The organism is Planotetraspora mira (assembly GCF_016863275.1).
GTDB lineage: Bacteria > Actinomycetota > Actinomycetes > Streptosporangiales > Streptosporangiaceae > Planotetraspora > Planotetraspora mira.
On record NZ_BOOO01000039.1, the window covers coordinates 1 to 56724 of the forward strand.

Here is a 56724-nt window from a genome sequence, read left to right on the forward strand (position 1 = left end):
TTTCCAAATCCCAGCAACATCAATGTTGCACAGAATCGCCATATCCGCAGGTAGACTCAATGAAAGTGTTGCAACAGCGCTCGCGGTTAACGCAATGACGACAACCCGATCATTGCAATGTAATGAAACTGAACGCTATGGTGAAAGCCGTCGGGAACATCGGGCAACGCCCACGGAGCACCCCACCGGGGCACGAAGGAGCTCACCATGCCGGGAGGCAGACTCACCCAGCAGGAACGCCAGCAGATCGCACTGGGACTGGCCGACAGCCTTCCCTACGCCGAGATCGCCCGACGCCTCGACCGCCCCACCTCCACCGTCACGCGTGAAGTGATGCGCAACGGCGGCCCCACCGCCTACCGCGCCGACCTGGCCCACCGCGCCACCGAACGCCGCACCCACCGGCGCAGGCAGACCACACCTCCGGGACCACAAGCACTCCCGCAACCCCACGGACACGACGCCCAGGCCGTCCGCGACTACCAGGAAACCCTCACCACCGTCTTCATGACCTCCGGCCTGCCCAAAATGATGGCCCGGGTGCTCGGCTGCCTCTACACCACCGACACCGGCAGCCTCACCGCCTCAGAACTCGCCCAGCGCCTCCACGTCAGCCCCGCCTCCATCTCCAAAGCGATCACCTTCCTCGAAGGCCTGGACCTCGTCCGCCGCGAACCCGACGAACGCCGCCGCGAGCGCTACGTCGTCGACGACGACCTCTGGTATCAATCGATGATCCGCAGCGCCCGATCCAACGACCAGGTCGTCGAGGCCGCCCGCCAAGGCGTCACCATCCTCGGCCCCGGCACCCCCGCCGCCACCCGCCTGGAAAACGTCGCCCGGTTCCTCGACTTCGTCAGCGAAAGCATCATCCGCGCCGCCGAACAAGGCCGCGAGGTCCTCTTCACCAGAACCGAACCCACCTCGAACGGCACCACCGAACCGAGTCCAGATCACGGACGGGCAGCCGTCCCGACGGCGGCCGAGGACCCGATCAGCTGAGTGGCGGCCCGACGTCCCTCACGGGCCATTAGGAGAACTTGCCATGTCGCTGCTTGGCGCATGCCGTACGAGACCTCGATATTGAGCGGGTGTGGCGTGGCGTCGGCCTGGTGACCTGCCTGGTGGCCGCGTTTCTCGCAGGTTGCGGGATCGGCGGCGGCCCCCTGGTCATCGGCGTGCGCCAAGGACAGCCAGGGCTGGTCACCCGCCTCCCCGACGGCAGGTACGCTGGCTTCGACATCGCCGTCGCGACGTACGTCGCCCGCGAACTCGGCTACCGGGACGACCAGATCACCTACACGTACGACCCCACCCAGGCGGACATCGTCATCGGCCCGGACGGCCCCGGCCCCGTGGCGGGCCCCTATCTCGTGACGAGCACCGACATCCTCGTCCGTGCCGGCGACCTGTCGATCAACGGTGTCCGCGACCTCAGCCGCAAGCGCGTATGCGCCACCAAGGCCTCGGCGAAGCCGCTCGTGGCCCGTTTCGGCACGAAGTGGCGGGACGTCTTCCTCGCGCAGGCCAACGTCCCCGCCGCCTGCGCGCCTCTGCTCGCCGACGGCAGGACCGACGCCATCGTTGCCGACGCCCCCGTCCTCGCCGGTCTGGAGGCGCAGTACCCGAGTCGCTTCCGGTTCAGCGGAAGGCCGCTGACTCCCCAGACGTACGGCATCGCCACCGGGTCCGTCGCCCTCAGCGACCAGGTCGACGACGCCTTGCGGCACATGTTCGACGACGGCACCTGGAAACAGGCGGTCATCGACTATCTCGGCGTTCTGGCCACTCGATACACCACTCCCCCTGCCCTTGAATCTCCCTCCGCTCCCGAAAAGGGATAACCGGCCTCACGTGGAGCCGGTTTCCGGCAGGATGCGGTCATGCCCCCCGAGCCCCAGGCGCCCTATGCTCCCTGGCCGTCACCGATCTCCACGTCCGACGTCGCCCGCTCCGGCCTGGGTCTCGGTTTCCCCACGGTCCTGGGCGAGGAGGTCTGGTGGGAGGAGAACAGGCCCGCTGAGGGCGGCAGGCGCACGGTCGTGCACCGAGCCGCCGACGGAACACGCCGCGAGTTGCTCGCGGCGCCGTGGGACGCGCGCACCCGCGTCCACGAGTACGGCGGGCGGTCATACGCCGTCGTGCCGGGTCGCGGCATCGTCTTCACCCATCACGCGGACCAGCGGCTCTACCTCGCGGAGGAGGGCGCGGAGCCCCGGCCGTTGACCCCGGAACCCGATCTGCCCACCGGTCTGCGCTACGCCGACCTGCTGGTCCGCGACTTCCCCCACGGGACCGAGGTGTGGTGCGTTCAGGAGCGTCATCATCCGGACGCCAAGGTCAGCCGCTCGATCGTCTCCATCGCGCTGCCACCGGCCGCGCAGCCGGGCGCGGAGCCGGACGGGCGGCTCGCGGAGGTCGTCGAGCGGGCGAGCGGCAGTGACTTCTACGCCTCCCCCACGATCTCCCCCGACGGGGAGCACGTCGCCTACATCTGCTGGAACCACCCGCGCATGCCGTGGGCCGGCACGGAACTGCGCATCACCAGCGTCGCCGACGGCAGGTCGTGGACCATCAAGGGCGGCGTCACCGAGTCGGTCCTGGCGCCGCGGTGGCGGGACGACCGCCACCTCTACCTCGTCTCCGACTGGTCCGGCTGGTGGAACCTCTACGAGATCGGCATCTTCGGCACCTCGCCGCTGGCCCTGTTCCCCGCCGAGGAGGAGTTCGCCGGGCCGTTGTGGCAACTCGGCGGCCTGCCGTACCTCGTGCTGGACGACGGGCGGCTCGCTGTCGTGCACGGGCGGGGTGACCTCCGCCTGGGCATCCTCGACCCCGACACCGGTGTCCTCACCGACGTCGACGTGCCGTACCAGGGGTGGATGCCCGCGTTCAGTGCCGACGGCACGATTCTCGCGGGCATCGCGTACGGCCCGGACACCCCCCGCTCGGTCGTCCGCGTCGACATGGTGACCGGCAGGGTCGAGGGGCTGCGCCGCGACATCCCCGAACTGCCCGACGTCGCCTTCCTGCCCAGCCCGCAGGCCATCGAGATCGAGGGCGGCCTCGGTCGTCGCGTCCACGCCTACCTCTATCCGCCTGCCAACCCGGACCACACCGCCGAGGGGCCCTCGCCGTACGTCGTCTTCGTGCACGGCGGGCCGACCGCGCACGCGACCACCGCGCTGAGCCTGGACAAGGCGTTCTTCACCAGCCGCGGCATCGGCGTGCTCGACGTCAACTACGGCGGCTCCACCGGGTACGGCAGGGCCTACCGCGAGCGCCTGCGCGGCCAGTGGGGCATCGCCGACGTCGAGGACACCGTCGCGGCGGCCAAGTGGCTCGCGGCGGAGGGGCTGGCCGATCCCACGCGGATCGCCATCCGCGGAGAGAGCGCCGGAGGCTGGACGGTCATGGCGGCCTGCTGCGCCTCCGGGGTCTTCGCGGGAGGGGTATCCGTCGCGGGCGTCAGCGCCCTCGGCCCGTTCGTGGCCGCGACGCACGACTTCGAGTCCCGTTACGTGGAGTGGCTGGTCGGCCCGGAGTCCCTGTACGGCTCCCGCGAGCCGTTGTCCCGCGCCGACGAGGTCACCTGCCCGATGCTTCTCATGCAGGGGCTCGCCGACCCGGTCGTGCCGTCGTCCCAGTCGGAGGCGTTCGCCGATCGGCTGACGGCCCGCGACATCCCCTGCACCTATCTCACCTTCGAAGGCGAGGCCCACGGGTTCCGCCGGCTGGAGACCAGGACCGCCGCCCTGGCCGCCGAACTGTCGTTCTACCTGCAGATCTTCCAGAAGAGCGGCTGACACCCGGCCGAGCGGCGGGCCCCGGCCGGACATTCACGGTTCGGCACGTCAGGGGTTCGGCAGGTCGAGAGTTCACAATGTCAGGGGTCCGGCAGGTCGGGGGTCCAGAGCCTCAGGGATTCTCAGAGCTTCGGGGAGCTTCAGCGGGCGAACTCGGTCGCACGGGACTCGCGGACCACGGTGATCCGGATCTGACCGGGGTACGTCAGCTCCTCCTCGACCTGCTTGGCCACGTCCCTGGCGATGACCTGGGCCTGGATGTCGTCCACGGAGTCGGGGCGGACCATCACCCGGATCTCCCGCCCGGCCTGCATGGCGAACACCTTGTCCACACCCTCGTAGGACTGGGCGATCTCCTCCAGTCGCTCCAGCCGCTTCACATACGCCTCCAGCGACTCCCGCCGGGCGCCGGGACGGCTCCCGCTGATCGCGTCGGCGGCCTGGGTGAGGACCGCCTCGACCGTGCGGACCTCCACCTCGTTGTGATGCGCCTCGATCGCGTGGACGACGTCCTCGTGCTCGCCGTACCGTCGGGCGATCTCAGCGCCGATCAGCGCGTGGCTGCCCTCGACCTCGTGGGTGAGCGCCTTGCCGATGTCGTGGAGCAGCGCGCCCCGCTTCACCAGTTCGCGGTCGAGCCCCAGCTCGGATGCCATGATCCCGGCGAGGTGCGCCGACTCGATCAGATGCTTCAGCACGTTCTGCCCGTAGGAGGTGCGGTAACGGAGCTGGCCGAGCAGGGTGATCAACTCCGGGTGCATCTCGGTGATGCCGAGCTCGACCAGGGCGTCCTCGCCGGCCCGGACGCACAGCTCCCGGACCTCCTCGCGGCTGCGCTCGTAAGCCTCCTCGATCCGCTGCGGGTGGATGCGGCCGTCGAGGACGAGCCGCTCCAGCGTCAGCCGGGCGGTCTCCCGCCGCACCGGGTCGAAGCAGGACAGGAGCACGGCCTCGGGGGTGTCGTCGATGATGAGGTTGACGCCCGTCGTGGACTCGAAGGCCCGGATGTTGCGGCCTTCCCGCCCGATGATGCGGCCCTTCATCTCGTCACCCGGCAGGTGGAGCACGCTGACCACCGACTCGGCGGTCTGCTCCGTGGCGACCCGCTGGACCGCCAGGGTCACGATCTTGCAGGCGCGCTTCTCGCCCTCCTTGCGGGCCTCGCCCTCGATCTCCCTGATGATGAGCGCGGCCTCGCGCTTGGCCTGGTTCTCGATCTCCTTGACCAGCTCTGACTTGGCCTGCTCCGCGGTGAGCCCGGCGACGCGCTCCAGGATCTGACGGCGCTTGTCCGCGACCCGGTCGAGCTCCTCGCGACGGTCGGCCAGCTCGGTCTCCGTCTCGGCCAGCTTGCGCGCCCGGTCGGCCTGGCGTCGGGCCTCCTCGTCGAGTCGCTGCTCGCGCTCGCCGAGCCGGTTCTCGCGGCGTTCGAGGTCGGAACGGAGCTCCTTCAGCTCGTCCTTGCGGAGGCGGGTCTCCTCCTCGACCTCCTTGCGGGTCAGCAAAGCGCCCTCGGCCAGGGACTCCGATCGCTTGAGGCTCTCCCCCGCGTCCTTCTCGGCCTTCGCGCGGATCTCCTCCGCCTCCTGCCGCGCCCGCTCCAGCTCCTCGTTCACCTCGGCCCTGGCCTCGGCGATCTGCTCGGGAGAGGGGCCTGACAGCTTGACAGAGGCGGCCGTCCGCCGGATGACGACGAGGAGCGCGGCTATCGCCACCAGAGCCAGCAGGACCACCGCAACCGCCAGAACGATCACGATCGTGTTCATGCTCGCTCACCCCTCTCGCCTCACGACTTCCCGGCAAGCGAGGGGTCACACGCGCAGCACAGCACCACCCGGTGGCGTCACCAGGACAAATATCGTCACGATATCCGGGCGGCCGGCAGGCTACCCGATATGACCCGAAGGCCCGTCTAACTCTCTTGTCCGTCGTTCACCGTTATGGCAATCCGCGCTGTGCGGAGTAACTCCTCACTGCGGTCGAGATTAAGCGTCAGAGAGGTAACGAGCAAGCAAAGACGGTCTGTCAAGTCACTTTGGTCCGGCGTTCTTGGTCAACCGAATTCCTCGGGAAGGTCGTCCGTCTCCATGCCTTCCGCCTCCAAAGCCTCCCGGACCACGCGAAACGCCAGGCCCGGGGAGTAGCCCTTGCGGGCGAGCATCCCGGCCAGCCTGCGAGTGCGGGTTTTCGGATCCGCTCCGCGCGTGGCCGCCAGCTTGCGTGCCACCAGCGCGCGAGCCGTCTCGAGCTCCTGCTCCGGATCGAGTCGATCGACCGCCTCCTTGACGGTCTCCTCCTCCACGCCCCGGTGGCGCAGCTCCTGGGCGAGCGCCCGGCGGGCCAGCCCTCGCCCGATGTGCCGGGAGCTGACCCACGCCGCGGCGAACGCCTCATCGTCGATGAGCCCCACCTCGGAGAACCGCTCGAGCACGGCCTGTGCCGCCGCTTCGGGCACCTCGCGCTTGCGCAGCGCCTCGGCCAGCTGAGCCCTCGTCTTGGGCGCCATGGTCAGCAGGCGCAGGCAGATCGCCCTGGCCACCGCTTCGGGGTCGGCATCGGGCCCCTGGCTCGCCGGAGAGCCCTCCTGCGGGCCGTCGGGCGACCATCCCCGCCCCCGCCCGCCCTGCCTCCTGTCACGGCGCTCACGGCGAGAACCGCCGCCACGCCGTCCCGAGCCGCGCGCGAATCCGCCGCCACCGGTCCCGAAGACGCCGTCGTCATCGTCGCCGGCGTGGCCGGCACCACCGCCGGCGCGATCGGGCCGGGCGGTCTCACCTTGCCGGATCCGCTCGCGCAGACCGTCGAGTGTCGCAGCGGGCTCACGCGGGCGGTCTTCGCCGGAGGAGCCGTCAGAGCCGTCCCACGGACCGGAGTTCCAGTCCCCCGGCCTGATCTCGTCGGCCGGACCGGGGGTGTCGTCACGCTTCATGGCGAAGCTCAGACATCACCAGGCTTGGGCGCGGCGGACTTGGCGCCCCGGCCGGCCGGCGGCGCGGCGGCGGCGGCGGGGGCCGCGGCGGCCACGGGCTCGCCGGGCGTGTCCAGGCGCGGCCCGATCCCGAGCTTCTCCTTGATCTTCTTCTCGATCTCGTTGGCGATGTCGGGGTTGTTCTTCAGGAAGTTACGGGCGTTCTCCTTGCCCTGCCCGAGCTGGTCGCCCTCGTAGGTGTACCAGGCGCCCGCCTTGCGCACGAACCCGTGCTCGACCCCCATGTCGATGAGGCCGCCCTCGCGCGAGATGCCGAAGCCGTACAGGATGTCGAAGTCGGCCTGGCGGAAGGGCGGGGCCATCTTGTTCTTGACGACCTTGACCCGGGTCCGGTTGCCGACGGGCTCGGTGCCGTCCTTGAGCGTCTCGATCCGCCGCACGTCCAGCCGGACCGAGGCGTAGAACTTCAGCGCCTTGCCACCCGTGGTGGTCTCGGGCGACCCGAACATGACGCCGATCTTCTCGCGCAGCTGGTTGATGAAGATGGCGGTCGTCCGGGTCTGGTTGAGGGCGCCCGCGATCTTCCGGAGGGCCTGCGACATCAGGCGGGCCTGAAGGCCGACGTGGCTGTCGCCCATCTCGCCCTCGATCTCGGCCTTGGGCACCAGCGCCGCCACCGAGTCGATCACGATGATGTCGACCGCGCCCGACCGGATCAGCATGTCGGCGATCTCGAGCGCCTGCTCACCGGTGTCGGGCTGCGAGACGAGCAGCGCGTCGACGTCGACGCCGAGCTTCTTGGCGTACTCCGGGTCGAGGGCGTGCTCCGCGTCGATGAACGCGGCGATGCCGCCGCCCTTCTGGGCGTTCGCCACGGCGTGCAGCGAGACCGTGGTCTTACCGCTGCTCTCCGGGCCGTACACCTCCACGATGCGGCCGCGGGGGTAGCCGCCGATGCCGAGGGCGACGTCGAGGGCGATCGCCCCGGTCGGGATCACCTCGACTGGGGCGCGCGCGTCGTCGCCGAGGCGCATGACGGAGCCCTTGCCGAACTGCCGCTCGATTTGCGCGAGGGCGGTCTCAAGGGCCTTCTCGCGGTCGTTGATTGCCATTGGGTGCCCCCTGGAAGGGTCGTCGTCTTGCTCGGTCACCGGAAAGCTACGGGGTGCCGCCGACATTTTCCCGGGCTTTCGCGTCACGCTTCGGGAAGAGGTCTCGGGCCGGCGCACCCCGGCGGCGACTTCAATATAGCCGAACGACTGTTCGATCACACCCGGAACGCGCCGTCCTCCACCGTGGTCTCACCGCAGGACCTCCGCCAGCTTGACCCGCGCCCCGGTGCGGACGACGGCCCTGTTGTAGACACGGGCACCCGCCAGCAGCACCGCGACCGTCGCGACCACCATGAGCGCGGCCGACAACACGATCTCCGCGATCGGCACGTCGGCGGCCGCCGTGCGGACCGGCATCACCATCGAGGAGAACGGCGGAACCAGCGACAGAACCCGGGCGAGCGTCCCCTCAGGCTCGACGGCCGCGAAGTAGGCCACCAGGTAGGTGATCGTCATCGTCATCGTCATCGGCGTCAGCACGCTGTTGACCTCCTCCTGGCGGGACACCAGCGATCCGAAGGCCGCGGCGAGCACCGAGAAGAACGCGTAGCCGAGCACGAACCACACCACCGTGCTGATCACGATGCCGGCCATGCCAGGGGGGAAGTCGCCGGCGAGCCCCGTCGCGGTGGCGGCGATCAGGCCGCCTCCGATGACGACCGCCAGGTTGACCAGCCCCAGCAGCCCGAGACCGACGATCTTCCCGCCGAGCAACTGCCAGGGCCGTACGGCGGCCAGCAGGATCTCCACGATCCGGCTGCCCTTCTCCTCGACGACTCCCATCGCGACGTACATGGCCGAGTAGATGAGCAGGAAGAACAGCACCATCACCAGGAGCGTCGCGATGCCGGTGCGCACGCTCTGGTACTGCGCCGTCGCCCCGGTCTCCACGCTCAGCGGAGTGATCACCAGGCCGGAGGCCTTGATCTTCCCCTCGCGGTGCGCGCTCTCGAGGAGCAGCCCGAGGCGCTGGTCGAGCTCGCCCTTGCTGACGACCCTTTGGTCGTCGATGAGGGCCGCGTCCACGTCTCCGTCGGTGACGGCCTTGCGCGCCCCCGCCTCGTCGGCGTACTTCGTGTACGTGACGTCCGCGGCGGCCACGGGGACGGCGCCGACGACCGCGACCTCGTAGGCGTCCTGACCGGACAGGAGCTTCGGCACGAAGGCCAGGGCGACCACGAGCAGCCCGCTGAGCGCGAGGCTGATGAGGAAACCCTTCGTTCTGATGCGCGTGCGGATCTCGCGACCCGCGACCAGCCACAATCCGTTCATGCGACGGCCTCCCTGAAGATCTCGGCGAGTGTGGGCCGCTGCCGGCCGAAGTGTTCGACCTCTCCCGCGTTCACGGCCGAGCGGAGGATTTCCTGATCGTCGCCGCTCTCGATGAGCAGCACCTGCCGGTCGCCGTCGGTCGTGACCTCGCCGGTGAGGCCGTCGGCCCATCCCGGGGACGCGCCGCGGACGACGACCTTGAGAAGGGTGCGCCCCTCGGTGTCCCGCAACTCGTCGACGGGGCCCGATGCGACCATGCGGCCACCCGAGATGATGCCGACGGAGTCGCAGAGCTGTTCGACGAGCTCGAGCTGGTGACTGGAGAAGACCACCGGCACTCCCGAGGAGCACCGGTCCTTGAGCACGTCGGCCAGCGCGTCGACCGCGATCGGGTCGAGGCCGGAGAACGGCTCGTCGAGCACCAGGACCGAGGGGCTGTGGACCAGCGCCACCGCGAGCTGCACCCGCTGCTGGTTGCCCAGCGACAGCGTCTCCACCGCGTCGTCGCGCCGCCCGCTGATGCCGAGCCGTTCGATCAGCTCGCCCGCGGCGTCGCGGGCCGCGGCCCGGCCCAGCCCGTGGAGCCTGCCGAAGTACTCGACCTGTTCGGCGACCTTCATCTTCTGGTACAGCCCGCGCTCTTCCGGCATGTAGCCGAACCGGCGGCGGGAGTCGTACGTCAGGGGCTTCCCATCCAGGCGCACCTCGCCGGAGTCCGCGTCGAGCACGCCCATGACGATCCGCATCGTGGTCGTCTTCCCGGCGCCGTTGGCCCCGACGAAGCCGAACATCTCGCCCGGCCGTACGGCGAAGCCGACGCCGTCGAGAGCGACCTTGTCGCCGAAGCGTTTACGCAGATCCTGAACCTCAAGCATGGGGGATTCCTTCGGTGATCCGTCGGAGCACATCGGTGTAGGCGTTGAACGCCGCGCGCCCGCGCTCGGTCAGCGACAGCCACGTGCGGCCCCGCTTCCCGACGAAGGTCTTCTCGACGCGGACGTATCCGGCCTCTTCCAAAGTGAGGATGTGTTTGGACAGCAGGGAGTCGCTGACTTCGATCGTGTCGCGCAGGAACCGGAAGTCGGCCTTCTCGGACACCGCCAGCGCCGCCATGATCGACAGCCTTACCGGCGCATGGATGATCTCGTCCAGTTCGTGGCGAGGGTGTGCGGTCATCGCTTTTCGCTGATCCGCCAGGCGGCGTACACCAGGGGGGACCCGGCGAAGACGGAGACCGCGACGAGCGCGGCGATCCAGCCGGGACCGCGGTCGTCGGGGAGGATGACCTCGACGAAGACGAACACCAGGAGGGTGGTCAGGACGTATGCCACGGTCACCCGCCCGTTGATCCACATCACATAGCGGTCGCGGACGCGCATCCGCGACCAATAGACGCAGGACGCGATCGTCAGCACGATCCACCCCGCACCCGCCAGACCCGCGACCACACCGCGGCCGAGGGAAACGGCGGGCCAGTAGACCATGGTGCACAGGCCCATGATCAGGAACAGCCGACCGGCCCCCTGGGCGGATCTCCGCACGTGCCGATCCACCCGGTCGATCTCCCGGAGCGCCTGGACGGGTGAGAGCCGTTCCTCCGCGTTCATGAGCTGCCTCCCCGCTCAACCTGTCAACAAGGTAACAAGTGCTCAACCGCCATTCAAGTGGTGGAGCATGCGGAAAGCGCGGTTTCCCGAAGGGATTCGGTCAGCGGAGCCTGGGGTCGACGTCCACGACCTGGCAGACGGCCAGCCATACCTGCTTGGCGGCCACGCCGTCGGCGAGTGCCTGCTCGACGGTCCGCCCGCCCAGGCCGGAGATGACGTAGTCCTTCGCCCACGACTGCGCGTACACCTCGCCGAAGTGGCGGTGCATGCGGTTCCAGAACTCCGTGAGGCGCATGGGTCCCAGTATGGCCCCGCCCCGGAGGCGCCCCGGCCCAGAGCCGGTGGCCCCCCGGACGGACGAGGTCACATCACGCGGGAGCCGTACATCTCTCCGAGCGGGTCGGCGAGCAACTCCAGCCGCGCGCCGTCGGGGTCGCGGAAGTAGACCGACGCGTCGCTCTCCACCTGGTACGGCACACCGGCCGCGTCGAGCTTGCCGCGCAGCCGCTCCCACGTGGGCCGCTCCACCGAGATGGCGATGTGGTGGAGCCCGCCGAGGACCTCCTGGTACGGCCCCAGGTCGAGCCCGGGCAGATCGAAGAACGCCAGGAGGTTGCCGTTGCCGATGTCGAAGAAGAAGTGGTTGGAGCCCTTGTAGTCACGGTTCTCGAAGATCTCCGTGAGGGGGAACTCCAGCAGCTCGTGGTAGAAGCGGATCGTGCGCTCGACGTCGGATGAGATCAGCGCGAAGTGGTGCAGGCCCCTCGCGCTGCTGGCGGGACGGTTCTCGCTGATGTAGCGCTCACGGATGCTCACGCGCTCCGCTTCGATCGCCGCGTAGTCGATTTCCATAGATAGATGATGATTCAACCAAGCACAGGTATACAGACGCGGGGGGTAGTAAATTGCGGTGAACCTGCCGGTAGATCACCCCGCTGACCGGCGAGGGAGGAATCCGGCACGGCGCGTTCTGTCGGAGGCCGGATGCATGATGGGCGGGTGAGCGCGCTCGACGACTTCAGCCCGGTGACCCGACAGTGGTTCGCCGGAGCGTTCGCGGCGCCGACGCCCGCGCAGGAGGACGCCTGGGCGTCCATCGCGCGCGGCGACAACACGCTGGTGGTCGCGCCGACCGGGTCAGGCAAGACGCTTGCTGCGTTCCTGTGGGCGATCGACCGGCTCGCGGTCGAGCACGCGGCGGCTCCGAAGACGGCCGGGGAACCGCCGCGGAAGGGCCGCGGGAAGGCCGCGGAGCCTCCACGCTCGTGCCGGGTCCTGTACGTGTCGCCGCTCAAGGCGCTCGCCGTCGACGTGGAGCGGAACCTCCGGGCCCCGCTGGCCGGCATCAAGCAGACCGCCCGGCTCATGGAGCTGCCCGCGCCGGAGATCTCCGTGGCCATCAGGTCGGGCGACACCACGGCCGACGACCGGCGGCGGTTCGCCGCGAGGCCGTCCGACATCCTGATCACCACGCCGGAGTCGTTGTTCCTGATCCTGACCTCGCAGGCCCGGGAGGCGCTGCGCGGCGTCGAGACGGTGATCATCGACGAGGTGCACGCGGTCGCCGCCACGAAGCGCGGCGCCCACCTGGCGTTGAGCCTGGAGCGGCTCGACGCCCTGCTGCCACAGCCCGCCCAGCGGATCGGCCTGTCCGCCACCGTCCGTCCGGTCGGCGAGGTGGCGGCGTTCCTCGGCGGGGCCCGCCCCGCCACGGTGGTGCAGCCGCCCTCGGAGAAGGTCATCGAGGTCGAGGTCGTGGTCCCGGTGGAGGACATGACCGAGCTCGCGCCCACGGCCCCGGGTGCGGAGGGGGAGCCCTCGGAGCACAGGCGCAGCATCTGGCCGCATGTGGAGCAGCACCTGCTCGACCTCATCGAGGCGCACGACTCGACCATCATCTTCGCCAACTCCCGCAGGCTCTCCGAGCGCCTGTGCACGCGGCTCAACGAGCTCGCGTGGGAGCGCAGGTCGGCTCCCGTGGCCCTCGACGGAGCCGAGCCGGCGCCCGCCCGCGGGTCTGGAGCGACACCGGCCGAGGTGATGGCGCAGGCAGGAGCCTCGGCGGGGGTGATCCCGGAGATCGTGCGCGCCCACCACGGATCGGTCTCCAAGGAGGAGCGGTCGCAGATCGAGGAGGCGCTCAAGTCCGGGCGCCTGCCCGCCGTCGTGGCCACGTCCAGTCTGGAGCTGGGCATCGACATGGGCGCGGTCGACCTGGTCGCCTGCGTCGAGGCCCCGCCGAGCGTGGCGAGCGGGCTCCAGCGGATCGGCCGGGCCGGGCACCAGGTCGGCGCGGTGTCCCGTGGCGTGATCTTCCCCAAGTATCGCGGCGACCTCGTCCAGACGGCCGTCGTCGCCGAGCGGATGAAGAGCGGGCAGATCGAGGAGCTTCGTTATCCGCGCAACCCCCTCGACGTGCTCGCCCAGCAGATCGTGGCCATGACGGCGCTCGATGAGTGGACGGTCGACTCGCTGGAGACCGTCGTCAGGAAGGCCGCGCCGTACGCGACGCTGCCGCGCACCGCCCTGGAGGCGACGCTGGACATGCTCGCCGGGCGCTATCCGAGCGAGGAGTTCGCCGAGCTGCGGCCGCGCATCGTCTGGGACCGGGTGACCGGGACGCTGCAGGGCCGCCCCGGCGCGCAACGGCTGGCGGTGACCAACGGCGGCACGATCCCCGACCGCGGCCTGTTCGGCGTCTTCCTCGTCGGCGACAAGGCGTCACGGGTGGGCGAGCTCGACGAGGAGATGGTCTACGAGTCACGCGTGGGCGACGTGTTCGTTCTCGGAGCCACCTCCTGGCGGATCGAGGACATCACCGCCGACCGGGTGCTGGTCTCCCCCGCTCCCGGGCAGCCGGGCAAGCTGCCGTTCTGGCACGGCGACTCCGCCGGCCGGCCGGCCGAGCTGGGCCGCGCCATCGGGGCCTTCCTGCGTGAACTGTCCGGCGCCGGGGCCGACGGAGCCGGCGGCCGGGTGCGTGCGGCCGGGCTCGACGAGTTCGCCGGCGGCAACCTGCTGTCCTACCTCGCGGAGCAGCGGGAGGCGACCGGCTACGTGCCCGACGACCGCACCCTCCTGGTGGAGCGGTTCCACGACGAGCTCGGCGACTGGCGGGTGGTGATCCACTCGCCGTACGGCGCGCGCGTGCACGCCCCGTGGGCCCTGGCCGTCGGGCGGCGGCTGCGCGAGCGGTACGGCGTGGACGTGCAGGCCGTCCACTCCGATGACGGCATCGTCCTGCGCATCCCCGACACCCTCGACGAGGCGCCGTCCGACCTGGCCGCCTTCGATCCGGAGGAGATCGAGCAGATCGTGACCGAGGAGCTGGGCGGATCGGCGCTGTTCGCCGCCCGGTTCCGCGAGTGCGCCGGGCGGTCCCTGTTGCTCCCGCGCCGCAGCCCCGGCAGGCGTACCCCGCTGTGGCAGCAACGCCAGCGCGCGGCGCACCTGCTGGGTGTGGCCAGCCAGTACGCCACGTTCCCCGTCGTCCTCGAGACGATGCGCGAGTGCCTCCAGGACGTCTTCGACGTGCCGGGGCTCGTCCAGCTGATGCGGGACGTCTCCGCCCGCCGCGTCAGGATCGTCGAGGTGGAGACCTCCCAGGCCTCCCCGTTCGCGGCGTCGCTGCTGTTCAACTACATCGGCGCCTTCATGTACGAGGGCGACGCCCCGCTGGCCGAGCGGCGGGCGCAGGCGCTCGCTCTCGACACGGCGCTGCTGGCCGAGCTGCTCGGCCAGGCCGACCTGCGCGAGTTGCTCGACGCGGACGTGATCGCCGAGGCCGAGCGCGAGCTGGCCCGGCTGGACAGGCCGCTCCGCGACGCCGAGGATCTGGCCGACCTGCTGCGCTCGCACGGCCCGCTGCTGGCCGAGGACGTGGCGATCCGCGAGGGCGATCCGGCCTGGCTGGCAGGCCTCGAGAAGGCGCGCAGGGCGATCCGCGTCCGGGTCGCGGGTCACGAGCAGTGGGCGGCCGTGGAGGACGCGTGGCGACTCCGCGACGCCCTGGGCGTGCCGCTCCCGGTCGGCGTGCCCCACGAGTTCCTGGAGGCTCCCGCCACGGCAGGGCAGGGAAGGTCCGGCCCCGCGCCCGATCCGCTGGGCGACCTCGTCTCCCGCCACGCGCGCACGCGCGGCCCGTTCGCGTCCGGTACGGCCGCCGCGCGCTTCGGCGTGGGCGTCGCCGTCGTCGACGACACGCTTCGCCGGCTGGCCGCGGCGGGGCGGGTGGTCTCCGGCGAGTTCCAGCCCGGCGGGCGCGGCGAGGAGTGGTGCGACGCCGGCGTGCTGCGGTTGCTCCGCCGCAGATCGCTCGCGCGGCTTCGCAAGGAGGTCGAGCCCGTCCCGCCCGAGGCCCTGGCCGCGTTCCTGCCCGCCTGGCATGGCATCGCCCCGGCCCGAGCGTCGACCGCAGACCTCCCCCAGGGCCGGGGATGGAGTGAGACCACGGACAGAGCCCCTTCCCGACCGGGTCCGGGCCGCTCGATGGACGCGCTGGTCAGCGCCATCGAACGGCTCCAGGGTGCGGCGGTCCCCGCCTCGGCGCTCGAGACGCTGATCCTGCCGGGCCGGGTGCCCGGCTATTCCCCCGCGCTTCTCGACGAGCTGACGGCCTCCGGCGAGGTCGTCTGGGCCGGGCAGGGATCCCTGCCCGGCGGGGACGGCTGGGTGGCGCTCTACTTCGCCGACACCGCTCCCCTGTTGATCCCGGCGCCCGGCGAGATCACCATGACGCCCCTGCACGAGCAGGTGCTGGAGATCCTCAGCGGTGGCGGTGCGCTGTTCTTCCGCGAACTGTCCAACCGGGTGGCCTCGGCGGGGATCGTCTCAGCGCGCGACACGCGCCCAGGTGACAGGCCAGGTGACGAACGAGGCGACGGACCGGGGATCGTCTCGGCGCGCGACACGCGCCAAGGTGACGGCCCTGGTGACGGGCCGGGGATCGGCGCGAGCCCGGACAGGTCCGGGACGCGTGGCGGGCCGGTCATGGGAGCCGTGCCGGACGACACGGTGCTGGCCGCCGCCTTGTGGGATCTCGTCTGGTCGGGCCGGGTCACGGGAGACACCCTCGCCCCGCTGCGGTCCACTCTCGGCACCGGGCGGCCCGCGCACCGGCCGGCGACGAGCCGACGGCGCAGGGCCGTGCTGCCCACCAGGAGCGGACCACCGACGGTGAGCGGCCGGTGGTGGTTGCTGCCGTCCGCCGTGGAGAACGGCACCCAGCGCGCGCAGGCCCAGGCGGAGGTGCTGCTCGAACGGCACGGCGTGATCACGAGGGGCGGGGTCGCCGCCGAACGGCTTACCGGTGGTTTCTCCTCGGTCTACCAGGTGTTGCGGGCTTACGAGGAGAGTGGCCGCTGCCGCCGCGGCTACTTCGTGGAGGGCCTGGGAGGGGCCCAGTTCGCCCTGCCCGGTGCGGTCGACCGGATGCGAGCCATGTCGTCGAGGAGAGGCGCCCCCTCCGCCGAGGATGACCTGTGGGCGGCCCCGGCGCCTCAGGCACCGCCCCGCACGGTCGTGCTCGCCGCCGCCGACCCGGCCAACCCCTACGGCGCGGCCCTGCCGTGGCCGGCCCGGCCCGGCGAGGTGACCCACAAGCCGGGTCGCAAGGCCGGAGCGCTCGTGGCGCTGGTGGAGGGCCGGCTCGCGCTCTACGTCGAGCGAGGCGGCAAGACCTTGCTCTCCTTCGGGGCCGAGGACGACCTGCAACCGGCGGTGGACGCGCTGGCTCTGGCCGTACGGGAGGGCGCTTTGGGCAAGCTCACCGTCGAGCGGGCCGACGGCGCCGCCATCATCGAATCGCCGCTGGCCGCGGCGCTGGAGACGGCCGGATTCCATCCGACGCCGCGCGGGCTCCGCATCCGGGGCTAGACCCGTCCTTCAGCCGTCGTCCATCCCGCTGTTCCGCGTCCAACGGGGTGGGCGCGAGCCGCGAGTCTCACACCCACCCCGGGGACCGGCGCGAGTGGCCGATGACTCCGGCGTGGCGGCGGTCAGGGAGCCGCCGCGACCAGCGCGCGATGGTGCCCCGGCTCACCCGAAGCTCTCCTCTGGAGACTCCAGCCGAGCCTTGAGCGCCCGCAGGAACAGCGCGGCGTCGCGGCCGTTGATCAGCCGGTGGTCGTAGGCCATGCCGATGTTGACGACGGTCCGGGCGACGACCTCGCCCCCGTCGAGGCGGAGCTCGGCCTGGGGGGACGTCACCGCGAGCGCGCACGCGTGGCCAGGGAAGATCAGCGGGATGGCCAGCGTCACGTCGCCGTCGTGATGCAGGGTGACCGCGATGTTGGCCCCGGTCAGGTCGTCCTCGCGGAAGTCCCCCGTCAGGGCGGCCAGCCGATACTCCATCAGACGGGTCGCGATCTGCTTCACCGAGCGGCGGGCGGCGTCGTGGATGACGGGCACATACAGGCCCTCGCCCGCGTCGATCGTCACGCCGACGTGAGGGGCGTCCGGGAGCAGGGCCGACGCGTCGTCCACGAGGGTGGCGAAGCACAGCGGGAAGTCGGCGTGCAGCCGGGCCACGGCGGACGTCACCAGTTCGGGGAGCCCCACGGGCCGCCTGACCTCACGGGTCAGACGCGCCGCGAGCTCCAGCAGGGGGCCCACGTCGGCCTTCACCACCGTGTACGCGGCCGGGATGGTCGCGTGCGAGACGCGCACGACCTTCGCCACGGCCCGCTGCACCCTCGTGAGCCCGTACGGCAGGCCCGCCACGCCCTGTCTCGGCCCTCCGGGCTCGTCGACGTCCTCCACGGACGCCGACGCGGAACGGGCCGCGAGCCGTTCGACGTCGGCACGCCGGACCACGGCCACTCCGAGGGTGCGCACCACCGCCGGATCGAGGCCGAGCTCGTCGATCAGCGCCTGCGCGGGAGCGGTGATCAGCGGCGCGGCGCCGCCTGATGACGCTTCGACCGCGGGGCCGCCCGAAGACGCGCCGCCCGTGGCCGCACCGGCTGAGGAGGCACTGGCCGTGACGGGGACGTCCGAGGAGGGAGACGGCCCCGGGTGCGGCGGCATGGACAATGGCGTGGGCCGGACCTCACCGGCGGTGAGGTGGGCGAGCACATCCCCGGGAGCGCAGTCGGCGTTCGGCGCGACGACGCGCCAGACGAAGCCGTCCTGCTCGCTCTCCAGTTCCTCGGTCGCCTTCGAGGTCTCCAGGACCACGATCGGGTCTCCGGCCTTGACCTGCTGCCCGTCGTCGACCAGCCATTCGACCAGGACGTACGTGGAGTCGTTGTTGTTGAGCTTGGGCACGCGGATGTCAGTCACGCAGGGCCTCCAGCACCGCGTCGTGGATCGTGGAGTCCTGCACGAGGACGGCGCGCTCGAGATGCGCGGCCGTGGGGATCACGCTGTCGGCCGAGCTGACCAGCGCCACCGGCCGCCGCAGGTCCTTCCACATCAGCCGGTGGATCTGGTGGGCCACCTCGCTTCCCCAGGTGCCGCCCGCGGTGCCCTCCTCTGCCACCAGTACGGCTCTCGCCCCGCGGAGCGCGGGCAGCAGAGGCTCGGCGTCGAACGGGTACAGCCGCGAGGGGACGAGCAGGCAGCAGGTGACCTCCTGCTCCAGCAGGAGGTCACGCATGGCACGGACCGCACGGTCGACCATCCCTCCGGGAGCGATGATGACGCAGTCGGCCGCCTCGGGGTCGTCCAGGAACACGCGGGCCACGTCGGCGCCCCCGCCGCCTCCCGGGACGACGTCGTGCCGGAACAGGTCGCCGACGTCGTTCACGCGCCGCGTGTAGAGGATCTTGTCCTCGAAGAACACGCACGGCCCGCCGGACGCCAGCATGGCGTCGAGCACCGCGCGGTTGTCGTGCAGGGGGGACATCTCGTAGACCGACAGGCCGGGCACGCCCACGAAGTGTTTCTGCAGGCTCTGGCTGTGGGTGGGACCGTACCCCCGCCCGCCGCCCGTCGGGCACCTGACGACCATCCGGATCGGCACGCGGGAGCCGTACATCGTGACGGACTTGGCCGCGAAGTTGACGATCTGGTCGAACGCGAGCGCCACGAAGTCGCCGAACATGATCTCGACGACGGCCGCGTCACCGCACAACGCGAGCCCCGCGGCCAGGCCGGTGATGCCGGACTCGCTGATCGGGGTCCCGAGCACACGGTCGGGGAACCGGCTGGACAGCCCCTTTGTGATCTTGAAAGCGCCGCCGTACGGGTCGAGGATGTCCTCGCCGATCACGTAGGCCGACGGGTCCGACTCCAGCAGCCCGTGAAGGGCGGCGTTGAGGTTCTCCCCCACTCTCATGGGTCCCACCTCGACGGCGGGCGGGCGGAGACCTCGCGCACGATCGCCTCCACGCGGGCGCGCTGGGCCTCGTCGGCGCGGGCGAACCGCTCGGGGTCCGCCTCGCCGTACAGGCGGTACCAGTCCTCGGCCTGCGCGTGCCGTACGGCCTCGGGATCACGGGTGTCGTCGCCCTTGCTGTGCGGGCCGAGGCGGTGCGTGGCGAACTCCGCGACCAGGGGCCTGCCCTCGATCCGCACCTCGGAGACGAGCGGCGCGAGTTCGTCCCTGATCGTGCTCAGATCGGACGACTCGATGCCGTGGTGGCGCACCCCGAACGCCTCGGCGCGGGCGCGGACGGTCCCGGCCATCTGACGGGTGGTGGGAGTCGACTGGGCGATGCCGTTGTTCTCCACGATCACGAGCAGTGGGAGGCGCCAGAGCGAGGCCAGGTTGAGCGCCTCGTAGACCGCGCCCTCGCCCCACGTGCCGTCGCCGATGAAGACGCAGGCCAGCGTGCCCGGCTCGGTGCGCTTGAGATGCAGTGCGACGCCCGCGGCCACCGGGAGGCTCTCCCCCTGGACGCCCGTGGAGACGTAGCGGTCGCGCAGGATGTGCTGGCTGCCGCCTACGCCCGCGCAGACCGCGCCCTCCCGGCCCATGATCTCGGCCAGCAGTCCCGCCGGATCGTCGAACCTCGCCAGATAGTGGCCGTGCCCGCGGTGGTTGCCGAAGACGAAGTCGGCCTCCGTGAGCAGCCGCCGCAACGCGACGGGGACGTACTCCTGCCCCAGGCAGGTGTGCGTGGTGCCGTTGAGCTCACCACGCCCGAACAGGTCGAGCAGCGCCAGTTCGAAGTGCCGGATCAGGAGAAGGCGGGCGAGGTCGTCGTCATCGGCCCGCGGAGCGTGGAGGAGAGTCGCACCCGTCTCCGTCACCGGCGGCTGCCCGACGCGTCAGGCAGGCCGGGCTCACGCCCGGCGGCGATGGACTCCAGGACGCCGGCGATCGTCGGGGTGTCGAAGAAGACGTCGAGCGGGACCTCGACGTCCAGGCGCTTGCGCATCCGCGCGATGATCTGGGTGATGGTCAGCGAATGGCCTCCCAGGTCGAAGAGGTCCTCCTCGTCGCCGATCTCGTCGATGCCGAGCACCTCCTGCCAGATGGCCCTGATCTCCTCGGCGAGGCCTTCCTGTTCGGTACGGCCCGCCGCGATGTCCTCAATGACGGTGTCCGGATTTTTCATAATTGAAGAGAGGTCCTTCGCTATGTGAGTGACATCCGGAAGCGTGCGCGAGCTGTACTGCATGATCACGTCGAGGCCGTCGGGCCCGTCGACGGCCTGGAGGTGCAGGGTGCTGCGGACGGCGTGGTTGAAGACGGCCCAGTCCACGGACGTGTCCAGCTCGGCGAACTCGGGCTCCTCCCGGCGCCGGCGGTAGCTGACCGACACGGGCGCCAGTGCCGTACGCGGTCGCAGGCCCCGGACGGCACGGGCCAGCGGCACCTGACGGAACCGGTAGAGGAGCCGCAGGTCGTCATGGAGCCGGCCGGCGAGCCCGGCGACCGTCATGCCGGGCGCGGGCGCCGACCACACGGGAAGCTCGTTGACGAACAGGCCGATGTGGTCGCGCACCTCCGGCGTCCGCGTGGACATGTCGACGGCGCACACCGGTTCGGCGTTGCCGTACGCGAACAGGAGGGCGTGCACGGAGGCGAGGAAGACCTCGAACCGGGAGACGCCCGGCACGTCACGCAACGCGGCCCGGAAGGTGTGGACGCCGCCTTCCGTGGCCTCACGCGATCGCACCGCTCCAGCGGGCCCGCTCGACGAGCCGCGCCTGCCGGACACACCGGACCCTCCGGGCAAGCCGGGCATGTCGGACGTGTCGGACGTGTCGGGCTCGCCGGACGCACTGGACGCGCCGGGCAGCACGGGCAGCACGATCTCGGCCGGCTCCCGCCACCGGCCCCGCCAGTACTCCCCCGCCTCGCCGAGCACGGCGTGGACCCGCTCCCGCTCGGCCGCCGCGTGGTCCGCGTACGACATCGTGAGGCGGGCGAGCGGGCGCCCGTTGTAGAAGGCGGCCAGATCGCGGACCAGCACGTCCTTGGACTCGCCGTCGAAGACCAGATGGTGCGCCACGACCAGCAGCACGTGCCGGGAGGACGACACGCGGGCGAGCGTGAACCGGACGAGCGGCCCCTTCCCGACGTCGAAGGGCCGCAGGGTCTCCGCACGCACCAGCGGGCCGATGTCCTCCGTGGCCGTGACGGTGACCTGGGGACGTTCCGCCGGGACCTCGACCGGGATGCCGTCCTGCTCCTCGATGGCGGTCGCCAGGATGGGATGCCGTCTGACCAGCGTCTCGCACGCCTGGATCAGCGCGCAGGCGTCCAGCGGCCCGTCGAAGGTGATCAGCAACGGCATGTGATAGGCGGAGCCCGCCCGCCCCATCCGCTCGGTGAGCCACATTCCCACCTGGGCGAACGACGCCTGCCTCGGGTCGGCGCTCATGCCCGTGCCCGCAGTGCGCGCTTGTCGACCTTGCCGCCGCGGTTGCGCGGCAGGGAGTCCATCGTGACGATCTCGGAGGGGATCTCGTGCTGCGCCAGCCGGTCGCGGAGGAAGCCCCGGATGTCGGCGTTGGACACCTCGTCCCGCAGGACGACGGCCGCGGCGACGGCCGTGCCGAGGACGGGGTGGGGAAGCCCGTAGGCCGCGGCCTCGACCACCGCGGGATGCTCGTAGAGCGCGTTCTCGACCTTCAGCGTCGAGACCTTGAAAGCGCCGGATTTGACGACGTCGCCGTCCCTGTCGACCAGGTAGAGGTAGCCGTCCTCGTCGAGATAGCCGAGGTCGCCCATGCGGATCCAGCCGCCCCGGAAGACGTCGGTGCTGGCCGCGGGGTCGTTGTAGTACGACCGGGGTGCCGCGGGTGAGCGCATCCACACCTCACCGGTCTCGCCGGGCGGCAGGTCCTCGCCCTCGGGCGAGGCGATGCGGACGTCGCCGCCCGCCGCCGACCTGCCGACGGAACCCGGCCGGTCAGGGTCGAAGAGCATGATCGTTTGTGCGGGCGCCGCCTCGGTCGAGGTGTAGTAGTTGGTGATCGTCGCCTTCGGGAACATCCGGGTCAGCCCGGCCGCGACCGCCGGCGGCAACGGCGCGGCCGCCGAGCCGAGCAGCAGGACACTCGACAGGTCGGGGCCTTCCTGGAGGTTGAGCAACTCCACGGCCATCGCCGGCACGAGGAAGACCGTTCCAGCCCGATGTCTCTCGATGAGCGCGGCGAACCGTCCGGGTGTGAAGCGGGGCAGGGTGACCACGGCGGGGTGCACGGTCAGGGCGTTGACGAGCATCATCTGGCCGGCGTTGGTGCCGATCGGGAACGCGTGGACCAGGTGCCGGGAATGGGCGAACGCCCTGCGTCTCGGCTGGGCACGCGCTCCGAAGGCCAGGTTGGCGTGGGTGGCGGCGACGCCCTTCGCCCTGCCCGTCGTGCCGGACGTGTAGAGGATCTGCGCCATCCCGGCGGGCCTGAGCGGCACATCCGGCGGCGATGCGGAGCCTTCCGGCAGCCCCTCCAGGTCCGTGAGGATCAGGGACGTGGAGCAGTGCGAGGCGATCTGCTCGATCTCCGCGGCGGGCATGCGGTCCGACAGCGGGACCGCCACCGCCCCCGCCTTCAGCACCCCGATGAACGCCACCGCGTAGTCGATCCAGCCGGAACCGGGGAAGAGCAGCCCGACCCGGTCGCCGCCGCGTACGCCGCGCTCCAGCAGGCCGTTGGCGACCGCGTTCGACCGCGCCTGCCATTCTCCGAAGGTCAGCTCTCCGGATCCATGCACGATCATCGCGAGGGTTTCCGGCTCAGAGGCCGCCCGCGCGGTCAGAATGTCGGGAAGGGTCGGCGTTTCGAGCACGCTTCTCAATTGGCTGCCCCCGAATGGTTCGGATGATTACCGGACGACCGACGCGCTTGACCATGCCTTATTGAAAAGGTTGTTTCCAGTTTCCCCAGAGGGCCAGTCTCGCATGGAGCACCAACCCGAGACAAGGGATTCCGCACTCTGCGACGACGCCGCGGCGAGACGTCCGCATTTGACCGGCGGGTCTTGAGACTGCGACGGAGCCGTGCAAGACTTACGGCCATCCACTAATTGCAAACCTTCTTTTCAGTTAGTCGTCGACAGGGTCTTTGGCCTGGCCATTTGGTCTGCATTCATCCGACCACATGGGGGATCATGCCGGAAATGCGTGCCATCTCGGAGATTCCGCTTCCTTATACACAGGAACGGTCCGCTTACCGCACGAACTCATCCCAGGTGACCCCACCCCCACGATCTGTCCGGAATCGAAAAGCGGCCCGGCGATCGCACGGACCCCTGGGATCGGCACCGTGAGACCGGCCCTGACAACTGGCCCTGACGGCCGCCTGGAGAACGGACCCCTGAGAGCGGAGGCGGAATGCTCAAGGAACGACTGGCGCAACTGGTGTCGGAGGCCTGCGACGGGGAGGTCACGGCGGCCGAGGCCCTGGGTGCCACCGTCCCCCTGTCCTACCTCGGTGTCACCTCGCTTGCCCAGATGCGCCTGATCGACGCGCTCGAGCGCGAGTACGACGTAGAGATCGACCTGGCCGAGGACGTCTCGTTCCTCGACAGCGTCGACGGCCTCGCCGCGTGGGTGTCGGCAGCCCGATGATCACTTTCACGGGGGCACGCAGGGGTACGGCACCTCTGACCTGGGGCCAGCGGGCCATCTGGGACACCATCCAGCGGACCGCGCCCGACGACCACTACTTCAACTTCGGGCGGATCCTCGAGGTGCCGCGGGGGGCGCGGCCCGCCTCGATCGCCCATGTGGCACGGAGCGTCGGGCTGCTCGTCGAGCGGCACGAGGCGCTGCGCACGCTGATCGGGCCGGGCCCGGTCCAGGACCTGCGTGACCGCGGCGAACTGCCCCTCCGGATCGCGGCGGACGCGGAACCCGCCGCCGTTCTCGCCGAGTTGTCCGCGACGGCCTTCGACTACGCGGGCGAATGGCCGGTGCGGGTCGCGTTCGTGACCCGCGGCGACGAGGTCACGCATGTGGTGCTCGCGTTCTGCCACCTGGCCTCCGACGGGCTCGGCGCGGAGGAGGTCGTCCGCGATCTGCGGCTTCTCCTCCTGCGCGGAGGCCTGAGCGGCGGCCCTCCCCCGCAGCCGTTCGACCTCGCCGGGTGGCAGGCGTCGCCCGCGGGCCGGCGGCAGGCGGCGAGCGCCGCGGCGTTCTGGGAGCGCGAGCATCTCAGGATGCCGCCCACGATGTTCCACGTCCCCTCGGGGGCGGCGGAGCGACCGCCCGTCTGGCGGGCCACGCTCAGCTCTCCGGCGGCCGACCTGTCCGCCCAGCGCCTGGCCGTACGGCACGGCACGAGCACCTCGACGGTTCTGCTCACGGCCGTCGGCGCGCTGGTCGCGGAGGTCACGGGCCACGAGACCGTCACCGTGCTGCCCATCGTCAGCAACCGATTCCGTGCCTCGACGCGCACCTCGGTGACCACGCTGTCGCAGGAGGGCCTGTTCGTCCTCGAAGCGGGCAAGGCGCGGTTCACCGACCTGCTGGCCGAGTCGGGCCCCGCGGTGTTGCGCGCCTACCGCAGCGCCTACCATGACCCGGCCGACCGTGAGCGAGTCGTCGCGGAGGCGTCCCGCGAGCGCGGCACCCCGATCCACCCGTACTGCTGCTTCAACGACATGCGCTTCGTCGAGCAGGCGGTCTACCGCGACGAGGAGCTGATCCGCCGGGCACTGCCCGAGACCTCCGTGTCCTGGCCGCTCAGCCAGGACAAGCTGAACTGCCGGTTCTGCGTGCATCTCGGGGGCGCCGCACAGGTCTCGCTCACCGCCGACACCCGCTGGCTGTCCCGGGCGGACATCGAGAGGTTCCTGCTCGGCCTGGAGAGGATGCTCGTCGAGGCGGCCCTCCGATGACGGTCCGCGCCCATGCCACCGCCACCTCCTGCGCGCAGGGCGAGGAGTTGGGCTTCCGTCTGGACGCCACCGGCCCGGTGGGCGTGACCGTCCACGACGCGACCAGCGACCGGCTCGTGCTGGCGGCCACGGTCCACGGCCCGTCCTGGACGTTGCGCGTGCCCGGGGACTGGCCGAGTTCGCTCTACCGGGCGCGGTTCGTCTCCGGCCCGCCAGAGCCCGACGTGCTCGTCCCCAGGCCCTCGGGCGACCTCCCCGGCATCGGCACGTCACCCGACGACGAGGTCTACTTCGTCGTACGGCAGGCCACCCCGGGCGCCACCTCGCCCATCCTGGTGTCCGTCCCGTTCACCACCTGGCAGGCGTACAACCGGGCAGGAGTCCCCGGTGAGAGCGTCTACTGGACCGAGCAGCCCGACCGTGCCTCCCGCGTGACGTTCGACCGGCCGGGCGGCGGCCCGCCTCCCGAGCGGTGGGAGGACGGCCTGCTGCGCTGGCTCTCCCCGGCCGGATACACCGTCGAGTACTGCTCCGGTCTCGATCTCGACCCCGGTCTGCTCTCCGCGTACCGCCTGCTGGTCGTCAACGGGCACGACGAGTACTGGTCGGCCGGCATGCGGGACGCGTGCGAGGGGTTCGCCAGGCGCGGGGGGAACATCGCCTTCTTCTCCGGCAACACCTGCTGGTGGCAGATCCGCGTGGAGGGACGCACCATGGTGTGCCACCGCGATCCGCTGACCGACCCGGTGGACGACCCCGCGCTGACGACGGTCGAGTGGTCGAGCGCACCCGTCTCCCGCCCGGAGAACTCGCTGACCGGGGTCAGCTTCCGCAACGGCGCGGGAACCTGGGGACCGTCCATGCCGCTGATGCGGGAGGAGTCGTACACCGCGCGGTTCGCCGGGCACTGGGCGTTCGAGGGGACGGGACTGACCGACGGCGACAAGTTCGGGCAGGGCTCGCTCGGATACGAGACCGACGCCGCCGAGTTCACCGAGGTGATGGGCGTCCCCCGGGTCACCTGCAGGGACGGCACCCCCACGACGTTCGTCGTGCTGGCGACGGCCGACCTGCGGCACTGGAGCTCCGGCGGACAGGGCGGCTGGGCCACGATGGGCGTCTTCTCCCTCGGACGCGGCACGGTCTTCAACGCGGCCACCGTCAACTGGGGCAACACCATCCACGACCCGATCGTGGAGCGGATCACGAGGAACGTCATCGACCGGCTCTCGCGACCGGCCGTGCCCGCCTGGGAAATGATCGGCCCGGTCGCCGACGTCCGCGCACTGGCCGCGTCCGGCTCGGCGCTGTACGCCGTGAGCGCCGACGACGCGCTGCTCACCCGCGAGCTGTGCGGCCAGAACATGCAGTGGATGCCGATCGGCCGCGCGGGGGGCGTTGTGTGTCTCGACGCCCCGCGCGAGGCCGGCGCCGGCCTCGGCACCGGTCTGTACGGTGTGACCGCCGAGGGGATGCTCCGCTACCGCGAGGCGGCCCCGGGCCCGGCGGAGAGCGCTGCGGGGGGCGCGGCCGGACCCATGGGATGGGCCGGGGGTCCCGGCGAGTGGATCGATTTGGGTGGAGCGCCGGCCGGCACGATCGCCCTCGCGGTGCAGGACGGGACCTTCTTCGCGGCCACCTCCGCGGGCCGCCTGTGGGCGGTGACCTTCGCCGAACTCGCCGCGTCCCCGCACGCTCGCTGGCACGATGCCGGGGACTCGGCCGGGGCCGTCTGCCTGAGCGGGAGCAACGGCCGGGTCTACGCGCTGGGAGCCGACCACCGGTTGCGCACGCGCCTGCCCGTCCCCGCCCCCTCCGCGTGGTCGCTCCTCGGCGAAGCCCCGGGCGCGGCGGTCCTGACCGTCCACGCGGGACTGCTCGTCACCGCCGCGAGCGGCCAGCCGTTGCGGTGGCGGGCCGCCACGACCTTCACCGCTCGCCGGGCCGCTTCCTCTGAATCACCGGGCGGAATCCCGGGAGCCGGCTCCTGATCGAAGCCGCCGGCGACCACCGGGCCTTCAGGTCACGTCCGGCGCCGGATCGCCCGGCTGGACGAAGCCCGACTCGTAGCCGAGGATCACCGCCTGTACGCGATCGCGGAGATTCAGCTTGCGCAAGCCGGACGCGACATGCGTCTTGACGGTCGTCTCCGCGAGGAAGAGGTCGGCCGCGATCTCGGCGTTGGACCGTCCCCGGACGAGACCGCGGAAGACGTCGAGCTCACGGGTGGTGAGGGCGGCCAGCGGCGCAGGGACCCCGCCGGAGACGTCCACCGGCGGGCGGCGGACGTACCGCTCCACCAGCCGCCTGGTCAGTGACGGGTCCAGCAGGGCTTCGCCTGCCGCGGCCGTGCGGACCGTGTGCAGGAGATGCGCACGAGGAGACGACTTCAGCAGGAATCCGCTCGCACCGGCGCTGAGCGCCGCATACAGGTATTCATCGAGGTCGAAGGTGGTCAGCATGACGACCCGGGCTTCCAGGCGCGGATTGGCGAGTATCCGCCGTGCCGCCTCCAGACCCCCGGCTCCGGGCATCTGCACGTCCAGGAGCACGACGTCCGGCCGGTGGTGCAGCGTCTCCCGGACGGCCGACTCTCCGTCCACCGTGTCGGCGGCGACCTCGATGTCCGGCTGCGCCTCGAGGATCATCCGGAGCCCGGCCCGGACGAGTTCCTGGTCGTCGGCGAGGATCACCCTGATCATGTCGCCACCGCGCCCGCCGCCTGTACGGGCAGGCGGGCGCAGACCCGGAAACCGGGTCCGTCGGTACGGCGGCCCGCCTCGACGTCGCCGCCGAGGGCCTGCGCGCGCTCTTGCATTCCGACCAGCCCCATCCCGTTTCCGGTGGACGTCACACCGGCCACCCCGTCGTCGAGAACCTCGACCCGGACGATCCGATCCCCGTACTCGACCCGCACGGAGGCATGGGTCGCGCGCGCGTGTTTCATCGTGTTGGTCAACGCCTCCTGGACGATCCGGTACACGACTGTCCGCATGGCCTCGTCATCCGGAGGGGCCCCGGTCTGATCGAGATCCACCGTGACGCCGGCCGCGCGCACCGGCGCCAGCAGCGTCGCGATGTCCGCGCCGTCACCGGTCTGCCGCAGGACGCCGAGCATCCGGCCCAGATCGCCGATCGCCGCGCGACCTGTCGCCGCGATCGCGTCCAGGGCCGGCCCCACGTGCTGCGGACGGGTGGCCAGGACCTCGCCTGCCGCCTCGGCCTGCACCACCATGAGGCTCACGCCATGAGAGATGACGTCGTGCAGATCACGTGCGATCCGGGTGCGCTCCTGTGCCGCGGCGATCTCCCGGAGATGGACCCGCTCGCGTTCGAGCGTCGCCGCGTGCTCGACCGCCGCGCGCGCCTGGGCCGCCCGCTGCCGCGCCAGCCATCCCAGTAGCCCGGCACCGCCGAAGTACGCGACGGGATAGACGACGTTGAACAGGCTGTCCGTCCCCGCGGAGACCTCGCGCATGGCAACCACAGAGGTCGCGGCGATGAGCATGGGGAAGCCGGCCAGGGCCGTCCGGGCACTGCCGTACCTGGCCAGGGTGAGTGCGGCGAGGATGGCGCCGACGAACGTCGCGAAGACCGGTACGCCGAGCGTCACGGCCATGACGGAGATGGCGCCGCTCACGCCGAGCGTGCCGGTCAACGGCCGGCGCCGCAGGAGCGCGACCGAGCACCCGTTCACCAACGCGGCGACCAGAGCCAGACCCAGCCATCGGTGGCTCGCCGACTCGGCCATCAACTGCACCACGCCGATCCCGCCCGCCCCGCACCCGGCGAGTGTGTAGGCATGCCGCGTCCATCGGCGGGAGCGATCGAACGCCTCGTGAATCATGATTGCCAAGGCTAACCACGCGCGTTCGCGGCCACCGCCTCCGTACGGCCGAACCGCCTCCTCCGCCCGGAGGAGGCGGTTGCTTCCGCCGCAGGACGCCTGCCGTGCGGCACGGCTCCTACCGTTCCGACCCACGACCGCGGCACAGGGCAGCGGGTACGGGAAGGAGAGACACGATGACTGAGGCACCGGCAGTGGCGCAGCAGGTCGTTTCCGTGGAGGATCGCTGGCGCGTGGCGTCGCTCTGGGCCGGTCCGGCGGCCGCCGTGGGCGTCGTCCTGATGGCCGTCGCGATCGCCATGACCGGCGGCGACGAGCTCGCGATGGCGACCGCGCCGGCCGCGCTGGGTTCGACCCTGGCGGGACTGGTGGCGCTCGTCCTCATGGGGTTCGGGCTGGTGAGCCTGGCCGTCCGCCACCCCGGACTGAGGCGTGGCTTCGGTCTGCTGGCGTGGTTCGTGGCGGCGACCGGCACGGTCCTGAACGCCGGTGGCCAGTGGACGCAGCTGTTCGCCCTCCCCGGCCTGGCTCGTTCGGCGCCTGAACTCGCCACCAACGGCATCGACACCGTCCAGGCCGGCTACATCGCGTCGTTCCTGGTGCTGGCCCTCGGCGGCGTCCTGCTCGGCATCGCCCTGAACCGGGCCGGCGCGGGCAGGCTCGGCTCGATCCTGACGATCATCGGCGGGGTCATGATGGTGGCTCCGCTGCCGGCCAGGTGGGTGGTGCTGGCGATCGGCGTCTCCGTGCTCGCCCGCCGGCGCTGACCTGCTTCGGCCTTCACGACGGCGTGACCGTACGGTCACGCCGTCAGCGATCTTCGCCGGCCGGGCTGAGGCGGACCGGCCCTCAGAGAATCACGGGGCCATGGAGGCTCTCAGAGGATCACGGGGCCGTAGATGGCGGCGCCCGCCCGCCGGGTCATGGCCCAGTAGCGGTCGCCGTACGACCAGTGCCACCACTCCGTGGGGTAGTTCACGAGGCCGGCCGCCTCCAGCGCCACGCCGAGGACCTTGCGGTTCTGGCGGGCGTCCGGGTTGATCCCGGTCGCGGCGGTGTAACAGGCGCCGTCGCTCTGCTCCGGGTTGGCGTTCACCGCCGTCCCCATGTCGAACTCGACTCCGTCGTCGTCGCACATGGTGAGGTCCACGGCCGCACCCGCCGTGTGGGGGGCCACCTCGATCGGGGAGACGTAACGGCTCGCGGCGACGTGCAACTCTTCTTCCGACATTTCAGGAAACGTCACGCGCAGCTCGGCCTTGTAGTCCTCGAAATACCGCCTCTGCAGGGTGACCGGCCGATACCCCTCCACCACCACGATGTGGCATCCGCCGGGAAGCCGGCTCTGCGCGTCCTCGAGCCTGGCCAGCACGCCCTTCCTCAGATGGGCGTAGGCCCCCTCGGGGTCGGCCAGACGTGCGTCGACTCGGAGCCGTCCGCGGACGTCGGCCAGCGGCTCCCCGCTTTCGCGGACCGGTATCGACGTCACGCGAGCATCTGAGATCAGGACGATTCCAGCGGCTTGCGTGGCCCGCGCGGGACCGTGAGATGAGTCAGACATGAGGAGAAACCTACCGTCAGACGGTGTCGGAGAAGACCTCCTCCCTGGCCCGCGCCAGCGCCGCGACGATCGCGCCGCGGAGCACGGGATTGCCCTTGACCTGCGTCACCGCGACCGTCGGCCGGCTGGGGCACACCCGGGCGACCGCCTCCTCGACCCGGGCCGCGAGCCGCTGTCCCCCGGCCCGGCCGACGTCGCCGCTCAGCACGACGAGACCGGGGTCGAGCACGACGGACACGGCGGCGACCCCCACGGCCAGCCGGTCGGCCAGGTCGTCGACGAAGGCGTCGTTGCCGGTCGCGAGAGCCGTACGGACGAGGTCCGCGACGTCGGCTCCGGGCGACAGGCCGTAGGTCTCCGCGAGGCCGGTCAGCGCCTCGCCGCCGACCAGGCGCTGGAACGAGCCCGACTGCGGCGCGGTGACGTCGGTGGGAAGCGGCTCCCCGGGAACGGGCAGCCAGCCGATCTCGCCGGCTCCTCCGGTGATGCCCCGGTGCAGCCGCCCTCCGAGCATGACGCCGAGCCCCTGGCCGATCCCGGCCCACAGGATGGCGAAGTCGTCCACACCCCTCGCGGCGCCGTGCTCCTGCTCGGCCAGGGCCGCCAGGTTGACGTCGTTCTCGATGATCACGTACTCGCCCAGCAGGGTGCGCAACCCGGCGAGGACGCCGACGTGCCACGCGGGCAGGTCGAAGGAGTAGCGGATGTCGCCGCTCACCGGGTCGACCACGCCGCGCGTCCCGATGACGAAGCAGCGCAGGCGGGACAACTCGACATCGGCCGTCTCGCAGGCCCGCAGGACCGCGCCGTACACCATCCGGACCGGGTCCCCCGCGTCGGTCGGATCGACGGTTATCTCGGCGACGACCTTCCCGGTGATGTCGGCCACGGCCGCGGTGACGCTGTCCGGCAGCACCTCGAGACCCGCCACGTAGGCGCTCGCCGGGTTCACGCCGTACAGGGCCGCGTTGGGACCGCGCCCTCCCGGCCGTTCTCCCGCCGTGGTCACCAGGCCGCGCGTCTCCAGGCGGGACAGCAGCTGACCGGAGGTCACCTTCGACAGACCGGTGAGCTCTCCCAACTCGGCCCGGGTCAGCGGGCCCTGGGAGAGCAGCAGTTCCAGGGCCGCCCGGTCGTTGATCTGGCGGAGCAGCCGAGGTGTTCCCGGTCGTAGAGGCACTGGCTGGCTCCCTCTCGTCACGATCCGCTAACACGGGTTTTTTTTAAGAAACTTTCTTGTTAGTTTAGCGGCAGCCACCCCGGAGGCAAGCGATCAAGTCTCGGGATGCCACGAGCGCCGACCGGACGGAGAGCGTCATCCAGCAGGTGAAGGCCCGCCGACACCCCGCATGAGCGCACCCCCGACGTGAAGCCGGGAAGGGAGAAACCCATCGTGAAGATCGTGAAGATCGCGGTCGCGACAAGCGTCACCGCAGCACTGGCCCTGGGTCTCGCCGCATGCGGCGGCGACTCCGGAACGACTGAGCCGACCGCCGGCGCGCCGGCGGCCTCAGGTCCCAAGTTCGCCGGCCAGACTCTTAACGTGTGGCGACTCGGTGCCCCCACCGACGTCTTCACCAAGTACATGGACGACCTGAACGCCAAGTTCAAGGAGACGACGGGCGCAGAGGCGAAGGTCCAGTGGATCCCCTGGCCTGACGCGCAGAAGAAGTGGACCGCGGCCCTCGCGGGCGGCGAGGGCCCGGACGTCACCGAGTTCGGCAACGACCAGGTCGCCGCCTGGGTCGCGCAGGAAGCGCTGGCCGACATCTCCGACATCGTCAAGGGCGACAGCGAGCTCCAGCAGATCCCGCAGAACCTGTGGAGCTACGAGACGATCGACGGCAAGGTCTACGCGGCTCCGTGGGGCGGCGGCACCCGCGCCGTCCTCTACCGCAAGGACTGGTTCGACAAGCTCGGCATCCAGCCGCCCAAGACCTGGGACGAGCTGGTCACCGCGGCCAAGACCATCGTCGACAAGGAAGGCAAGGACGTCGACGGGTTCGCCTTCAACGGCGGCTCCGACGCGAACATGTCCCTGTCCCCCTTCGTCTGGTCGGCCGGGGGCGACTTCGCCTCCTTCGAGGGCGGCAAGTGGGTGGGCAAGCTCACCGAGCCGGGCTTCAAGGAGGGCTTCCAGTTCTACACGGACCTGGTCGCCAAGGACGGCGTCTCCGGTAAGGGCCGCCTGACGCAGAACTCCGTCGACATCGCCCAGCGCTTCGCCGCCGGGAAGGTCGGCATGTACGTCACCGGTGGCTGGGACATCGCGGCCATCAAGGAGCAGAGCAAGGGCAAGGTCGACGAGTCGAAGATGGGCTTCTTCTCGCTCCCGGCCAAGGACGGCAGCGGCCCGGCCCCGGCCTTCCAGGGCGGCAACGACATCGCCATCTGGAAGGACAGCAAGAACGTCGAGCTCGCGGCCGAGTACCTCAAGCTCGCCTCGGGCAAGGAGTTCGGCGTCCGCTACGCCAAGGAGGGCGGCCTGCTCCCGCTCTACCCGGACGCGCTCGCGGAGCTGGGCAGCGACCCGGCGCAGAAGCCCTTCACCGACACCTTCAAGGTGGCCAAGGGCTTCCCGGCCAGCCCCAACTGGGCCGAGGCCAACGACACCAAGGCGGTGCTGCAGAACGCGGCCCGCGCGGTGATCGACGGCAAGAAGACGGTGGACCAGGCTCTGACGGACGCAAACTCCGAGCTTGAAACGATCCTGAACCAGTAGGCATCGATGGCTCAGACGTCAACCGTCGCCCGGGGCGGAGGAGAACCCTCCGCCCCGGTGCGCCGGCACAAGACCCAGGCACGCAGAACCGGCCTCCCCGACTGGCTGGTCCCCTACGCCCTCCTCCTGCCCGGCCTTCTGGTCATCGCGGCGCTGCTTCTCTATCCGCTGTACCAGATGGTCGACATGTCCTTCCATCAGGTCGGACTCCGGCAGATCAGGGCCATCAACCCCAGCCCGGCCGAGTTCGTCGGGCTCGACAACTACTCGAGCATCCTCGATTCCGACCTCTTCTGGACCTCGCTGCGCAACACCGTGATCTTCGCGGTCGTCACCGTGGCGCTGACGCTGATCCTCGGGACCCTCGTCGGCCTCCTGCTCAACAAGCTCGGCCCGAAGATGTCGACGTTCGTCGTCGTCGGCATCATGGCCGCGTGGGCCACCCCGCCCACGGCACAGGCCGTCGTCTGGAAATGGTTGTTCGACTCCGACGCCGGCGTGGTCAACTGGGCGCTGAACCTGCTGCCCGACTGGCTGTCGAGCCTGGTGTTCGGGCGGTCGGACTGGAGCGGGCAACCCTGGTTCAACGACACGATCACGCTCTATCTCGTGCTCATCATCGCCGTCGTGTGGGCGTCGTTCCCGTTCATCGCGGTGTCGGTGCTCGCGGGTCTCAAGAGCATCCCCTCGGAACTGTACGAGGCGGCGCGGATGGACGGCGCCACCGGCGTCGGCACGTTCCGGAAGATCACCTTCCCGCTGCTCAAGCCGGTCTTCTCGGTGCTGGTGGTCCTGTCGACCATCTGGGACTTCAAGGTCTTCACCCAGCTCTACCTGCTGGCGGGCGGCACGGTGAACCGCGACGCGTTCAACCTCTCGTTGTGGAGCTACGCCGAGGCCTTCAGCAGCCCGCCGAAGATGGGGCTCGGCGCGGCGATCGCCGTCGTGCTCACGGCCATCCTGCTGGTGATCACCTTCGTTTACGTACGGAACATCGTGAAGACGGAGGACGTGCGATGAACCCGGTCACCAGGAAGAGGCTCGGGCGCTTCGCGCTCAACGCGGCCGGGATAGCGGTGTTCCTGTTCGCCGTCTTCCCCGTCTACTGGATGGTCACGACCGCGTTCAAGCCGAACGACCAGATCTTCACCACCAGCTTCATCCCGTTCCCCAACCCACCGTCGATGGACCACGTGTCCCGGGTCTTCACCGAGGGTGTGGCCGGGCACTCCGTCTGGCGTTATCTGCTCAACAGCACGATCGTGGCCCTCAGCGCGGTCGTCCTGGGAGCCGTCTTCGCTCTGCTCGCCGCGACCGCGGTGGCGCGGTTCAAGTTCCGGTTCCGCACCTCGTTCCTCATCCTGCTGCTGATCGTGCAGATGGTGCCCGCCGAGGCGCTGCTGATCCCGCTGTTCACCATGGTCAAGCGGCTCGGCCTGTACGACCAGTTGCTCGGGCTGATCCTCATCAACGTCGGCCTGACGCTGCCGTTCTCCGTGTGGATGTTGCGCACGTTCGTCGCCGCGGTCCCGAAGGAGCTGGAGGAGGCGTCCTGGATCGACGGCGCCGGGCGGTTCACCACCTTCTGGCGGGTCCTGTTCCCGCTGGTCGCCCCCGGTCTGGTCGCCACCAGCATCTTCGCGTTCATCACGACGTGGAACGAGTTCGTCTTCGCCCTCACCCTCATCGGCGACCAGGCCAAGTACACGATGCCGGTCGCCCTGCAGTTCTTCGTCGGCCAGCGGTCGACGGACTGGGGCGGCATCATGGCCGCCTCGACCCTGATGACCATTCCGGTGCTCATCTTCTTCCTGCTCGTCCAGCGGCGCATGGTCTCCGGACTCGTCGCGGGCGCAGTCAAGGGATAACCCGCTTCGGGCCCCCGTACGGCCACCGCCCCACGAAGGCGTGGGCCGTACGGGCATGCCCACGAATCCGCACCTCCTACAGGTAAGGAGCCGAGACAGCATGTCTGCCTCATCCCGCGATCTCCCCTCATCGGATGGGATCGCCGGCTTCTCCGCGAACATCAGCGATCGGGGGCTGCATCGTCTCGCGGCCGGCACGCTGCTCGTCGCCTTCCACGGCACCACCGCCCCCGACTGGGTCCTCCAGGCACTGGAGAACGGGCTCGGAGGCGTCACCCTCTTCGGCTTCAACGTCGCGGACTCCGCACAGCTCGCCGCCCTGACGGGGCAGCTCACAGGCGCGGGACGCCCGGTCATCTCCCTCGACGAGGAGGGCGGCGACGTCACGCGGCTGGCCTACCACACCGGGAGCCCCTATCCGGGCAACGCGGCTCTCGGCGCCGTCGACGACGTCGAGCTGACCGAGCGGGTCTACCACTCCATCGCGTCCGAACTGGTCCGCTGCGGGGTGAACCTGGACATGGGACCGGTCGCCGACGTCAACACCGCCGACGACAACCCGGTGATCGGGACCCGGTCGTTCGGCGCGTCACCCGGCCTCGTGGCGCGGCACACCGTGGCCGCGGTCCGCGGACTCCAGTCACTCGGGGTGGCCGCCTGCGTCAAGCACTTCCCCGGCCACGGAGCGACCCGGCAGGACTCCCACCTGGAGATCCCGGTCGTCGACGCGTCCCCCGAACTGCTGTGGGAGCGCGAGCTCGTGCCGTTCCGCGCGGCGATCGAGGCCGGCACCAAGTCGATCATGACGGCGCACGTCTCGGTCCCCGGCCTCACCGGCGCCACCCCCGCCACGCTGAGCACGGCGGCGCTGACCGGCCTGCTCCGGCAGGAGATGGCGTACGACGGCGTGGTGATCACCGACGCGCTCGACATGCACGCGATCACCAAGAGCGTGGGGCTCGGCGGCGGCGCGGTCCTGTCCCTGCGGGCGGGCTCGGACCTGCTCTGCCTGGGGCCGTTGCCGACGCCCGAGCAGATCCAGGCGATGCTCGCCGAGATCGTGTCCGCCGTGTCCGAAGGCCGCCTGACCGCCGCCCGGCTGGAAGAGGCCAACGAGCGGGTCGAACGGCTGCGGCACTGGTTCGCCGCGCCGCGACAGAACACGGGCGAGGGCAACGTCATCGGCCTGGACGCCGCGCGCCGCGCGGTCTCGCTGACCGGGTCGGCGGCGCCCCTGGTCGACCCGTTCGTGATCGAGGTGGACACCCCGCCGACCATCGCGGTCGGCGACGTGCCGTGGGGGTTCGCCCCCTGGCTGCCGGAGGCGGAGGTCGTCCGGGTGAAGCCCGAGGAGGCCGACGGCGGAGCACTGCTCGGCCGGGCGGGCGGCCGGTCGCTGGTCATCGTGGTCAAGGACGCCCACCGCCACCCGCGTACCCGGTCGTTCGTCTCCGACCTGGTCTCCGCGCGCCCCGACGCGATCGTCGTCGAGATGGGCCTGCCGATCTGGCGCCCCGAGGCCTCCGCCTACATCGCGACGTACGGCGCCGCCCGCCCCAACGCTCAGGCGGCCGCCGAGTTGCTGACCGCCTGAACCACCACTCGCGGCCGCCAGCGGGGGCGGCGCCGCGAGTGGTGCACCTCTCCGTGGGGTCAGGAGGCGAAGATGCCCTCGCGCGCCTGGTCGAGGGCGGCGAGGACGGCGCCGCGCAGAACCGGCTTGCCGCCGACCTCGCTGGTGACGACCTCGGGGCGGATCGGGCAGATCCGGGCGACGGCCTCCTCCACCCGGGAGGTCAGGCCGGCTCCCCCCGCCTGCCCCACTTCCCCGGCGAGCACCACGAGGCCGGGGTCGAGCACCACGCACACCGACGCGACGCCGAGCGCGAGCCGGGAGGCGATCTCGTCGAGCAGCCGGTCGCCCCGGTCGCCCGCCGCCACGGCCTGGGTCACGCAGTCGGCGGCGCTCGTCCCCGAGAAGCCGAACTCCCTGGCGAGTTCGGTCACCGCTTCCGCGCTCACCAGCGACTGGAGGCCTCCCGCGAGGGACGGCAATCGGCCGGGTGTGGCCTTGACGTCCTCGGCCAGCGGCACGCCGGGCACGGGGAGGTATCCGATCTCACCGGCGCTCCCGGAACGGCCGCGGTGCAGCCGTCCGCCGAGCACCACCGCGAGACCGATGCCCCGGCCCACCCACACGAGCACGAAGTCGTCGACCTCCTGAGCGGCCCCCCTGGCCCGCTCGGCGATCGCGGCGAGGTTCACGTCGTTCTCGATCGTGAGCTCCCGGCGCAGGTCCCTGGCCAGCGCCTCGTGGATTCCCTCGTGCCAGTGCGGCAGGTCGAAGGAGAAGCGCACGTCACCGGTGCGCGGGTCCACGACCCCCGGGGCGCCGATCACGACGCCGCGCAGGCGCGACAGCGCCACCTTGGCCGAACGGCACGCCTTGACCACCGCGTTGTGCACGACCGACACGGGATCGTCCTGCCCGCTCGGCGACGCGGTGACCTCGGCGACGATGTCGCCGTTGATGTCCGCGATCGCGGCGGTGACCGAGTCGGGGCCGACCTCGAGACCCGCGACGTAGGCACATGACGGGATGACGCCGTAGAGCGCCGCGTTCGGCCCGCGGTTGCCCGCCTGCTCCCCGACGACCTCCACCAGACCGCGCTCCTCGAGACGGGCCAGCGTCTGGGAGGCGGTGACCTTCGAGAGCCCGGTCAGCTCGCCGATCTGGCCGCGCGTCAGCGGCCCCGAGGCGAGCAACAACTCCAGTGCGGCCCGGTCGTTTATCTCCCGGAGCAGCCTGGGCACGCCAGGACGTCGCTCCATGCTCCTGCTTTCTATCGTCGCCCCCGTGGAACCGGCGCCGTCCGCGCCCGCAAATCGTCAACAAAGTTTCCTGCAAGCTTAGCGAGCCGACAAGGCCGTGCACCGCTCCAGGGACGCCGTTCCCGTCGCGCCCCGCCCGTACGGCACCCGCCCGCGGGCGTGCCACCCCGGAGGCGGGCTCACGGGGGCGCGTTCCCGCGATCGGCCTCGATCGCGCGGACCTCGTCGATGTCGTCCAGCCGTCGCATCCCCTGCACGCTGCGCGCCATGCGCGGGTTGGCGGCCAGGCGTTCCTCGTTGCGCGCGATGAACGACCAGTAACCGGTGGTGAAGGGACACGCGTCGGCCCCTGTCCGCCGATCGGGCCGGTACCGGCAGCCGTGGCAGAAGTCGCTCATCCGGTTGATGTACGCCCCTCCGGAGGCGTAGGGCTTGGTCGCGAGCACGCCGCCGTCGGCGTGCTGGGACATGCCGACGACGTTGGGCGTCATCACCCAGTCGTAGCCGTCGACGAAACACCGGTGGAACCAGTCCGTGAGCCGCCCCGGCTCGAACGCGCGCTGAAGGGCGTAGTTGCCGAGCACCATCAGCCGGACGATGTGGTGGGCGAATCCGTGGTCGCGGACCTGGCCGAGCGCCCACGACAGGCAGCGCGCCTCCACCGCGTCCGCATCGAGTTCGGCGAACCACTCGGGCAGCGGAGTGCGGGCGGACAGACGATTCTCCTGCCGGTAGCCGGGCCCGAGATGCCAGTAGAGGTGCCAGACATAGTCCCGCCACCCGATGACCTGCCGGATGTAGCCCTCCGCGCTCCGCAGCGGCACCCGGCCCTCTCTGTAGGCCGCCTCGGCCTCCCGCACGCAGTCCAGGGGATCGAGCAGGCCCAGGTTGAGCGCGGGCGACAGCAGGCTGTGGGCCATCACCGGATCGGCCGACGACATGGCGTCCTGGTAGGGGCCGAAGCACGGCAGACGGCGGGCGACGAAGCAGGCCAGCGCGTCGGCGGCCTCGGCCCGGGTCGCGGGGAAGGCGCGCGGGCCGTCCCTGCCGACGAAGGCGACCACGCCGTCGCGTTCCCAGCGGTCGAGATCCCGCCGCACCTGCTCGTCGATCTCGTCCTCCACAGGGCGCCACGGCCCCGGCACGCCGAGGCCGCCACGCGGCGGCGGTTCCCGGTTGTCCGCGTCGAAGTTCCATCGGCCGCCGGCGGGCTCATCACCGTCCATGAGCACCCCCAGACGGCGCCGGGCGTCGCGGTAGAAGTCCTCCATGAGCATCCTGCGGTCACCGCGTCCTTCGGCCCAGGCCGCGAATTCCTCCCGCGTCGTGGTGAAGCCGCGGGCCGGCAACACGGTCACCTTCGCCCGTCCGGAGACGAAGGCCGCCGCCGCGTGGCTGGTCGGATGGCACACGGTGAGCGGCTCCGCGACCGCGTCGAGGGCCTCGCCGTACGTGCCGGTCCTGATGAAGATCACCTGGTCTCCGAGCTCCGCCGCCCGGTGGCGCAGGGCCGACAGGACCAGGTGGGCCTTCTGCCGGTGGAAGCGCCTTCTCTCCAGCACCGAACGGGCCTCCACCAGCAGCACCGGCTGGTCGCCCTCGTCCAGGAAGTGGTCCCCGAGCTGGTCGGCGAACAACCACCGCCTGTGTTCGTTCCCCATACTTCATGCTAGGCGGGCCCGATGACGATCTCCGGGGCCGCCAGTTGCGAGGTTGCCGTCTAACCAATGCCAACCAGGCGGGATAATCGACTACATGCGACTTTCTGCCCGTGTCGACTACGCCCTCCGTGCCGCCGCCGAGCTCGCCGCCGCGGGCGAGGGCCCCACAACGGTGGGCGAGCTGGCCAAGGGGCAGGAAATGCCCCCCAAATACTTGGAGAACATCCTCCTCCAGATGCGCCGTGCCGGGCTGGTCCGCGGCCAGCGCGGCCCCGAGGGCGGTTACGTGCTGGCCCGGCCGGCCAGCCAGATCTCGCTCGCGGACGTGATCCGCGCCGTTGACGGTCCGCTTGCCAACGTCAGGGGTGAGCGGCCCGAGCACGTGGGCTACCTGGGCGCGGCCCAGGCGCTGCAGCAGGTGTGGATCGCGTTGCGGGCCAGCGAGCGGGCCATCCTGGAGGAGGTCACACTCGAGCAGATCGCCAAGGGTGAGCTGCCCGCGCGCGTGACCGAGCTCTCCTCCGACCCGTCGGCGTGGAACTCGCACACTCCGGTCTGAGCGCCGGCTTGGACGCCGGGATCTTTCCGAGTACGTGGCGCGGCGACGCGCCGGAGAGACGATCCGCATGCCCGAAGGTGACGCCGTCCACCGGACCGCGAAGCGGCTCAGGGAGGCCCTCGACGGCCGGGTGCTGACCCGGTCGGACTTCAGGGTCCCCCGTCACGCCACCGCCGACCTGCGGGGCCGCGCCGTCGTCACGACCATCTCGTACGGCAAGCACCTGCTCACGCGGGTCCAGGGCGGCGTCACCGTCCACACCCATCTGCGGATGGACGGCAGTTGGCGGGTGGTCGCGACGGGGCGTCCCGCGCCGCGAGGCGACGTCGTCCGGCTCATCCTGGCCAACGCGGAATGGACGGCCCTGGGCGTCAGGCTGGGAATGGTCGACCTGGTTCCCACGGATCGGGAGGATCGTGTCATCGGCCATCTGGGGCCGGATCTGCTCGGCCCGGGCTGGGACGCGGCAGTGGCGGCGTCGAACCTGCTCGGGGACCCGCGGCGCACGATCGGGGAGGCACTCCTGGATCAACGCCACCTGGCGGGGATCGGCACGATCTGGCGGGCCGAGACGCTCTTCGCCGCGCGTCTGTCGCCGTGGCGGACGGTGGAGTCGATTCCACCCGATGAACTGCACTCGCTGGTGACGCTCGCGCACCGGCTCATGGACGCGAGCAAGGACGCGCCGCTACCGGTCACGACGGGCGATCTCCGGCCCGGGCGCTCACTCTTCGTGTACGGCAGGGCCCGCCGCCCCTGCCGTCTCTGCGGGAACCCGGTCAGCAGCGGACAGATGGGGGAACAGCCATACGAACGGTTGATCTTCTGGTGCCACGTGTGCCAGCCCGGCTAGGCGGCGACCATGTCCTTCACTTCCGGGAAACCGTCGAAACCCGAGTCCGAGATGGCACCCGGCACGGTCTCCGCAACGGGAAGCCGCTCGTGCTCCGGCACATCGGCCATCACCGGGGCGGCCTGCAGTTCGGCGAGCGCGAACTGGTCGGACACCTCACGCAACACCTGAGAAAGCGGCACACCGAGGGCGCCGCAGATCGAGGCGAGCAGCTCCGACGAGGCTTCCTTCTGGCCGCGCTCGACCTCGGACAGGTAGCCGAGCGAGACGCGCGCGAGAGTGGAGACCTCGCGAAGGGTGCGATTCTGCCGCACCCTCAGCCGCCGCAGCACGTCACCGAGCAGCTGACGCAGCAGGACCATCTGTCGCTCCCTCCCCAGCGGGGGCGCCTTGACGACGCCTCGCGCGGTGGGCTCATGTCGCCCGTTCTTCGAACGCCCTTCGTACATGCTCCTCGCCGTCATCATCGATTCGCTCGGCCCCTTCGCCGGACGCGTGCCTGACTTGCTCCTCGCCGATGGCTCACGGACCTCACTCACACATCCACCGTACCTGTAGAGGGCAACACCGCGGCAGACCGTGGTGAGCATGTTCGCTGGTGACGTAACGCGGTAATCACCCAGAATGTTCCCCCTTATTTGCCTCCAGCACACCTGCGAGCAGGCCCAAAGCCTCCCGACATGTCCCAGTTCGTATCGCCTCGCGGTCCCCGTCAAGGAGCAGATCCCGGTGCCAGACGCGGTCCCCGGGACCCCGCAGAGCGATGTGGACCGTGCCCACCGGCCGGCCGTCCTGAGGGTCGGGTCCCGCCACTCCGGTCACCGCGAGCCCGTAGTCGGATCTTGTGAGGTTGCGCACTCCGGCCGCCATCGCCGCGGCGACGTCCGGGTGGACCGCGCCTTCTCGTTCGAGCAGATCCGAGGGCACACCGAGTAACTCGGCCTTGAGTTCGGTCGCGTAGGCGATCACGCCCCCGCGGAACGCGGCCGACGCCCCCGCCGTGCCGGTCAGGGTCGCGCCGATGAGCCCGCCCGTCAGGGACTCGGCCACGGAGATCGTGGCGTTGCGCCGGACCAGCGACGCGAGGATCCGCGCGGCGTCGGCCGTCATTCGGACCGCGCCGCCTTGGCCACCCGCCTGAGCCGGACCGCACGGAACACGTAGTCGGCGCCGGTCCCGATGGTCACGACCAGGGCCAGCCCGAGGACGGCCCACCGGAGCAGGTCCGGGACGCCGGGGAGGATGTACAGGCCGATGGCGACGATCTGCAGGACGGTCTTGACCTTGCCGCCGTAGCTCGCCGGGATGACGCCGTGCCGGATCACCAGGAAGCGCAGGAGGGTGACGCCGGCCTCTCTGGCGATGACGACGATGGTCACCCACCAGGGGATCTCACCGAGGATCGACAGGCTGACGAGCGCAGAGCCGATCAGCGCCTTGTCCGCGATCGGGTCGGCGATCTTGCCGAAGTCGGTGATCAGGGCGTACTTCCTGGCGAGCCAGCCGTCGAGCTGATCGGTGACGGAGGCGACGATGAAGACGGCCAGGGCGGCGATCCGCCACCCGGACCCCTCGAAGAACAGGAAGACCGTGAAGACGGGGACGATCGCCAGCCGGGCGATGGTCAGCACGTTGGCGATGTTCCACGTGCTGACGCGCCGGATCAGCGGCTCGGCGGAGGCTTCCGCCACGGAGGGGGGCTGAGCCGCCGGCGCGGCTTCCGGCGGGCTCGGAACGCCGGAGGGGGGCTCTATTCGCTCCGTCATGCGCCTGCCTTGATGCGGGCGATCAGGTCAACCCCCTCCGAATCGACGACGACCGCCTGGACGATCTGACCGGGGACAAGGCCGATGCCCTGAACGGTGACCGATCCATCCACCTCGGGCCCCTGGTGGGCCGCACGGCCCTCGTAGCCGCCGTCTCCCAGGTCCTCCTCTATGAGGACCTCAAGCTCGGTTCCGATGCGCTCCTCGGCCCGCTGAGCGGTCAGCTCCTCGGCGAGCTCGCTCAGCGCGGCGACCCGCTCGTCGACCACGTCCTGGTCGAGCTTGTCGTCGAAGGAGAACGCCTCGGTGCCCTCCTCGTCGGAGTAGCCGAAGACGCCGATCACGTCGAGCCGCGCCTCTTCGAGGAACGCGGTCAGCTCGTCGAACTGCTCCTGGGTCTCCCCGGGGAAGCCGACGATGAAGTTGGACCGCACACCCGCCTCCGGCGCCAGTTCGCGGACGCGCTCCAGCAGGTCGAGGAAGCGCCGCGGGTCGCCGAACCGCCGCATGCGCCGCAACACCGGCCCGCTCGCGTGCTGGAAGGACAGGTCGAAGTACGGCGCGACGCCCTCGGTCGAGGCGATGATCTCCAGGAGGCCGGGGCGCAGCTCGGCGGGCTGCAGGTAGCTGACCCTGACGCGCTCGATCCCCTTGGTCCCGGCGAGCTGGGGCAGCAGCTTCTCCAGCGCCCGCAGGTCGCCCAGATCCTTGCCGTAGGACGTCGAGTTCTCGCTGACGAGCACGAGCTCCCGCACTCCCTCGCCTGCCAGCCACTCGGCCTCGGCCAGCAGGTCCTCAGGCCTGCGGGACACGTAGGAGCCGCGGAACGCCGGGATCGCGCAGAACGTGCACCGGCGGTCGCACCCCGACGCGAGCTTCAGCGCGGCGACCGGTCCCCCGGTCAGCCGCTTCCTGAGCATCCTCGGCCCGCTCGCGGGCGCCAGACCCTCAGGAAGGGCGTCCGGGATCGCGCCGTGCCCGGGGATGTGCGCGTGCGCGGCGGAGCGGTCCACGGGACTGATCGGCAGCAACGTCCGCCGGTCGCGCGGCGAGTGCGGCGTCAGCGCCCTGCCCTCGAGGACGTCGTCGAGACGCGCCCCGATGTCGGCGTAGTCGTCGAAGGAGATCACGGCGGCCTCTGGCAGAGCGCCGGCGAGTTGCTCGCCGTACCGCTCGGCCATGCAGCCCGCCGCCACCACCTTCGCGCCCGAGTCGGACGCGGCGAGCAGGGTGTCGATGGAGTCCTTCTTCGCCGAGTCGATGAAGCCGCACGTGTTGACGACGATGACGTCCGGATCGTCGTCGTGCATCTGCCAGCCGGCAGCCTCAAGCCGGGCCGCGAGCTCCTCAGAGTCGACCTCGTTGCGTGCGCAACCCAATGTGACCAGCGATACGGTTCGGCGAGAAGACATGATGAACCTACGGTATCGGGAGTAGGCCCCTAACGGGCACCCGGGATGCCGAGCCCGAATGACCGGCGCACGGTCTGCCCGTCCTTGCCGATGGCTCCGATGTCCTTGCCGTTGACTTCGAACCGGACCGCACCCGCGTCACCGATGACGACCTTCACCTTGTCCTTGGCCGTCCACGTGACCGTCTTGCCCTGCTCCAGGGTGCCCTGGAAGAGCCGGTGGTTCTTGGCGTCCCTGACGTTGATCCAGGCCGGCTTCACGGCGGACACCTTGACGACGACGACGTCGCGGGCGACGTGCGGCGCCTTCGCGTGCTGCACCTTGGCATCCGACGAGCCCACGGGCGCCTCCGCCGCCGTCTGCCCCGTCTTCGCGTCCGACCCCCCGAGGAGTCGCACGATCGCGAAGATGACGACGATCGCCAGGGCGACCGCCGCGGCCATCGTCCAGTTCGGCAACCGGCGCCCGTGTTTGCCCGGGAACAGGTTGTTGACGTTGAACACGGTCGCCGCGCGGACGGGAGGCCGCGTGTCCGCGTGCACGTCGTCGTACTCCCGGATGATCGACTCCGGTTCCACTCCCAGATAACCGGCTATCGCCCTGATGTGACCGCGTGCGTAGAAGTCGCCGCCGCACGCGGAGAAGTCGTCCCGTTCGATGCCTTGAATGATCGTTTCTCGGATATTCGTGCGATCGCTGAGCTGGCTAACGGTCAGTTCGGCGTTCTGTCTCGCCTCCGACAGAGCAGCGCCAACGCTCATTTGGTCACGCCCCCTCGCCCGAGCTTCCACCTCGTCCTACATTGCGTAGTTAATCACATTCAGCCAGTAATCGCTACGCAGCGTACAGGCGAGTCCACTCAGCGCATTCACCGGCCCCCTTCGGCCGGCCCTCTCACTGGCCGCGGAGGTCGGCCAGCAGGCCGGGCAGGTCGTCGGGTTTGACCATGACCTCGCGCGCCTTGGAACCCTCGCTGGGCCCCACGACGTTGCGGCTTTCCAGCAGGTCCATCAGGCGGCCCGCCTTGGCGAACCCGACCCGCAGCTTGCGCTGGAGCATCGAGGTCGAGCCGAACTGGGTGGAGACGATCAGCTCGGCGGCCTGCACCAGCAGCTCGAGATCGTCGCCGATCTCCTCGTCGACCTCACGCTTCGCCGCGGCCGGCGCGGCCACGTCGTCGCGGTACTCGACCTGCATCTGGGCCTTGCAGTGCGCGACGACCTCCGCGATCTCCTTCTCGGAGACGAAGGCGTTCTGCAGCCGGATCGGCTTGCTCGCACCCATCGGCAGGAAGAGCGCGTCGCCCTGCCCGACCAGCTTCTCGGCGCCGGGCTGGTCGAGGATGACCCGCGAGTCGGCGAGGGAGGAGGTGGCGAACGCGAGACGCGACGGCACGTTGGCCTTGATCAGGCCGGTCACCACGTCGACCGAGGGGCGCTGGGTCGCGATGACCAGGTGGATCCCCGCGGCGCGGGCGAGCTGGGTGATGCGGACGATCGAGTCCTCGACGTCACGCGGAGCGACCATCATCAGGTCGGCGAGCTCGTCGACGATCACGAGGAGGTAGGGGTAGGGCTGATAGACCCGCTCGCTGCCGGGCGGCGGCACCAACTTGCCCGCACGGACGGCCTTGTTGAAGTCGTCGACGTGCCGGAAGCCGCTGGCCGCGAGGTCGTCGTACCTGCGGTCCATCTCCCCCACGACCCACTCGAGGGCCTCCGCGGCCTTCTTGGGGTTGGTGATGATCGGCGTGATGAGGTGGGGGATGCCCTCGTAGGTGTTGAGCTCGACCCGCTTGGGGTCCACCAGTACCATGCGCACCTCATCGGGCGTGGACCGCATGAGGATCGAGGAGATCAGGCCGTTGATGCAGGTCGACTTGCCCGCGCCGGTGGCGCCCGCGATGAGGATGTGCGGCATCTTCGCCAGGTTGGCGACGATCGTGCGGCCTTCGACGTCCTTGCCCAGACCGACGATCATGGGATGGTGGTCGGCCTGCGCCACCTGGGAACGCAGCACGTCGCCCAGCGAGACGAGGTCCTTGTCCGTGTTCGGGATCTCCACCCCGATCGCCGACTTGCCGGGGATCGGGGACAGGATCCGGACGTCGGCCGACTTGACGGCGTAGGCGATGTTCTTGGTGAGGGCGGTGACCTTCTCCACCTTGACCGCCGGGCCGAGCTCGATCTCGTAGCGGGTGACCGTCGGCCCGCGGGTGAACCCGATCACCTGGGCGTCGATGCCGAACTGCTCCAGCACGCTCGTCAGCGCGTTGACCACGATCGTGTTGGCCTTGGTCTGCGGCTTGGGCGCGCTCCCCGGGCGCAGGACCTTCGGGTCGGGCAGCGTGTACGGCCCGGCCTGCGGAGAGAGCACGAGTTGCTCGACCTTGCGCGGGGCGGGTGTGGGGAGGGGCGGCTGCGAGGGCGACTTCGCCGGCTCGGCCTCGACTCCCTCCAGCGCCTCCGCGTCGTCGGCCAGGCCGGGCACGATCTCCGGAGAGTGGTCCTTCTCCGACAGGACCGGGGTGTCGTACGGCTTGACGTTGTCGCCGACCTCACGCTTGCCCTCGGCCGGCTTCTTGGTCCGCTTCCTCGGCGACGTCGCGGGCTTCGGCTCGCCGTCCTCGTCCGGCCGCTGGAAGAGCAGGTGCCTGATCTCGGCGAAGCGTTCCGGGATCCGGTGAATCGGAGTGGCCGTGATCACCAGCACGCCGAACCCGGACAACATGAGCAGAAGCGGGATCGTGATGAACGAGGGCAGGATGCTCGACGGCGGAGCCGACACGATGAACCCGAGCATGCCGCCCGCCGCGGACACCTTGTCCATGCCGTCGGTGGCGCCGCCAGAGGGATACGGCGTGCCGTGCGCGACGTGCACGACGCCGAGAACGCCGACGAGCAGCGCCGTCCAGCCGATCCCCATCCGGCCGGTCTCCGCGTTCTGGTCCGGGTGGCGCAGGAGCCGCCACGCGAGCAGCGCGAGCAGGACCGGCACGCACCAGGCGAACGACCCCACGACACCGCGCAGCGCCACGTCGACGACCAGGGCGATCCCGGTCTTGGTGTCGCGCCAGATCATCGTCGCCAGCACGATCGCGCCCGCGAGCACCGACAGGCCGACGCCGTCGCGGCGATGCGCCGGGTCGAGGTCGCGCGCGCCCTGCCCGAGCGCCCTCGCCGCCGCGCCCATGCCGTGGGCGAGCAGCAGCCACAGGCCGATGACCAGCTTGCCGATCATCAGGAAGACCCAGCTGACGGGATCCTGGCCTGTCGCCACCGGGCGCTTCTGCGCGGGCCGGGAGGACGTCCTGCCCCGGGCCGGTGAACGCTTCGCGGAAGTCGTGCGAGACCCGGAGCGCGCTGCCGGGCGCTTCCCGGAACCCTTTCCGGACGTACGGGTGGCCATGATGCCGAAGGTACCGGGGTGGCCAGGAGATTTCGGGAAGACTCGCCGAAGGCGGAAAGCTCTACACTGGCTGTTGCATAGGGGCCTAACAGTGTTTCACTACATGGAACATGGGAGCACTCATGGATGTCGTGGTGCTGGGCGAGCCCCTGGTGGAGTTCTCGACGGCGGCCTCCCTCGACCGGGCCGACCTGTTCTACCTCTCCTTCTCCGGTGACGCGCTGAACGCGTCCGTCGCGGCCGCCGCCACGGGGGCGAGCGCCGCACTCGTGACCCGCGTGGGCGCCGACGCGTTCGGGGAGCGCCTGGTCCGGTTCGCCGCGGGGCACGGCGTGGACACCCGGTGGATGGTCACGGGTGAGGGCTCCACCGGCGCGTACGCCCTGGGCGCGGACCCGACCGGCAGCCGGGCGTTCGCCTACATGCGCGCGGGCAGCGCGGCCTCCCGCATGGCTCCCGGCGACGTCGACCGCTCCCCCGTCTCCGCCGCAGGCGTCGTACTGCTCTCCGGCGTCACCGCGGCTCTGTCGCCATCGTGCGACCAGGCCGTACGGCATGCGGCGGCGACCGCCCGCGGCAAGGTCGTCTACGACCCCAACTTCAGGTCGAGGCTCACCGGCCCCGAGGCCGCGCGGGTCGTCCTGGAGGCGGTGGCGCCGCACGCGGCCCTGATGGTGCCCTCGTGCCCAGGCGACAGCGGTCCGCTCTTCGGCACCGACGATCCGTACGAGGTGCTGCGCGCCTGCCTCGGCCTCGGCGCGCGGGCGGCCGCGGTGACGATGGGGGCCGAGGGGGTGCTCCTCGGGACGGAGGACGGCTCGGTCCTGCACGTCCCCGCCATCCCCGCCGAGTCCGTCGTCGACCAGACGGGCGCGGGCGACGCGTTCGCGGGCACCCTGGCCGGCTGGCTGGCCAGGGGCGCCGACCTCGTGCAGGCGGTCCGGGCGGGCACGGCCGCCGCGGCGATCTCCCTGCACGGCCGGGGCGGCACCGGCCGGGTCGCAACGACGGAGGAGATCCACGCCCTCATCGGCGAAGCGGCCTGAGCGCCGCGTAGACCACGGCGGAGATGACGAACCCCACCTCGAACGCGATGTCGCCCACCTCGGGAACCCGCGCGGGCACCAGGCCGACATACCGCTCCTGGTTGGAGAACAGCCAGACCGACAACACGACGCCCGCCACCATCGCGATCGGCCCCGCCCAGTTGACGTGCCGGCTGTCGAACAACAGGCGTTCGATGTCACGGTCGCGGCGCAGGTATCGATCGGCGAGCACGACGCCGAGCCACGGGCCGATCCAGTAGGCGATGATCAGCAAGAACGCCTCGTATTTGTGCCCGGCGTCCTCCAGGCCCGACAACGCCACGAGGAAGCCCGCCACGCCGCAGGCCAGCGCGACGATCGCGCGCCGCAGCGTGAGCGGGAGCCGTACGCCGAGGGCGAGCAGGGACATCGCGCCCGAGTAGACGTTGAGCGCGTTGGCCGAGATCGCGCCCAGGGCGATCGCGAGCAGGGTCAGGTTCGCCACCAGGCCGGGCAGGTGACCGGTGAACGCCGTCGTCGGCTGTCCGAGGGCGTCGCCGCCGATGGTCGCCGACGCCGCTCCCACGACCTCGAGGACCACGCACGAGACGAACACGCCCAGCCCGGCCGACAGTCCGACCGCCCGCCTGCTGGAGCCGGGGGGAAGGTAGCGGGTGTAGTCGGCGGCGTAGGGGTTCCAGCCGGCCGCGTACCCGAACGTGGCGCCGACGGCCAGCAGGAAGCCGCCCGTCCCTCCCCCTGTGCCCGCGTAGCCGAGATCGGCCTTGCCGAGGATGACGGCCGCGGCGATGAGGAAGATCAGGGCGAGCACGGGGAAGGCGTACCGTTCGAAGGCCTGCACGAGGTTGTGGCCGAAGAACCCGAGCGCCACCATCACCGCGACCACGATGACGAGGCACGCCCAGCCCGGCAGCCCGGTCAGCGTGTTGAGGGCCAGCGCCCCGCTCACGCTGTTGACGGCGAACCAGCCGATGCCCGCCGCCACCGTGTTGAACGCCGACGGCAGCAGGTTCCCCCAGAAGCCGAACGGCACCCGGCCGAGCACCATCTGCGGCACTCCGGCCGACGGGCCGCGGGCCGAGAGCACGCCGTGGGCGAGGGCGCCCAGGCCGGTGCCGACCACGGCGGCCAGCGCGGCCTGCCAGAAGCTCAGCCCGAAGGCCGCGACCGCCAGCACACCGAGGAAGACGGTCGCGAACTCGAGGTTGGGCGACATCCATGTCCACAGCAGATCGAGGGGCCTGCCGTGGCGCTCCTTCAGGGGGATGAACTCCAGGCCGCCGGGCTCGACGGCCGCGACCCTGTCGCCGTACTCGCCTTCCCGTACGGCAGGCCCTGTGGTGCTCATAAGCTGATCGCCCTCAGTTTCTCCAGCAGGTAGTCGGACGCCCGCACCGGCGGGTAGGTGGCCGTGCCGACGGGCAGCGACTCGACGAGGGCTCCGGGGTCGCACTCGTAGAAGTAGATGAGCGAGACGAGTTCCTCGTCGGGGGCGCTCGGGTCCGGCGGCAGGACGCGGTGCCGGTTGGAGCACCATCGATCCCCCGTCCACCGGGCCAGGAGATCACCGATGTTGATCGTGAACGAGTCCTCGGCGTAGGGGGCGTTCACCCATTCGCCGTCGGCCCAGACCTGCAGCCCGCCGACGCCCTGCTGGCGGTCGAGGACGGTGACCGTGCCGAAGTCGGTGTGCGGCCCGATCCGGAACTGGCCCGGCTCCGGCTCTCCCACCTGCGACAGCGGCGGATACCTGTTGATGTTCATGGTGTAGGACGGGTGGCCGGCGCGTGAGGTGAAGAACTCCCCGTCGAGATCGAGCGCCTTCGCGCAGATGACCAGCAGTTCGTCCGCCAGGGCGCGCATCCGGGCCAGATATTCGACGATCAGCGGTTCGAGGTCGGGCACCTCGGCCGGATAGACGTTGGCCAGGAACCAGACGTCGTCCACGGACGGGTCGCCGAGCGGCCGGTCGGCCCCTACGGCGAACGTCTCCTTCAGGTCGGGCGGGGTGGGCGTGCCCTCGGCGTATCCGTTGGCCTCCACCCCCGGCGGCAGCCATCCGCGCTCGCCGACCTTGGCCGCGTAGCGCATCTTGGTCTCCTGCGGCAGCCCGAAGAACCGCTTGGCCGCCGCCCGAACGTCGGCCCGCAGGCCGGGCGGCACGCCATGGCCGGTGACGAGCAGGAAGCCCACCTCGCGGAGGGCGGCGTCGACCCGTTCCGCGACGTCCTGCCGGTCCGCTGGGCCGCCCTCGAACCAGGGCGTCAGGTCGATCGTCGGGACGGTCCGCATGGGCCCTCCTAAGGCGGCGGATCAGGGGCTTCAGCGACCGATGTCCTCGTTCCAGAGCTCGGGACGGGCCGCGATGAACTCGGTCATCAGATCGACGCACTCCCGGGAGTCGAGGACGTGGACCTCGACACCCGCCTCGGCCAGCCATTCGTGGCGGCCCATGAACGTCCGGCACTCGCCGACCACCAGGCGGGAGATGCCGAACTGCCGGATCAGGCCGCTGCAGTACCAGCAGGGCGACAACGTGGTCACCATGGTCGTGCCGTGATAGCCGCGCTGGCGGCCCGCGTTCCTGAAGGCCGCCGTCTCGCCGTGGACCGAGGGGTCGTCGTCCTGGACCCTGCGGTTGTGGCCCCTGCCCAGCAACCGGCCGTCGGCGGCGAACAGGGCCGCCCCGATCGGGATGCCGCCTTCGGCGTATCCCTTCCTCGCCTCTTCGACGGCGACCGCCAGCATGGCGAGGTCCGCGTCGTCACGTCCGTCTGTCATCGGGCCGCCTCTCGCTCCGCGAAGGGACCTGCGACGGAGGATCACACGGCCGGGGCCGCGGTGTCCGCCGCCTCCACTATCCGCCTTCGGGGCGTCCGGGAGAAGATCTCCGGACGTCCCAAAAGGGCCCGATGGCCGGCCGTGCGATCAGCGCAACATCCGTGACACGAATCCGCGGGCGCACGAGCGGCGCGAGCGCCGGGGGTGCGGACGCCGGCCGCGGAGCGTGGGTTCAGTAGGCCCGGCGTTGCCGCAGCGCCGACCGTTCGATGCGCTCGCGCGCCTCCAGGAGGCAGGCGACGATGTCCTTCTCCCTCTCGGCGGTCAGCCGCGGCACGGGCACCGAGCAGCTGATGGCGTCGCGGGGCGGGTCGGTGATGTGCAGGGCGACGCCGAAGCAGCGCAGCCCCTCGGTGTTCTCCTCGCGGTCGACGGCGTAGCCGCGCTTGCGGACCCTGTGCAGGTCGGTGATGAGCCGGTCGTGGTCCACGATCGTGTGACGGGTCAGCGCGGGGAGCTCGGCCGGCAGCAGGGTGCGGACCTCCGCGTCGTCCCTGGTCGCCAGGATCGCCTTGCCCAGAGAGGTGGTGCTGGCGGGCAGCCGCCTGCCGACCCGGGAGAACGGCCGCAGATAGTGACGGGATGCCCGGGTGGCGAGGTAGACCATGTCGAAGTGGTCCAGCCTGGCCAGGTGGACGGTCTCCCCCGTGGTCTCGGCGAGCCAGTCGAGCGCGTCATGGGCGATCTGCACCAGCGGGTCCCCGTCGATGTAGGTCGCGCCGACGAGCAGGGCCCGCATGCCGATCCGGTAGAGCGTGCCGGTGACGTCGGTCTCGATCCAGCCGAGGTCCACGAGCGTCCTCAGCAGGGCGTGCAGGCTGCTCTTGGGGTAGCCGAGCTTCCCCTGGAGATCGGTGAGGCTGTGCTGCCCGGGATACTGCGCGAAGAAGTCGAGCAGTTCGACCGTTCGCAGCGCCGACTTCACGTGTGGCACCGGTTCCGCCATGTGTACCTCCCTGACCCGCCTGTCCGCCTCCTATTGTGAGCGGGTTCCCCAGGACGCGACCGCGTGGGCGGCGATGTAATCGTGGTCCAGATCGTCGCCCAGCCCCGGAGCGGTGGGCATCCGGACGTTTCCGCCGGTCAGAGGGTCGACGATCGACCGCAGATGCGGCGGCGCGGTGTCGTAGTCCGAATGGGGATGCAGCAGCCCCCGCTCGTACCACTGCCCGCACGTGGTGGCGCCGATCACCGCGAGCGCCCCCGAGCCGTTGCCGTGGATCTCGCACTCCATCCCGAACGACTCCGCGAGATGAACGGCCTTGAGCGCCGGGATGACTCCGCCGGATCCCACCACGCCCACTCTGAGGATGTCGCACGCCCCGGCGGCGACCCACTCGGCGCGTGCCATGTGCTTGCCCCACGAGGTCTCCGGCCCGAGGATCGGCGTGCTCAGCTGATCGGCCAGCCAGCGGTAGGACTGGACCGACGCCTCCTCCATCGGCTCCTCGTACCAGGCGAAGCCGAGGTCGTCGAGCGCCCGCCCGAGCGTCAGCGCCTCCGACCGGGAGTACCAGTGATTGCTGTCGAGCATGAGCGCGACGTCCGGCCCGACCGCCTCGCGGACCGCGGTGCACGCCGCGATGTCGCGGGCCACGCCGTACGGCATGGGCGGCATCCAGGTGTGCAGTTTGATGGCGCGGTAGCCGCGGGACACCAGGTCCTTGGCGAAGGCGGCGTAGTCCTCCGGCGTCGCCAGCCCGCCGGGGATGTCGTCGCCGCACATCGTGCTCGCGTAGGCGGGGACCTCGGACCGGGCGCCGCCGAGGAGCTTCCACACGGGAAGCCCGACCGTTCGGCCGGCCAGATCCCACAACGCCTGGTCGGCGGTGCTGAGCGCGCGGTCGGAGAGGTTGCCCTGGGCGCCGCGCTGGCGGTGGGCGATCCGATGCCACAACCGCTCGCGTTCGAGGCTGTCCTGGCCGAGGAGCGCGGGCCCGATGTGGTTCCTGATCACGGTCTCCCTGACCGTGTCCGGCTGGGTCAGGCAGTGGCCGGTGACGCCGTCGCCGTCGGTGACGGTGAACAGCGCCTCCTGGATCTCGCGCGGCGGCCCCGGATGCCGGTGACCGTGCCCGTCGACCACGGATCCGGTCACCGTCGTGAACACGGTGACCTTGACGCTTTCGACGACCGCCATGTGCCTGCTTCCCTTCTCGATGCCTGCTCTGGTCACTCCTGAGGGCCGGTGCGAGGTCAGGGTCGCACCGGCCCCGTCCAGGGGTCAGCCGCCGGTCGCCTTCTTCCATTCGGCCTGGGCGTCGGTGAGCTTCTGCGCCATGGTGTCGAGGAACTCCTGGGGCTTCATCTGCCCGAGCAGCACCTTCTGGAAGAGCGGTTCGGTGTCGGCCTTCGTGATCGAGGAGAACTGCGGCAGGTAGTAGGGCGGCGACACGACCGCGGTGTTCGGGTCGTTGAGCGCGTCCACCGCCGTCTTGAGGTGCGGCAGGGCCGTCACCCAGGAGTCGCCCTGCGCCTCGGTGTTGGCCGGGATCTGACCCGTCTGCTGGTTCCAGTAGCTGTTGCTCTCCTTGGAGACCAGGAACTCGACGAACTTCCAGGCGGCGTCCTTGTGCTCACTGCCCTTGAAGACCGCGAAGCCGTCGACGGGGTTGGCGACGATCGTGCGCTTGCCGGACAGGCCGGTCGGCAACGCGAACGCGCCGATCTTGTCGGCCCCGTGCGCCTTCACCTGGTCGTTGTACGAGCCGAGGTTGTGGTGCATCATCGCGATCTTCCCGGTGCCGAACGCGGCCACCATCTTCGGGAAGTCGTTGGTGACGTCGGCTTCCGGCGTGTCCTTCTTGTACAGGCCGGCCAGCTTGGTCAGGTACTCAACGTTCTTCGGGTCGTTGACCGTGCTCTTGCCCGAGGCGTCGAAGAACTCGGTGACGCCCGAGTAGGCGTACATCTCGGCGAGCACCTGGAAGATCGAGCCCGCGCCGCCGCGGATCGTGTAGCCGTACTGGTCGGGGGCCTTGGTGAGCTCGTGCGCGTCGGTGAAGAACTCGTCCCACGTCTTCGGCGCCTCGGGGAGCTTGTCCTTGAGGTACCAGACGACGTCCAGGTTGGAGGTGCCGGGAACGAGGTACAGCTTGCCGTCCGGCACGGTGTCGCGGACCGAGTCGAGCATGGGCGCGGCCAGCTTGCCGTTCACCGCGCTCTTGCCGAGCCAGTCGTCGGCGGGCTCGAGGGCCTGCTGGCCGACCAGGTTCGCCAGGTAGGAGGTGGTCACGCCGCCGACGTCCGGGGTGTCGCCGCCCGCGATGGCGGTGTCGTACTTCTGCTGGACCGAGGCGATCGGGATGCCGACGTACTCGACGTGGATCGTCGGGTTGGCGGTCTCGAACCGCTTGATCAGCTCCTGGTAGATCGGGGTGCGCGTGCCCCCGTTGTTGTCCCAGAAGGTGATTGTCGTCTTGCCGGACTCCTCCGAGCCCGGATCGGATCCCGAGCCGCAGCCCGCGACCGCGACCGTGAGGACGGCTATCGCCGCCCAGGCCGTTGTTCTCTTCATGGTTCCTCCTGATGGTGGCGGGGGGAGCTATCCCTTCACCGCCCCGGCGCTGATGCCGGTCACGAGATAGCGCTGGACCACTGCGAACACGCAGACCACGGGAACGGCGGCGACGACGCCCCCGGCCGCGAGGGCCCCGAAGTCGGCGCTGTACTCCCCGATCGTGTAGCTGAGCCCGACGGGGATCGTGAAGCTGTCCTGCCGGCTGACGAACATCAGCGCGAACAGGAAGTTGTTCCACGTGTGGATGAACGCGAACGACCCGACGGCGATCAGTCCCGGCCGCAACTGGGGCAGGACGACGGCGAGGAAGGCCCGCAGTCGCGTGCAGCCGTCGACCATGGCCGCCTCCTCGACCGTGAAGGGGACGGCCGAGATGAACCCGCTCATGAGGATGACCGAGAGCGGCAGGTTGAACACCGTGTCCGCGACGATGAGGCTGCCGAGATTGTTGATCAGCCCGAGCGTCTTGAAGATCGTGAACAGCGGGATGAGCAACATCGCCCCAGGGATGAACTGGGTGCACAACAGCACGACCATGAACAGGCTCCGGCCCCTGAACCGGAACCTGGACAGGGCGTACCCGCCCATCACGGCGAGGACGGTGGTGGCCAGCAGCGACCAGACCCCCACGATCACGCTGTTGCGGAAGAACACCGCGTAGCCGATGTCGTTCCACACCGTCTCGAAGTGCTCGAAGGTGATCGGCCAGGGCACGGGCGTGGTCGAGCCCGAGGGCCGCACCGCGAAGACGACCATCCAGTAGAAGGGGATGAGGGTGAAGACCAGGTACAGCCCGAGCGGCACGTAGAGCCGCAGGACGCGGCCGCGGTCCCGCTTCGGCCGGGGCCGCCTGCGGGACCGGTTCTGCGGCGCGTGCGCCCGCCCCGGCCGGATCGCGACGTCAGTGCTCATGCCGGCCGCCCGTCTTCTTGGCTTCGCCCGTCATCGTTCCTCCCCGAACCGGCTGAGCCGGAGGTAGAGGAGGGAGAAGAACAGCAGGATCACGAACCCGGCCATCGTCAGCGCCGAGCCGTAGCCGAAGTCCTTCGAGTCGATGGCGCGCTGCGCCACGTAGAGCGGCAGCGTGGTCGTGACCTGCGCCGGGCCGCCGCCGGTGAGCGTGTAGAGCAGGTCGACGTTGTTGAACTCCCACACGGAGCGGAGCAACGTGGCCAGCACGATCGCGTCACGCAGATGGGGCAGGGTCACGTGACGGAACCGCCGGACGCGGCCGGCGCCGTCGACGGCCGCCGCCTCGTACAGCTCTCCGGGGATGCCCTGCAGTCCGGCGAGCAGGAGGATCGCGAAGAACGGCACCCCGCGCCACAACTCCGTCACGACGACGGCGGGGAACACCGTGTCGAGGTTCCCGAGGACGGCCGTCTCCGGCTGGCCCAGGAACCTCAGCACGCCGGTCTGCGGTGTGTAGAGGAGGATCCAGATGCCCGTCGTGAGCACGCCGGAGACCGCCCACGGGGAGAAGACCAGCGACCGGGCGAGCCCCCTGCCGATGAAACTTTCATTCACGATGAGCGCCAGCGCGAGACCCAGCAGAAGTTGCAGGCCGATTTCCGCGACCACCCATTTCGCGGTGAAGCCCAGGCTCTGCCAGAAGAGTTCGTCCTCGAAGAGCATGCGGCGGAAGTTCTCCAGCCCGGCGAACCCGTCGGCCCACGGCCGGGTCAGGTTGCGATTTTGCAGGCTGTAGTACGCGACGCTGCCGATCGGATAGACGAGGAACGCGGCGATGAGCGCCACCGTCGGAGATATCAGCAGGTACGGCACCGCTCTGCGGCGCAGGGACGCCATCGGCACCCACCTCTCAAGATGACACATTTCTGAACCAAGTTCACAAACGTGGACGGC

Annotated in this window: 49 protein-coding genes; 15 read left to right on the top strand and 34 right to left on the bottom strand. The window is 70.5% G+C overall.

What is annotated here, in order from left to right:
* The first annotated feature begins 207 nt into the window (after positions 1-207).
* From Pmi06nite_RS32810 to Pmi06nite_RS32820, 3 genes are all read left to right on the top strand, one after another.
* Positions 208-1002 carry a GbsR/MarR family transcriptional regulator gene (locus Pmi06nite_RS32810; protein WP_203957061.1) on the top strand — a complete coding sequence of 265 codons (795 nt, stop codon included), beginning with the start codon at positions 208-210 and terminating at the stop codon, positions 1000-1002.
* 89 nt (positions 1003-1091) lie between these two features.
* Positions 1092-1844, top strand: coding sequence for a type 2 periplasmic-binding domain-containing protein (locus tag Pmi06nite_RS32815; RefSeq protein ID WP_203957062.1), 753 nt, complete (start codon positions 1092-1094; stop codon positions 1842-1844).
* A gap of 39 nt (positions 1845-1883) precedes the next feature.
* Positions 1884-3806, top strand: coding sequence for a S9 family peptidase (locus tag Pmi06nite_RS32820; protein WP_203957063.1), 1923 nt, complete (start codon positions 1884-1886; stop codon positions 3804-3806).
* A 140-nt stretch (positions 3807-3946) separates the two neighbouring features.
* Here the strand turns inward: Pmi06nite_RS32820 and rny are convergent, their stop codons facing one another.
* The 9 genes from rny to Pmi06nite_RS32865 all read right to left on the bottom strand — a co-directional run bounded on the left by rny (position 3947) and on the right by Pmi06nite_RS32865 (position 11578).
* Entirely contained in the window at positions 3947-5572 is a 1626-nt protein-coding gene (gene rny / locus Pmi06nite_RS32825) for a ribonuclease Y (protein WP_203957064.1), read from the bottom strand.
* A 287-nt stretch (positions 5573-5859) separates the two neighbouring features.
* Entirely contained in the window at positions 5860-6735 is an 876-nt protein-coding gene (recX, locus tag Pmi06nite_RS32830; protein WP_203957065.1) for a recombination regulator RecX, read from the bottom strand.
* A gap of 8 nt (positions 6736-6743) precedes the next feature.
* Positions 6744-7847: a recombinase RecA gene (recA, locus tag Pmi06nite_RS32835; protein WP_203957066.1), complete on the bottom strand. Its 1104-nt coding sequence runs from the start codon at positions 7845-7847 to the stop codon at positions 6744-6746.
* Positions 7848-8036: 189 nt separating this feature from the next.
* Positions 8037-9119, bottom strand: coding sequence for an ABC transporter permease (locus Pmi06nite_RS32840; protein WP_203957067.1), 1083 nt, complete (start codon positions 9117-9119; stop codon positions 8037-8039).
* Positions 9116-9994, bottom strand: coding sequence for an ABC transporter ATP-binding protein (locus Pmi06nite_RS32845; RefSeq protein ID WP_203957068.1), 879 nt, complete (start codon positions 9992-9994; stop codon positions 9116-9118). The genes Pmi06nite_RS32840 and Pmi06nite_RS32845 overlap by 4 nt, the downstream gene beginning before the upstream one ends.
* The gene (locus tag Pmi06nite_RS32850; RefSeq protein ID WP_203957069.1) at positions 9987-10295 is read right to left on the bottom strand and encodes a winged helix-turn-helix domain-containing protein; all 309 of its coding nucleotides are present in this window, start codon (positions 10293-10295) and stop codon (positions 9987-9989) included. Before Pmi06nite_RS32850 ends, Pmi06nite_RS32845 begins: the two co-directional genes overlap by 8 nt.
* A complete protein-coding gene (locus tag Pmi06nite_RS32855; protein ID WP_203957070.1) occupies positions 10292-10726 on the bottom strand; it encodes a hypothetical protein in 435 nt (144 codons plus the stop codon). The genes Pmi06nite_RS32850 and Pmi06nite_RS32855 overlap by 4 nt, the downstream gene beginning before the upstream one ends.
* Positions 10727-10826: 100 nt before the next feature.
* Positions 10827-11021 carry a DUF3046 domain-containing protein gene (locus tag Pmi06nite_RS32860; RefSeq protein WP_203957071.1) on the bottom strand — a complete coding sequence of 65 codons (195 nt, stop codon included), beginning with the start codon at positions 11019-11021 and terminating at the stop codon, positions 10827-10829.
* 68 nt (positions 11022-11089) lie between these two features.
* Positions 11090-11578: a VOC family protein gene (locus Pmi06nite_RS32865; RefSeq protein WP_203957072.1), complete on the bottom strand. Its 489-nt coding sequence runs from the start codon at positions 11576-11578 to the stop codon at positions 11090-11092.
* Between the two features lie 132 nt (positions 11579-11710).
* Between Pmi06nite_RS32865 and Pmi06nite_RS32870 the strand changes: the two genes are divergently transcribed.
* Positions 11711-16600 (top strand): ATP-dependent helicase, encoded by a 4890-nt coding sequence (locus Pmi06nite_RS32870; RefSeq protein ID WP_203957073.1) that lies wholly within the window; start codon positions 11711-11713, stop codon positions 16598-16600.
* A 162-nt stretch (positions 16601-16762) separates the two neighbouring features.
* On the opposite strand, the gene Pmi06nite_RS32875 is transcribed toward Pmi06nite_RS32870, so the two are convergent.
* The 5 genes from Pmi06nite_RS32875 to Pmi06nite_RS32895 are packed head-to-tail and all read right to left on the bottom strand — an operon-like array spanning position 16763 to position 22910.
* Entirely contained in the window at positions 16763-18007 is a 1245-nt protein-coding gene (locus Pmi06nite_RS32875; protein WP_203957074.1) for a 2-oxo acid dehydrogenase subunit E2, read from the bottom strand.
* Positions 18000-19004 (bottom strand): alpha-ketoacid dehydrogenase subunit beta, encoded by a 1005-nt coding sequence (locus tag Pmi06nite_RS32880; RefSeq protein ID WP_203957075.1) that lies wholly within the window; start codon positions 19002-19004, stop codon positions 18000-18002. Before Pmi06nite_RS32880 ends, Pmi06nite_RS32875 begins: the two co-directional genes overlap by 8 nt.
* Positions 19001-19921, bottom strand: a complete 921-nt coding sequence (locus tag Pmi06nite_RS32885) for a thiamine pyrophosphate-dependent dehydrogenase E1 component subunit alpha (protein ID WP_203957076.1) — start codon at positions 19919-19921, stop codon at positions 19001-19003. The genes Pmi06nite_RS32880 and Pmi06nite_RS32885 overlap by 4 nt, the downstream gene beginning before the upstream one ends.
* Positions 19918-21501: a condensation domain-containing protein gene (locus tag Pmi06nite_RS32890; RefSeq protein WP_203957077.1), complete on the bottom strand. Its 1584-nt coding sequence runs from the start codon at positions 21499-21501 to the stop codon at positions 19918-19920. Before Pmi06nite_RS32890 ends, Pmi06nite_RS32885 begins: the two co-directional genes overlap by 4 nt.
* Entirely contained in the window at positions 21498-22910 is a 1413-nt protein-coding gene (locus tag Pmi06nite_RS32895) for a class I adenylate-forming enzyme family protein (RefSeq protein ID WP_239114370.1), read from the bottom strand. The genes Pmi06nite_RS32890 and Pmi06nite_RS32895 overlap by 4 nt, the downstream gene beginning before the upstream one ends.
* A gap of 544 nt (positions 22911-23454) precedes the next feature.
* On the opposite strand from Pmi06nite_RS32895, the gene Pmi06nite_RS32900 reads away from it, so the two are divergent.
* Genes Pmi06nite_RS32900 through Pmi06nite_RS32910 form a run of 3 tightly spaced genes read left to right on the top strand, consistent with a single transcriptional unit; the run spans position 23455 to position 26953 of the window.
* Positions 23455-23691 carry an acyl carrier protein gene (locus tag Pmi06nite_RS32900; protein WP_203957078.1) on the top strand — a complete coding sequence of 79 codons (237 nt, stop codon included), beginning with the start codon at positions 23455-23457 and terminating at the stop codon, positions 23689-23691.
* Positions 23688-24962: a condensation domain-containing protein gene (locus Pmi06nite_RS32905; protein WP_203957079.1), complete on the top strand. Its 1275-nt coding sequence runs from the start codon at positions 23688-23690 to the stop codon at positions 24960-24962. Before Pmi06nite_RS32900 ends, Pmi06nite_RS32905 begins: the two co-directional genes overlap by 4 nt.
* Positions 24959-26953 carry a N,N-dimethylformamidase beta subunit family domain-containing protein gene (locus Pmi06nite_RS32910; protein ID WP_203957080.1) on the top strand — a complete coding sequence of 665 codons (1995 nt, stop codon included), beginning with the start codon at positions 24959-24961 and terminating at the stop codon, positions 26951-26953. Before Pmi06nite_RS32905 ends, Pmi06nite_RS32910 begins: the two co-directional genes overlap by 4 nt.
* A 27-nt stretch (positions 26954-26980) precedes the next feature.
* Here the strand turns inward: Pmi06nite_RS32910 and Pmi06nite_RS32915 are convergent, their stop codons facing one another.
* On the bottom strand, positions 26981-27664 hold the full coding sequence (locus Pmi06nite_RS32915) for a response regulator (RefSeq protein ID WP_203957081.1): 684 nt from the start codon (positions 27662-27664) through the stop codon (positions 26981-26983).
* Positions 27661-28809: a sensor histidine kinase gene (locus Pmi06nite_RS32920; RefSeq protein ID WP_203957082.1), complete on the bottom strand. Its 1149-nt coding sequence runs from the start codon at positions 28807-28809 to the stop codon at positions 27661-27663. Before Pmi06nite_RS32920 ends, Pmi06nite_RS32915 begins: the two co-directional genes overlap by 4 nt.
* A gap of 176 nt (positions 28810-28985) precedes the next feature.
* On the opposite strand from Pmi06nite_RS32920, the gene Pmi06nite_RS32925 reads away from it, so the two are divergent.
* Positions 28986-29576 carry a hypothetical protein gene (locus Pmi06nite_RS32925; protein ID WP_203957083.1) on the top strand — a complete coding sequence of 197 codons (591 nt, stop codon included), beginning with the start codon at positions 28986-28988 and terminating at the stop codon, positions 29574-29576.
* 110 nt (positions 29577-29686) lie between these two features.
* On the opposite strand, the gene Pmi06nite_RS32930 is transcribed toward Pmi06nite_RS32925, so the two are convergent.
* Entirely contained in the window at positions 29687-30298 is a 612-nt protein-coding gene (locus tag Pmi06nite_RS32930) for a M15 family metallopeptidase (RefSeq protein WP_239114371.1), read from the bottom strand.
* 88 nt (positions 30299-30386) lie between these two features.
* Positions 30387-31550, bottom strand: coding sequence for an ROK family transcriptional regulator (locus Pmi06nite_RS32935; protein ID WP_203957085.1), 1164 nt, complete (start codon positions 31548-31550; stop codon positions 30387-30389).
* A 213-nt stretch (positions 31551-31763) separates the two neighbouring features.
* On the opposite strand from Pmi06nite_RS32935, the gene Pmi06nite_RS32940 reads away from it, so the two are divergent.
* From Pmi06nite_RS32940 to Pmi06nite_RS32955, 4 genes are all read left to right on the top strand, one after another.
* Positions 31764-33092 carry a sugar ABC transporter substrate-binding protein gene (locus tag Pmi06nite_RS32940; RefSeq protein WP_203957086.1) on the top strand — a complete coding sequence of 443 codons (1329 nt, stop codon included), beginning with the start codon at positions 31764-31766 and terminating at the stop codon, positions 33090-33092.
* A 6-nt stretch (positions 33093-33098) separates the two neighbouring features.
* On the top strand, positions 33099-34112 hold the full coding sequence (locus Pmi06nite_RS32945; protein WP_203957087.1) for a carbohydrate ABC transporter permease: 1014 nt from the start codon (positions 33099-33101) through the stop codon (positions 34110-34112).
* Positions 34109-34960 (top strand): carbohydrate ABC transporter permease, encoded by an 852-nt coding sequence (locus Pmi06nite_RS32950; protein WP_203957088.1) that lies wholly within the window; start codon positions 34109-34111, stop codon positions 34958-34960. Before Pmi06nite_RS32945 ends, Pmi06nite_RS32950 begins: the two co-directional genes overlap by 4 nt.
* A 100-nt stretch (positions 34961-35060) precedes the next feature.
* Positions 35061-36554 carry a glycoside hydrolase family 3 protein gene (locus Pmi06nite_RS32955; protein WP_203957089.1) on the top strand — a complete coding sequence of 498 codons (1494 nt, stop codon included), beginning with the start codon at positions 35061-35063 and terminating at the stop codon, positions 36552-36554.
* Positions 36555-36613: 59 nt separating this feature from the next.
* Here Pmi06nite_RS32955 and Pmi06nite_RS32960 read toward each other — a convergent pair whose 3' ends face one another.
* The gene (locus Pmi06nite_RS32960) at positions 36614-37792 is read right to left on the bottom strand and encodes an ROK family transcriptional regulator (RefSeq protein ID WP_203957090.1); all 1179 of its coding nucleotides are present in this window, start codon (positions 37790-37792) and stop codon (positions 36614-36616) included.
* Between the two features lie 179 nt (positions 37793-37971).
* Complete coding sequence (locus tag Pmi06nite_RS32965; protein WP_203957091.1) at positions 37972-39453, bottom strand: cryptochrome/photolyase family protein; 1482 nt, start codon at positions 39451-39453, stop codon at positions 37972-37974.
* 94 nt (positions 39454-39547) lie between these two features.
* Between Pmi06nite_RS32965 and Pmi06nite_RS32970 the strand changes: the two genes are divergently transcribed.
* Positions 39548-40012 carry an RrF2 family transcriptional regulator gene (locus Pmi06nite_RS32970; RefSeq protein ID WP_203882727.1) on the top strand — a complete coding sequence of 155 codons (465 nt, stop codon included), beginning with the start codon at positions 39548-39550 and terminating at the stop codon, positions 40010-40012.
* 67 nt (positions 40013-40079) lie between these two features.
* The gene (locus Pmi06nite_RS32975; RefSeq protein ID WP_203957092.1) at positions 40080-40865 is read left to right on the top strand and encodes a DNA-formamidopyrimidine glycosylase family protein; all 786 of its coding nucleotides are present in this window, start codon (positions 40080-40082) and stop codon (positions 40863-40865) included.
* On the opposite strand, the gene Pmi06nite_RS32980 is transcribed toward Pmi06nite_RS32975, so the two are convergent.
* The 6 genes from Pmi06nite_RS32980 to Pmi06nite_RS33005 all read right to left on the bottom strand — a co-directional run bounded on the left by Pmi06nite_RS32980 (position 40862) and on the right by Pmi06nite_RS33005 (position 47451).
* Positions 40862-41227, bottom strand: coding sequence for a helix-turn-helix domain-containing protein (locus Pmi06nite_RS32980; protein ID WP_203957093.1), 366 nt, complete (start codon positions 41225-41227; stop codon positions 40862-40864). The genes Pmi06nite_RS32975 and Pmi06nite_RS32980 overlap by 4 nt on opposite strands.
* Positions 41228-41480: 253 nt before the next feature.
* Positions 41481-41975 carry a CinA family protein gene (locus Pmi06nite_RS32985; protein ID WP_203957094.1) on the bottom strand — a complete coding sequence of 165 codons (495 nt, stop codon included), beginning with the start codon at positions 41973-41975 and terminating at the stop codon, positions 41481-41483.
* Positions 41972-42631: a CDP-diacylglycerol--glycerol-3-phosphate 3-phosphatidyltransferase gene (gene pgsA / locus Pmi06nite_RS32990; RefSeq protein ID WP_203957095.1), complete on the bottom strand. Its 660-nt coding sequence runs from the start codon at positions 42629-42631 to the stop codon at positions 41972-41974. The genes Pmi06nite_RS32985 and pgsA overlap by 4 nt, the downstream gene beginning before the upstream one ends.
* Complete coding sequence (gene rimO, locus Pmi06nite_RS32995; protein WP_203957096.1) at positions 42628-44043, bottom strand: 30S ribosomal protein S12 methylthiotransferase RimO; 1416 nt, start codon at positions 44041-44043, stop codon at positions 42628-42630. Before rimO ends, pgsA begins: the two co-directional genes overlap by 4 nt.
* Before the next feature lie 29 nt (positions 44044-44072).
* Positions 44073-44804 carry a helix-turn-helix domain-containing protein gene (locus Pmi06nite_RS33000; protein WP_203957097.1) on the bottom strand — a complete coding sequence of 244 codons (732 nt, stop codon included), beginning with the start codon at positions 44802-44804 and terminating at the stop codon, positions 44073-44075.
* Positions 44805-44937: 133 nt separating this feature from the next.
* Positions 44938-47451, bottom strand: coding sequence for a DNA translocase FtsK (locus Pmi06nite_RS33005; RefSeq protein ID WP_203957098.1), 2514 nt, complete (start codon positions 47449-47451; stop codon positions 44938-44940).
* Positions 47452-47573: 122 nt separating this feature from the next.
* Here Pmi06nite_RS33005 and Pmi06nite_RS33010 point away from each other — a divergent pair, with 122 nt between their 5' ends.
* Positions 47574-48497, top strand: coding sequence for a sugar kinase (locus Pmi06nite_RS33010; RefSeq protein WP_203957099.1), 924 nt, complete (start codon positions 47574-47576; stop codon positions 48495-48497).
* On the opposite strand, the gene Pmi06nite_RS33015 is transcribed toward Pmi06nite_RS33010, so the two are convergent.
* The 8 genes from Pmi06nite_RS33015 to Pmi06nite_RS33050 form a co-directional block, all read right to left on the bottom strand.
* Positions 48478-49845, bottom strand: coding sequence for a purine-cytosine permease family protein (locus tag Pmi06nite_RS33015; protein ID WP_203957100.1), 1368 nt, complete (start codon positions 49843-49845; stop codon positions 48478-48480). The genes Pmi06nite_RS33010 and Pmi06nite_RS33015 overlap by 20 nt on opposite strands.
* Positions 49842-50789, bottom strand: coding sequence for an isopenicillin N synthase family dioxygenase (locus Pmi06nite_RS33020; RefSeq protein ID WP_203957101.1), 948 nt, complete (start codon positions 50787-50789; stop codon positions 49842-49844). The genes Pmi06nite_RS33015 and Pmi06nite_RS33020 overlap by 4 nt, the downstream gene beginning before the upstream one ends.
* A gap of 30 nt (positions 50790-50819) precedes the next feature.
* Entirely contained in the window at positions 50820-51278 is a 459-nt protein-coding gene (locus Pmi06nite_RS33025) for a nucleoside deaminase (RefSeq protein WP_203957102.1), read from the bottom strand.
* Positions 51279-51510: 232 nt separating this feature from the next.
* Complete coding sequence (locus tag Pmi06nite_RS33030; RefSeq protein ID WP_203957103.1) at positions 51511-52284, bottom strand: IclR family transcriptional regulator; 774 nt, start codon at positions 52282-52284, stop codon at positions 51511-51513.
* A 30-nt stretch (positions 52285-52314) separates the two neighbouring features.
* Complete coding sequence (locus tag Pmi06nite_RS33035; protein WP_203957104.1) at positions 52315-53478, bottom strand: enolase C-terminal domain-like protein; 1164 nt, start codon at positions 53476-53478, stop codon at positions 52315-52317.
* Positions 53479-53562: 84 nt separating this feature from the next.
* Positions 53563-54855, bottom strand: a complete 1293-nt coding sequence (locus tag Pmi06nite_RS33040) for an ABC transporter substrate-binding protein (RefSeq protein WP_203957105.1) — start codon at positions 54853-54855, stop codon at positions 53563-53565.
* Between the two features lie 27 nt (positions 54856-54882).
* Entirely contained in the window at positions 54883-55770 is an 888-nt protein-coding gene (locus tag Pmi06nite_RS33045; RefSeq protein WP_203957106.1) for a carbohydrate ABC transporter permease, read from the bottom strand.
* Positions 55771-55800: 30 nt separating this feature from the next.
* Positions 55801-56667, bottom strand: coding sequence for a carbohydrate ABC transporter permease (locus tag Pmi06nite_RS33050; RefSeq protein ID WP_239114373.1), 867 nt, complete (start codon positions 56665-56667; stop codon positions 55801-55803).
* Positions 56668-56724 lie beyond the last annotated feature (57 nt).

Coding starts and splice junctions, on each gene's coding strand:
- Pmi06nite_RS32915 (WP_203957081.1), bottom strand. CDS start 27,664: ATGATCAGGGTGATCCTCGCCGACGACCAGGAACTCGTCCGGGCCGGG.
- Pmi06nite_RS32980 (WP_203957093.1), bottom strand. CDS start 41,227: ATGGTCCTGCTGCGTCAGCTGCTCGGTGACGTGCTGCGGCGGCTGAGG.
- Pmi06nite_RS33035 (WP_203957104.1), bottom strand. CDS start 53,478: ATGGCGGTCGTCGAAAGCGTCAAGGTCACCGTGTTCACGACGGTGACC.
- Pmi06nite_RS33050 (WP_239114373.1), bottom strand. CDS start 56,667: ATGGCGTCCCTGCGCCGCAGAGCGGTGCCGTACCTGCTGATATCTCCG.
- Pmi06nite_RS33000 (WP_203957097.1), bottom strand. CDS start 44,804: ATGAGCGTTGGCGCTGCTCTGTCGGAGGCGAGACAGAACGCCGAACTG.
- Pmi06nite_RS32955 (WP_203957089.1), top strand. CDS start 35,061: ATGTCTGCCTCATCCCGCGATCTCCCCTCATCGGATGGGATCGCCGGC.
- recA (WP_203957066.1), bottom strand. CDS start 7,847: ATGGCAATCAACGACCGCGAGAAGGCCCTTGAGACCGCCCTCGCGCAA.
- Pmi06nite_RS32880 (WP_203957075.1), bottom strand. CDS start 19,004: ATGAGAGTGGGGGAGAACCTCAACGCCGCCCTTCACGGGCTGCTGGAG.
- Pmi06nite_RS32870 (WP_203957073.1), top strand. CDS start 11,711: ATGCATGATGGGCGGGTGAGCGCGCTCGACGACTTCAGCCCGGTGACC.
- Pmi06nite_RS32960 (WP_203957090.1), bottom strand. CDS start 37,792: ATGGAGCGACGTCCTGGCGTGCCCAGGCTGCTCCGGGAGATAAACGAC.
- recX (WP_203957065.1), bottom strand. CDS start 6,735: ATGAAGCGTGACGACACCCCCGGTCCGGCCGACGAGATCAGGCCGGGG.
- Pmi06nite_RS32890 (WP_203957077.1), bottom strand. CDS start 21,501: ATGAGCGCCGACCCGAGGCAGGCGTCGTTCGCCCAGGTGGGAATGTGG.
- Pmi06nite_RS32950 (WP_203957088.1), top strand. CDS start 34,109: ATGAACCCGGTCACCAGGAAGAGGCTCGGGCGCTTCGCGCTCAACGCG.
- Pmi06nite_RS33030 (WP_203957103.1), bottom strand. CDS start 52,284: ATGGCGGAACCGGTGCCACACGTGAAGTCGGCGCTGCGAACGGTCGAA.
- Pmi06nite_RS33010 (WP_203957099.1), top strand. CDS start 47,574: ATGGATGTCGTGGTGCTGGGCGAGCCCCTGGTGGAGTTCTCGACGGCG.
- Pmi06nite_RS33045 (WP_203957106.1), bottom strand. CDS start 55,770: ATGAGCACTGACGTCGCGATCCGGCCGGGGCGGGCGCACGCGCCGCAG.
- Pmi06nite_RS32860 (WP_203957071.1), bottom strand. CDS start 11,021: ATGCGCCTCACGGAGTTCTGGAACCGCATGCACCGCCACTTCGGCGAG.
- Pmi06nite_RS32965 (WP_203957091.1), bottom strand. CDS start 39,453: ATGGGGAACGAACACAGGCGGTGGTTGTTCGCCGACCAGCTCGGGGAC.
- Pmi06nite_RS32850 (WP_203957069.1), bottom strand. CDS start 10,295: ATGACCGCACACCCTCGCCACGAACTGGACGAGATCATCCATGCGCCG.
- Pmi06nite_RS33005 (WP_203957098.1), bottom strand. CDS start 47,451: ATGGCCACCCGTACGTCCGGAAAGGGTTCCGGGAAGCGCCCGGCAGCG.
- Pmi06nite_RS32925 (WP_203957083.1), top strand. CDS start 28,986: ATGACTGAGGCACCGGCAGTGGCGCAGCAGGTCGTTTCCGTGGAGGAT.
- Pmi06nite_RS32855 (WP_203957070.1), bottom strand. CDS start 10,726: ATGAACGCGGAGGAACGGCTCTCACCCGTCCAGGCGCTCCGGGAGATC.
- Pmi06nite_RS33020 (WP_203957101.1), bottom strand. CDS start 50,789: ATGCGGACCGTCCCGACGATCGACCTGACGCCCTGGTTCGAGGGCGGC.
- Pmi06nite_RS32985 (WP_203957094.1), bottom strand. CDS start 41,975: ATGACGGCCGACGCCGCGCGGATCCTCGCGTCGCTGGTCCGGCGCAAC.
- Pmi06nite_RS32845 (WP_203957068.1), bottom strand. CDS start 9,994: ATGCTTGAGGTTCAGGATCTGCGTAAACGCTTCGGCGACAAGGTCGCT.
- Pmi06nite_RS32905 (WP_203957079.1), top strand. CDS start 23,688: ATGATCACTTTCACGGGGGCACGCAGGGGTACGGCACCTCTGACCTGG.
- Pmi06nite_RS32865 (WP_203957072.1), bottom strand. CDS start 11,578: ATGGAAATCGACTACGCGGCGATCGAAGCGGAGCGCGTGAGCATCCGT.
- Pmi06nite_RS33025 (WP_203957102.1), bottom strand. CDS start 51,278: ATGACAGACGGACGTGACGACGCGGACCTCGCCATGCTGGCGGTCGCC.
- Pmi06nite_RS32910 (WP_203957080.1), top strand. CDS start 24,959: ATGACGGTCCGCGCCCATGCCACCGCCACCTCCTGCGCGCAGGGCGAG.
- Pmi06nite_RS32840 (WP_203957067.1), bottom strand. CDS start 9,119: ATGAACGGATTGTGGCTGGTCGCGGGTCGCGAGATCCGCACGCGCATC.
- Pmi06nite_RS32920 (WP_203957082.1), bottom strand. CDS start 28,809: ATGATTCACGAGGCGTTCGATCGCTCCCGCCGATGGACGCGGCATGCC.
- Pmi06nite_RS33040 (WP_203957105.1), bottom strand. CDS start 54,855: ATGAAGAGAACAACGGCCTGGGCGGCGATAGCCGTCCTCACGGTCGCG.
- Pmi06nite_RS32900 (WP_203957078.1), top strand. CDS start 23,455: ATGCTCAAGGAACGACTGGCGCAACTGGTGTCGGAGGCCTGCGACGGG.
- rimO (WP_203957096.1), bottom strand. CDS start 44,043: ATGTCTTCTCGCCGAACCGTATCGCTGGTCACATTGGGTTGCGCACGC.
- pgsA (WP_203957095.1), bottom strand. CDS start 42,631: ATGACGGAGCGAATAGAGCCCCCCTCCGGCGTTCCGAGCCCGCCGGAA.
- Pmi06nite_RS32970 (WP_203882727.1), top strand. CDS start 39,548: ATGCGACTTTCTGCCCGTGTCGACTACGCCCTCCGTGCCGCCGCCGAG.
- Pmi06nite_RS32945 (WP_203957087.1), top strand. CDS start 33,099: ATGGCTCAGACGTCAACCGTCGCCCGGGGCGGAGGAGAACCCTCCGCC.
- Pmi06nite_RS32820 (WP_203957063.1), top strand. CDS start 1,884: ATGCCCCCCGAGCCCCAGGCGCCCTATGCTCCCTGGCCGTCACCGATC.
- Pmi06nite_RS32810 (WP_203957061.1), top strand. CDS start 208: ATGCCGGGAGGCAGACTCACCCAGCAGGAACGCCAGCAGATCGCACTG.
- Pmi06nite_RS32975 (WP_203957092.1), top strand. CDS start 40,080: ATGCCCGAAGGTGACGCCGTCCACCGGACCGCGAAGCGGCTCAGGGAG.
- Pmi06nite_RS33015 (WP_203957100.1), bottom strand. CDS start 49,845: ATGAGCACCACAGGGCCTGCCGTACGGGAAGGCGAGTACGGCGACAGG.
- rny (WP_203957064.1), bottom strand. CDS start 5,572: ATGAACACGATCGTGATCGTTCTGGCGGTTGCGGTGGTCCTGCTGGCT.